This window comes from Deinococcus koreensis (assembly GCF_002901445.1).
Lineage (GTDB): Bacteria > Deinococcota > Deinococci > Deinococcales > Deinococcaceae > Deinococcus > Deinococcus koreensis.
The window spans coordinates 172,495-229,705 of record NZ_PPPD01000002.1 but is presented as its reverse complement, the minus strand read 5'-3'; the positions used below and the strand labels follow the sequence as shown (position 1 = coordinate 229,705).

The window sequence follows — 57,211 nt, the reverse complement described above, 5'->3', positions numbered from 1 at the left end:
CGGGCTTCCTGGACAGCCGCACCGCGAAGGAGGTGCTGCAGGACTGGGCGACCTGGGTGCGCGAGGGTTACCTGGACGTGAACGTGATGATGAACTACAAGCGCGAGCACGTGGCGGATCAGGCGCTGTGGTTCCGGCAGTGGAACGCGTTCGCCCGGCAGATGCTGACCGTGAACCCGGACGTGGCGCAGGTGAGCGGCAGCGCGATCTACCTGAACTTCCAGCCCGGCAGCGTGGCACAGATCGGGGCCACGCGCGAGGCCGGACTGAGCGGCTGGGCCGGCTACTCCTACCGCACCCCCGACGCCGACGTGAACGCCGGGACGCGCACGAAGGAGCAGGTTATCCCTGAACTGACTGCGGGGCTGAGCGGCGCGGGCGGCCCGTTCGAGCGCGCGGCCCGCTGGGAGCGGCCGAATCCGGACAAACTGCGCGCCATCAGCGGCCAGATCACGGTCGCCAGCGGCCCGATCGGCGGGCGCACGGTGGAACTCCTGAACCTCCAGGGCGGGGTGCTGGCCTCCACGACCACCGACGGACAGGGCCGCTACGGCTTCATGCGCTTTCCGGAGGGCAGCGTGCAGGTACGGGCCGGTGGGGTGACCAGCCCTGTCTTCACGCCGACAAGTGGCTCGGTGGTTCAGGCACCGGCGGTGGCGCTGCCCTGAGCCGGGCGGCACAGCGTTAAGACTTCCTTTAGGATAGGGAGGCCAGGCTGCGGACAGCGCGCGGGCGTGGGCACGGGTCGCCGGACTGCCCAGTCCGGAGCAGCCCTGGGGAGATGACATGACGGTCTTTTCATCGGCGCGGGCTTTTCAGACGGTCTTGGAGGAGGTCTTGGACGGTGCGCAGGACACGGCGGCGGCGCGGGCCCTGACCGAGTCGGGCCTGCGGGTGGGCTTCGCCTACCACGATCCCGAGCTCGTGATGCTGCTCTCGGCCGTGCCGGGACAGATCAGCGCGGCCTTCAGCGATCACCCCACCAGCGCGGCCGCCGACGTGACCTTCTCGTCCAGCGCCGACACCGGCCACCGCTTCTGGATGGGGGAACTGAGCGTGCCCACCGCCCTCGCGCTGGGGCAGATCCGGGCGGTCGGCCGGCTGACCCAGGCGCTGGCGCTGCTGCCGCTGATGCCCGAACTGCAGGCCCGTTACCGCGCCGCCTACGAAACCCGCCAGGAGGGGGGAACATGACCACGCCCGCAGTTCACCTGAAAGCGGTGCAGGCGGGGCTGAACCACAGCAGCCTGCCCATGCGGCTGTACCACAAGGCCAAGCGGCTCGGCATCTGGAACCCGGCTGACCTGGACTTTGCCCAGGACGCCCGCGACTGGGCGGGCCTGGACGCCCCCTCGCAGGCGATGCTGGGCGCGTTGACCAGCCTGTTCGTGGGCGGCGAGGAAGCCGTGACGCTGGAACTGCTGCCGCTGATGCTGGCGGTGTCGCGCAGCGGGCAGACCGAGGAAGCGCTGTACCTCACCACCTTCCTGTTCGAGGAAGCCAAGCACACCGAGTTTTTCGAACGCGTGCAGCGCGAGGTCATGACCCTGCAGGGCGACCTGAGCGGCTGGCACGGCCCGGCCTACCGCACGGTCTTCTACGAGGAGCTGCCCGGCGCGCTGGGCGCCCTGCTGAGCGACGATTCCCCACTGGCCCTTGCGCGGGCCAGCACCACCTACAACATGATCGTCGAGGGCGTGCTCGCCGAGACCGGCTATCAGGCGATCCGCACCATGCTGCAGGGGCGGGGCCTGATGCCCGGCGTGTGTCAGGGCATCACGCTGCTGCAGCGCGACGAATCGCGGCACATCGCCTACGGACTGCACCTGCTCTCGCGGCTGATCCGGCAGGACGAGGCCGTCTGGCCGGCCATCCAGGCCCGCATGGACGAGCTGCTGCCGCACGCGCTGGGGGTGATCCCCGAGACGCTGGGGCGCCCCGAGCTGGACGGAGCGGCCCTGAGGCCCGATCTGGACGAGCTGATCGGCTACGCCCTCTCGCAGTTCCAGAAGCGGGTCGCCCTGCTGGAGCGCGCCCACGCCGGCCAGGAACTGGATTCCGACACGGAGATCGCCGAGATTTAGGGGCGTGCAGGGCGGAGAACGGCCCGCGCTCCACCGGCGGAGGGGCCACGGGAACAGCGTCCGGGCAGCGGGAGAGCCTCTCTGACCAGAGGAGCAAGGGGGAGCAGGCACAGCGGAGGCCAGTGACCCCTTCAGGTCTCACAGCGGCCTCCAGCAGCCGGGCGACGATGCCGGCCGGCTCCCCCCAGGGGCCGATGTCGCCCCGGGCATAGGGCAGGCCGGTCGTGCGGATCAGGAAAAAAAGGTGATGGCGTCCAGCGAAATGTCCACCCCAGGGCGGAGCCGTGTTTCCAGTGGCTGGAGAGCCGCCAGGGCCCCGCCGCCGCGCCGCCGGCGACCAGCAGGATGTACAACCAGCCCAGGGAGGCGGTCTCACCGACTGATTCGGGCGTCGGTCTGGAGCGGCCTGCCCGTCGGCCGGCTCGGGTCTTCGGCCCTGGAGGGTGGAACGCCATGGACAGTCGGCAGCCCGGTCAGGCGGTGGTGTCCAGAATCAATCGCAGCGTCTGTGCGGGCATGTCCCAGTGCGGGAAGTGGCCACTGTGGTCGAACCACTGCAGCCGGGCGTCGGGAAACAGCTCCTGAGCCCTCGATGCCTGGACCGGCAGACACACCCGGTCCCAGCGACCCCAGCCGATCACCAGAGGGTGCTCCAACCGGCCCCGGGGGATTCCCCGCTGCTCCTCGCCGAATGCCAGGTTGCGCAGCAGTTCGTCGGTAGACGGCGAGGCGGCGAAGCTCCGCATCTCGGTCAGGGTGAGTTCCGGCGCCAGGGCCCAGGGATGCGAGGAGAACTGGGCGAACAGGGCGCTGCGGCCGACGGGAGAGGCCGTCAGGGCGGGCATGGCCGGCTGAAGCGCCCGGATCAGCCGGATGGACGCCGCCACCGTGCTGTAGAAGAAGCCCCGTTCCCAGCCCTGCCAGAACCCGCCGGGGTCAAGCGACACCACCGCTCCCAGGACGCCCCCGCGCCGCGCGAGTTCCAGCACCAGTCGGGCGCCCATCGAGGTGCCCACGGCGTCGATGCCCAGGAGGTTCTCGCGCCTCAGAAAATCGGTCAGCGCGTCGGCGAGCGTGGCGATGCTCACTTCACCGGGCAGCGGGGGCGTGTGGCCGAAGCCGGGCAGATCGACGGCGATCACCTCACGCTGCGCCTCCAGTCCGGCCAGAACCGGCGCCCAGGTCTGCCAGGAACTGCCCAGCCCATGGATCAACAGCAGCGGCTTGCCCTGGCCGCGCCGGATGTGATGGAACGAAGAACCGGCGCGGCCCTGAGAGGTGGGCAGGGTGGTGGGAGTGGGCGAAGTCATCCCCTGACTGTCGGGGCGTGCCGTGTGGCCAGGCGCCCGATCACGCCAAGACCCCTTGAGCCTTCCCCGGCGGGGCGCCCTGGGCGGCGGGAGGTGGACGGCGCTGCACCGATCTCACCGGGGAGCGTGAAAACGCCGAACCAACCGACAGGTCAGACACCTGTCGCTCACTTCAACTTCAAATGAGTTGCTGGTGCAACGGACTGATCCGTGGCTTGATTTGAAGCGAGAAGGCGTCCAGGGCGAACCTGCGGCAGGCGATCGCTGTTCACCATCCAGGGTCGAGTCTCCAAGCCGGCCGACGGGCAGGCCGCTCCAGACTGACGCCCGGATCAGTGACTTGTCGGGAATGTCGCGGAAAGGCACGAAGCCGATACCGGCGAGCAGCAGCCAGCCGATCCAGTGAAGCCGGGCCCCGGAAGCCGCCGGTGGGCGGGACGCCAGGGGTAAACTGCGGCCACTGGCGAGCAGAGACCACGGCGGCTGGACCTGGGGCAGGCTCGGCCAGAGGAGGGCGGAATGCGGCAGGAGTGGAGGGAGACCGTCCTCCGGGCGCTGCGGGCGGTGGTCTCCAGGCGGGGAGGCGTGGCGCTGGGATTCTGGGGAGCGCCCGGCCTGGGCAAGACCCACGCCGCCGCCGAACTGCTGCGCGCCCTGCCCTGCGCCAGCCTGAGCCTGCCCGCCAGCAGCCCGGTCTCCGCCTTCATCCACGCCCTGCCGTTGCCGCAGAAATGGCCGCTGTGGGCCCAGCGCCACCTGGAACGGCTGGTGGCCGGCCAGCCCACCGACAGCGCCGCGCTGGTCGATACCCTGGTCGCCGCGCTGGTCGGGCTCTCGCCCTTCGTCCTGCATCTGGACGACCTGCACGAGGCCGACCCCCAGCGCACGGCGCTGATCACCTCGCTGGCGCGCGCTGTGGCCGGGACGCGCGGGGTGGGCCTGCTGGTCAGCGGCCGCCACGAGCCGCCGGCCCCCTTCGTGTCGTCCCGCCTGCCGCCGCTGAGCGGGGCCGAGACGGGCGACCTGCTGCTCTCCCGGCTGAACCTGCCGCTGCCGCCCGAGGCCCTGGAGTGGCTGCAGGAGCGCACACGGGGCAATCCGCTGTTTGTGCTGGAGTTCACCCGTTACCTGACCCGCCAGGGCTCGGTGTGGAGTGACGGCACGCGCTGGCACTGGCGCCCCCCGCCGGCCGATTTCATGCCCGTGACGGTGGAGGCGCTGATCGGGCAGCAGCTCGCCGAACTGGGCCGCGACGCGGGGGTGCGCGGCGCCCTGGAGGCCCGCGCCGTGTTGCCGGACGACCTGCCAGGCGAGCAGCTGGACACCGTATGGGCCAGCGTGGCCGCCCTGCCGCCCTCCGAGGTCAGGGCGGCCAGCGGCACGCTGCGGCGCTCGGGCGTCCTAACTGGCCACGACTTCAGCCACCCGCTCTACCGCGAGGTGATCGTGGCCGGGCTGCTCCCGGAGACCCGCCAGCAGCTCGCGCGCCGCGCCCTGGGGGCCCTGGCGGGCGACCGGCGGCGGGCGGCGGCCTTCGTCGAGGCGGCCGGCCTGGAGCCGCAGGTGGCCCTGCAGGTCATCGTGGCGGCGGCGCAGGAGGCCGACGACCTGGGCCGCCCCGCCGAGGCCGCGCGCCTGCGGGCGTCGGGGGTGCGCTACACCTCGGGCGCCGCGCGGCTGGAACTGGCCCTGGCCGCCGCCCAGGGGCTGCAGCACAGCGACCTGCCGGGGGCATTGCGGCTGGCCCGGCTGGCGCTCGACGAGTCGCCGCAGCACGTCGGGGCGCGGGCGCTGGTCGCCGAGCTGCTGGCCCGCCAGGGCGATCTGGCAGGGGCCGAGGAGGTGCACGGCCAGTGGCCGCTGCCCGGGCGCTTTACCCCCGCTTGGTGGCAGCGGCTGCTCAAGCTGCGCGGGCTCGCCGACGACCAGCTGGGCGTCCTGCAGCTCTGGGAAGGCCGCCCGGAGCTGCGGGACAACCCGGCGCCGGAGGTGGTCGCCACCGTCGCCCGCACCCTCGCCCAGCAGGGCCGGATGCCCGAGGCGGCGGCGCTGACGAGCCGGGCCCTGGACTCGTCCACGCTGGGGGCCGAGATCCGTGGGGAGCTGATCGAGGTGCTGGGCAACATCCAGTACGGCCGGGGCGAGATGGAGGCGGCGGCCCAGACCTTCGCTCAGGCGCTGGCGCTGGCGCGGGAACACGGGCTGCGGGCGCTGGAGGCGCGCTGTCTGGTGCACCGGGGCGTGGTGCTGGGGGACATCAACCGCCGCCGCGAGGGGCTGGCCGAGCTGCGGGCTGGGCTGCGCCTGCACGCCGACTTGGGCGACGGGCTGGCGGTGACCCGCGCCCAGGTCGCGGTGGCCGAGGCCCACCTGGATCTGGGCGACTACGAGCGCGCCGAGGAACTGCTGCTGGAATGCCGCGCCACCCTCTCGCGCCACGGGCCGAGCGAGCACCTGATCGAGTGCGAGTACCGCCTGAGCGTGCTGTACCGCGACTGGGCCCCCCCGCACGGCGGCGTGCTGGCGCTGCGCCACGCCCACGCAGCCCTGAGCGGCGCCCGCCAGTTCAGCGGCGAGCGCAAGCTGGCCTGGAGCCTGTGCCACGCCGCGTTCGCCGAGGCCCGCTTCGGCGACGCCGCCCGGGCGCTGGCCCTGGCCACCGAGGCCGGGCAACTCGCGCAGGGCATGGGCAACCCGACCCAGACGGCCTTCGCCCGCTTCGCCCTGGCGCAGGCCCACGAGGCGGCGGGGCAGCCGGAGGTGGCCCTGGAACAGCTGGGTGCCCTGGAGGCCGAACTGATCGCCCAGGGCAACCTCGACGCCGCGCAGGAGGTGGGGCTCTCCGGCGACCGGATCGCGGGGCGCGCCGACCGGGCGGCCGGGCGGCTGGCGTGGTTCGAGGCGCACGACCTCGTCAATTTCGCCACCCTGACGCGCCGGGCCTTTCCCGAGCTGGCCGCCTCATCCGCGCCGGCGCCGGAACCCGCCCCCAGCCCGGCGCCGGCCTGCCTAAAGGTGCTGGGGCCGGTGGTGGTCGAGCGCGGCGGCGAGCGGGTGGGCTACCGGGGGCGGCGGCGCACCGAACTGCTCGCCTACCTGCTCGAGGCCCGCCTGAGCGGCCGCGCCGAGGTGGGCACGCTGGAACTGCTGGACACCTTCTACCCCGGCGAGCCCGAGCCGCAGGCCCGCGCCACCCTGCGCCAGCAGGTCTACCTGATCCGCACGTCCGTGGGGGCCCAGGCGGTGCTGAGCACCCCCACGGGCTACGCGCTGGGCCACGTCGAGTCGGATGCCGAGGCCTTCCTGGGCAGCGGCGACGGGGGCCTGTGGCGCGGGCCGTACCTGCAGGGCCTCGGCGAGGGCTGGCTGCCGCGCGCGCGCGAGGCCCTGACCCTGGGGCTGCGCGCCCAGGCCGAGCGGCTCTCCCAGGGCGACCCGGCGCAGGCGGCCCGCCTGGGCGCCATCCTGCTGGAGATGGAGCCCTACGACGAGGAGGCGCTTCGCCTCACCCTGGCCGCCCTGCACCTCAGCGGCCAGCCCCGCAGCGCGGCCGCGCTCTACCGCCAGCAGCGCGAGCGCCACGCCGAGATCGGCGAGACCCTGCCCGAGTCCCCCGAGCTGTTCCTGACGCCCCGCGCGGTGGGGTGAGAAGGAGTCCGGTTGAGTTGTGAGACGGTCACAGCTCAATACATACGGAGAGAGGGAAAGAAAAGCGTTCCGGACGTGGAGTGGACGAACGGATGCCCTCCCCGTTCGGCAACGGAACAAATGGAACGCTGTTGAGTTCGTCCCTCAGGCCGAGGCGCGGTTGTCGCCCGCCTCGCGCTGGCGCTGTTCCAGATCCCAGTAGTAGCGGACTTTCTCGTCCAGATACGACAGGTGCCGCTGCAGCTCGGCCATGCGCGCCATCAGCTCGGCGCGGTGGCGCTCCAGCAGCGCGTAGCGCGCCCCGAAACTGGCCTGGCCCTGCCGCTCCAGCTCGCTGAAGGCCAGCATCTGGGCGATGGGCATGCCGGTGCGGCGCAGCATGGTCAGGAAGCGCACCCGGCCCAGGTCGCCCCCCGTGTACAGCCGGTACCCGCTGCCGGATCGGCCCACCGGCGCGAGCAGCCCGACCCGCTCGTAGTAGCGCAGCGTATGCACCGTGACGCCGCTCAGGCGCGCGGCCTCCTGAATGGGATAGCTCTCGGTCATGGGTTCAGTATCCACCTGTGAGCGCGCTCGAAGGTTGGGGGTGGGAAGAGGAGGGCTTCTTCGAGATCAGCTCGGAGCCTGTCCGGGCTCACAGACGTGCTGGACGTCGAATTTGAGGGGTATCCAGCACGGGGAACCGGGCCCAGACGAGGGGCTTGACTGCGTGCGCGCTCACGTTTCTAGGCTCGGCACGGGTCGCCCGCCTGTCCGGCGGCACGCACCGGGCACCGTGCCCGGCTCGGCCCCCTTCGCGGCCAGTCCCGGCCGACCCTCCCAGGAGGAGCCCCATGACCATTTCCCTGTTCGCCATCGCGGCCCGCATCGTGGCCGAACGCGCCCAGGACGCCACCCGTGGAGCGCTGCGAGACATTCGGCGCGCCCCGCTGGACGAGTGGGCCGTGTATCAGGCCGATGTGCAGGCCAGCGCCGCCGCGCGGGCCGAGACGGCGGCGGCGCCCAGCCCCGCCGAACCGGGCGGCCCCTGCGCCGGGCCCACGGGCCACGCCGCCTTTTGATCCGTTTTTGACCGGGCCCACCGGAGACTCGCCGCCGGGAGTCGAGGCCGCCCGCTGAGCGGTACTGAGCGGTGCCGGGGGCCCGTTCCCAGAGGGAGGTCTGATATGTTCCAATCGGCCCATTTCACTCTTCAGTCGGTCGGCCGCGCCACGCTGGCCGGTGCCCCGTGATGCCCACGGCCGCGCAGCTCGGCGGGCTGGTGCTGGCGCCGCTGCCGGTGATGGCCGGCGCCGTGGCGTACCTGGCGCACACCCAGGCGAACCGGCTGGTGCGCCCACCGCGCACGCTCTCGACCCATCTGCCCAGCCGCTTCGGCATCGGGCGCTGGGAAGACGTGAAGTTCACGACCGCCGACGGCCTGACGCTGCGGGGCTGGTTCGCGGCGCCCCCCCAGCGCGGCGGTTCCGCGGTGGTGCTCGCCCACGGCACCGGCGGCCACCGCGGCCACCTGCTGCCCCTGGCCGGCGCCCTGCACGCCCGGGGCCACGGGGTGCTGCTGTTCGACCTGCGCCAGCACGGCCGCTCGGACGGCGAGGTCAGCTCCTTTGGCCTGCACGAGGCCGAGGACGTGCTGGCGGCGCTGGCCTACCTGAGAACGCGTCCGGAGGTCGCCGGAGACCGCCTCGCCCTGCTGGGGCACTCGATGGGCGCCGCCGCCTCGCTGCGCGCCGCCGCGCGGGACGGGGGGGTGCGCGCGGTGGTCTCGATCTCCTGCGCCGCCAGCCTCGCGGAAAACGTCGCCGACGGCGTGCGCGCCCTGACCCGGCTGCCCGCGTTTCCGCTGGCCCCGCTGACCCTCTGGCTGGCGCAGCGCCGGGCGCGGGGCCGGGTGGATCAGATGCGGCCCATCGATTCGGTGGCCGAGCTGCGCGGCCGGCCCCTGCTGCTCGTCCACGGCGACGCCGACCGGCTGGTGGCGCCCCACAACGCCCGCCGCCTGCAGGGGGCCGCCGAACCCGGCACCCGCCTGATCGAGGTCGCCGGCGCCGGGCACCGCAGCGTCATCGGCCCCCAGCATCTGCGGGCCTATCAGGACGACGTGCTGGCCTTTCTCGACGCGCACCTGCGCCCGGCGCCTGCCCCCACCCCGCCCTATCCGCACCACCCCACAGGAGAGCGCCATGACGACATCTACGACTGACTTCGTATTCTCGGGGGGCCGCTGATGGGCCTCGTCTCCACGGACACCGGCCACCGCTGGCCCGGCCGCCGCATCCCGTACGTGATCGACGACACCGATTTCCCCGAGGGCAGCGCCGGGCGCCAGGAGATCCAGCGGGGCATCGACCTGTGGAACGCGCAGGCCCCCCTGCCGCTCGTTCCGCGCGCCGGCGAGGGCGACTACGTGCGCCTGCGCGAGGCCGCCGCCAACCTGCACAGCGCCGTGGGTCGCCAGGGCGGCGAGCAGGGCGTCTACTGCGATATCGGCGCCAGCCGCCAGCAGCGCATTCCGGGCCAGCGCTCCCAGGCCTCGCCCGCGCTGGCGGCCACCGGCAACAGCATCCACCTCGTGCACATCGGCAACGGCTCGCACGACCTGTGGCACTCGATGTTCGACGGAACGAAATGGTCGACCAACGTGCGGATTCCCGGCCAGCAGAGCAAGGCCGCGCCCGCCCTGGCGACCTTCACGGGCGGCGTCCACATGGTGCACCTGGGCAACAGCTCCAACGACCTGTGGCACTCGGTGTTCGGGGGCAGCTCGTGGTCGACCAACGTGAAGATTCCCGGCCAGCAGAGCAAGGCCCCGCCGGCCCTGGCGGCCCACGGCGGGCGGCTGCACATGGTGCACCTCGGCGACACGTCCAACGACCTGTGGCACTCGGTCTTCGACGGAACGAAGTGGTCGACCAACGTGAAGATTCCCGGCCAGCAGAGCAAGGGCACGCCCGCCCTCGTCTCGGACGGCACCCGCCTGCACCTCGTCCACCTGGGGAACACGTCCAGTGCCCTGTGGCACTCGACCCTGGGCGGCGCCGCCTGGACGCCGAACGTCAGGATTCCCGGTCAGGCGAGCAAGGCGCCGCCCGCGCTGGCTTTCGACGGGACGGCCGTGCATCTGGTGCACCTGGGCGAGACCTCCAACGACCTGTGGCATTCCACCTTTGACGGCACGGCCTGGACGCCGAACGTGCGGCTGGCCGAGGAGAAGAGCAAGGCGGCGCCATCGCTGGCGACCTTCGGGGGGCGGGTGCATGTCGTGCACCTGGGCGACACTGAAAACGACCTGTGGCACTCCCTCATCGACCAGGGCAGCCGCAACCTGGCCGCCGCGATCGTTCATGAGGTCTGCCACGCGGCCGGGATCATGCACGAGCAGTCCCGTGAAGACCGTGACCTGTTCGTGACCGTCCACGACGACCAGATCCAGGCTGGTCAGGGGCACAACTTCGAGAAGCGCACCGACTCGGCCGACGACAGCGGCCTCTACGACTACGACTCGGTGATGCACTACGGGCCGTTCTTCTTTGCCAAGACCGCGATGACGCCAGTCCTCTCGCCAGGACCAGCGACGGGCGGCTTTCTCGGCGCCTTCGCCAACATCGGTCGGGCACAGAACTTCTCGGCCGGCGACATCGAGACGCTGCATGCCTACTACCCGGCGTGGACACCCAACACGCCCATCGACGGCCAGGAGAGCCGCGGCACCCCCGCCCTGGCCGAGTTCGGTGGACTGCTCCACCGCGTGCACATCGGCCGGTCGTCGAACGACCTGTGGCACTCGGTCTTCGACGGCGCCGCCTGGACGCCAAATGTCCGCATTCCCGGACAGAAGAGCAAGGTGCCCGGCGCGCTGGCGGCCTTCGGGGGCGGGCTGCACCTCGTCCATCTGGGCGACTCCTCCAACGACCTGTGGCACTCGGTCTCGGACGGCGCCAGCTGGTCGGCGAACGTGAAGATCCCCGGTCAGAAGAGCAAGGCGACGCCCGCGCTGGCCGAGTACGGCGGCCTGCTCCACCTCGTCCACCTGGGCGACAGTTCCAACGACCTGTGGCACTCGACCTTCGACGGCGCCGCGTGGACGCCCAACGTCCGCATCGAGGCGCAGCAGAGCCGGGGCACGCCCGCGCTGGCGGTGCACGGCGGCCTGCTGCACATGGTTCACCTAGGGGACTCATCGAACGACCTCTGGCACTCCACCTTCGACGGCGCCGGCTGGACACCGAACGTCCGCATACCGCACCAGCAGAGCCACGGGGTTCCCGCGCTGGCCGCCTTCCAGGGCCGCCTGCACCTGCTGCACCTGGGGAACAGCTCGAACCAGATCTGGCACTCGATCTTCGACGGCACCTGGCGCCCCAACGTGCCGGTCGAGGGGCAGTCCAGCTCGGTGGGCGTGGGCATCGCCCCATTCGGCTCCCAGCTCGTGATGGTGCATGTGGGCGACGGCTCTACGGGGCTGTGGCACAGCAGCTACACGCGCTGACCGGGCGCGGCTGAGGTCCAGGGGGGAGGCTCACCGGAGTCTCCCTCCCTCTCTTTGCCCTCCTCTCTTCTGGGCCCTCCTCTTCCGGGCCCTCCCCTCTTGCGGGCGCCTGAACGGCCCGGCCCGGACTGCCGCTCCGGCCCCGGACTTGCTACCATGAAGGTCACAACACCCCTTCCGATTCTGCCCGCCTCCGTGCCCCACCGGTCTCACGAGTCCAGAAGCGTTTTTATGCACTCTTGTGTATAGAGATTCACCCTCCCGACCACTGCGGGTTCGTGTCCATGCCGCCTCAGGGGGGATTTTCGGCTCCACCAGATCGGCGCAGGATTTGCCATTGACTTTTTCTTTATTCACCCTCTAGCATGCCGGCACCGCGGTTAATCGTCTCCTGTGAGGGTCTGAACCGCTTCCCACCCGCTGCCCAGGCGGTCAGGGAGGCCCCAGCAGCCCGGAGCACCACAGGAGGCTTACCCCATGGACGACGCCCTTTCCCCGCCGCTTCGCCCCCTCTTCGCCGAAACGTTCCCGCCCATGAGCGCCCACGAGGCGACCGTGGAGGCCAACCGCTGCCTGTACTGCTACGACGCGCCGTGCCTGCAGGCCTGCCCCACGCACATCGACATCCCCACCTTCATCCGCAAGATCAGCACGGGCAACCTGCGCGGCTCGGCGCGCACGATCCTGGAGGCCAACTTCCTGGGCGGCACCTGCGGCCGGGTCTGCCCCGTGCAGGAGCTATGCGAGGGCGCCTGCGTGCTGAATTCGGAGGAGAAGCCCATCGCCATCGGGCGGCTGCAGCGCTACGCGGTCGACCACGTGCAGGAGCGCGGCATCCAGGTCTTCCAGCCGGGGGCGCCGACGGGTCGGAAGGTCGCGGTGGTGGGCTCGGGCCCCGCCGGCATCAGCGCCGCCGCCGAACTCGCCAAGCTGGGGCACGCGGTCACGCTGCTGGAGAAGCGCGAGCTGGGCGGGGGCCTGAGCACCTACGGCATCATCGTGCTGCGCGAGCCGGTGGAGGTCTCGCTGCGGGAAGTCGAGGCCGTGAAGGCGCTGGGCGTGGACATCCAGACCGGGCGCGAACTCGTGGGCGCCGCCGATCTCGACATCCTGCTGGCCGAATACGACGCGGTGTTCCTGGCGGTGGGCCTGGGCGCCGTGCCGGCGATGGGCATCCCCGGCGAGGAACACCTGATCGACGGCCTGCAGTTCATCGAGGACAGCAAGGTGAACCCCCAGGTGCTCAGGATCGGCGCGCGGATGGCCGTGATCGGCGCGGGCAACACCGCCATCGACGCCGCGACGGTCGCCCGGCGCCACGGCGCGGAGGTCACGATGGTCTACCGCCGCACCGAGGCCGAGATGACCGCCTACCGCCACGAGTACGAATTCGCGCTGCACGAGGGGATTCAGTACCAGTTCCTGACCCAGCCCGTGCGCGTGGTGACAGACAACTCAGGCCAGGTCACCGGCCTGGAGTGCGTGAAGATGGTGCTGGGCACGCCGGACGCTTCCGGTCGCCCCAGCCCCCGGCCGCTGCCCGGCTCCGAGTTCGTGATCCCCTGCGACGGCGTGGTCAAGGCCATCGGGCAGGAGAAGCCCGCGCTGGCGACGGCGCTGGGCCTGACGGTCGAGAAGGGCTACATCGCCGTGGACGACCAGCTCCAGACCAGCGTGCCGCGCGTGTACGCCGGCGGGGACTGCATCCGCGCCGTCGGCACCGCCAGCACCGTCATGGCCGTGCAGGACGGGAAGTATGCCGCCGCCGCCATCCACCAGCAGCTCACTGCCCCCACCCGGGAGGAGGCCGCCTATGGCTGACCTGAGCATCAACTTCGCCGGTATCCGCGCCCCCAACCCCTTCTGGCTGGCCTCGGCGCCGCCCACCAACTCCGGCCATCAGATCCACCGGGCCTTCGAGCACGGCTGGGGCGGGGCGGTCTGGAAGACCATCGGCGCCCCGGTGCTGAACATCTCCAACCGCTACGGCGGCCTGAGCATCGCCGGACAGCGCCTGCTCGCCATCAACAACGTCGAGCTGATTTCGGATCGCCCGCTGGACGTGAACCTGCGCGAAATCGCGGAAGTGAAGCGGATGTGGCCCGACCGGGCGGTGGTCGTCAGCGCGATGGTGGACGCCGACCCGCAGGCCTGGAAAGACATCGTGATGCAGATCGAGGATACCGGCGCCGACGGCATCGAGCTGAATTACGGCTGCCCCCAGGGCATGAGCGAGCGCGGCATGGGCGCGGCGGTGGGCCAGGTGCCGGAGATGTGCGAGCTGAACACGCACTGGGTCACGTCGGTCACGCGGCTGCCGGTGATCGTGAAGCTTACGCCGAACATCACGCACATCGTCGACCCGGCGCACGCGGCGCTCGCGGGCGGGGCGCACGCGCTCTCGCTCATCAACACCATCAACTCGGTCATGAAGATCGACCTGGACACCCTGCAGATCACGCCCAACATCGGCGGGCGCGGCACCCACGGGGGCTACGCCGGCCCGGCGGTCAAGCCCATCGCGCTCAACATGCTGACCGAACTGATGAGCGACGCGGGGGTGCGCGGGAGCGGCGTGCCCATCAGCGGTATGGGCGGCATCGTCACCTGGCGCGACGCGGCCGAGTTCATCCTGCTGGGCGCGACCTCGGTGCAGGTCTGCACGGCCGCCATGCACTACGGCTACCGCATCGTGGAGGACATGATCGACGGCCTGAGCAACTGGATGGACGAGAAGGGCTTCGCCACCATCTACGACTTCGCGGGCCGCGCCCTGCCGCAGACGAGCACCTTCGGGGAACTCGATCTGGCGTATCAGGCGGTCGCGCGCATCAATCCCGACAAGTGCATCAACTGCAACCTGTGCTACGTGGCCTGCAACGACACGGCGCACCAGTGCATCGACCTTGTGTCGGCAGACGGCGTGCGCGTGAACCCCGGCTTCGATCCGCGCGTGAACGGCCGCCAGGTCGCCGACACCCGCCCACAGCCCGTGGTGCGCGAGCCCGACTGCGTGGGCTGCGCCCTGTGCGCCAACGTCTGTCCGGTGGACGGCTGCATCGAGATGGTCAGCGTGCCCAGCGGCCGCGAGAGCATCACCTGGGATCAGCTCACCGCCCAGCGCCCCGAAATCGCCCAGAGCTGGGACGCCATGATGGCCTACCGCAAGGAACAGGGCATCGAGATCCACTGATTTAGACTGGGTGGACAGACATCGGGAGAGGGGGGAACGTGGCTACGCGAGAACTCGAAGCGCCTGGAGAGCAGACGGTGATCAGGATTGATGGCGAGGGCCGCTTACACGGCGCGCCTGACGTTCTTGCCCTGTTGCTCGGTCAGACCTTCCGAGTCACGATTCAGGGTGATCGCATCACCCTCAGGCTGGTGCCCAGGCGTCTCAGCGAAATCGATGACCCGGAGGAAAGAGCGAAGGCCGTAGACGCTTTCCTGTCGCTGCTGCCAAAGTCAGACGGCCCAGCCTGGCCAGCAGATTACAACGTCCGGGACGACATCTACGACTGATGAGACTGCTCCTGGACACCAACATTCCAGCGCGACTCGTGAACACCGGCTCGCCAGGTCATAACGAGGCGACTGACCTCATTCGCACCCTCAGCCGGTCTGGGCACGAGATGGTCGTGGTGCCCCAATGCGTCTACGAACTGTGGTCAGTCATGACCCGGCCCGTCGGCGCCCCCAACGGTATGGGGTTTTCGCCGGAGCGCGCCAGATCAGCCGTGGATGACTTATCTGGTTGGCTGACGTTTCTGCCAGACACGCCAGCCATTTATGACCGCTGGCTTGAACTTGTCAGTCGGTTCGGCGTATCTGGCAGGCCAAGCCACGACGCCCGCCTGGCCGCTGCCGTCCTCGCCCACGGTCTGGACGGCATCCTGACCCTGAATGCTCCAGATTTCAAACGGTTCAGTGTGAATGTCCTCACCCCAGCCGACTTCGCCCCAGGAGGCCCCCCTTCATGACCCTGCTCATCAAGAACGGCGAGATCATCACGGCAGACCAGCGCTACAAGGCCGACCTTCTGGTCGAGGGCGAGACCATCGCGCAGATCGGGGAGAACCTGAGTGCGCCGGACGGCGCGGAAGTGATCGACGCCAGCGGCAAGTATGTCTTCCCCGGCTTCATCGACCCGCACGTGCATGTGCATCTGCCGTTCATGGGGACGTTCGCCAAGGACACCCACGCCACCGCCAGCCAGGCCGCGCTCATCGGCGGCACCACGACATACATCGAGATGCTCGCGCCCGCCGGGAACGAGGATCTGATGGACGCCTGGCACCTGTGGTCGGGCATGGCCGAGGGGCACAGCGCCTGCGACTACTCCTTCCACCTCGGCGTGACGGCCTGGAACGACGCGACGGAGGGCTACCTGCGCGAACTCGTGGCGGGCGGGATGACCTCCTTCAAGGTGTTCCTGGCCTACAAGGGCGCCTTCGGCATCGAGGACGCCGCGCTGTTCAGGACGCTGACGCTCGCCAAAGAGTTGGGCGTGGTCGTCACCGCGCACTGCGAGAATGCCGAGCTGGTGGCGCAACTGCAGGCCAGGTTGCTGGCCGAGGGCAAGACCGGCCCGGAGTGGCACGAGCCCAGCCGCCCCGAACAGGTCGAGGCCGAGGGCACCGCCCATTTCGCCACCTTCCTGGAGATGACGGGCGCCGAGGGCTACGTGGTGCACCTCTCCAACGCGAAAGCCCTGAAGGCCGCGCTGGACGCCCGGGCGCGCGGCGTGAACATCCACATCGAGTCGGTCATTCCCCACTTCCTGCTGGACAAGACCTTCGCGGAGCGGCCGGGCGTGGAGGGCGCCAAGCACGTCATGAGCCCGCCGCTGCGCGACCGATCGAATCAGGCGGCGCTGTGGGCGGCGCTCGACCGGGGCGAGATCGACACCGTGGCGACCGACCACTGTCCCTTCGACGTGGAACAGAAGCGCATGGGCGACGGCAATTTCACGCGCATCCCCAACGGCATCCCGGCCATTGAGGACCGCGTGAACCTGCTGTACACCTACGGCGTCAGCCGGGGCGGCCTGACCCTGCACCGCTTCGTAGACGCGGCGAGCACGCGCACGGCGAAGATCTTCGGCCTGTATCCGAAGAAGGGCGAGATCGCCGTGGGCTCGGACGCCGATCTGGTGATCTACGATCCGGCGTACCGCGGCAAGATCAGCGCCGCGACCAGCCACGTCAACAACGACTACAGCGGCTTCGAGGGCTTCGACATTGACGGGCGCCCCAGCGTGGTCACGGTGCGCGGGCAGGTCGCGGTGCGGGACGGCGGGTTCGTGGGCGATCCGGCGCGCGGACAGCTGCTGCGCCGCACGCCCCACGGGGGGCACGGTTGACCTCCTTTCCACCCACCACCGAAGCCGCCGCCGTCCACCTGCGGAACCTGAACATGGTCTTCCGGGGCGCGGGCAGCGACACCGTGGCCCTGCAGGACGCCTCGCTCGACATCCGGCCCGGCGAGTTCATCTCGCTGATCGGCCCCAGCGGGTGCGGCAAGACCACGCTGCTGCGGCTGATGGCCGACCTGATCACGCCGACCTCGGGCGAGCTGCTGATCGGCGGCAAAACGCCCGCCCAGGCGCGGCAGGCGCGCGAATACGGCTACGTGTTCCAGGCGCCCGCGCTGATGGAGTGGCGCACCGTACTGAACAACGTGCTGCTGCCGCTGGACGTGATGGACACGCCGAAAGAGACGCGGCGGGCGAGGGCGCAGGCCATGCTGGAACTCGTCGGGCTGGAGGGCTTCGCCGACCGCTACCCCTGGCAGCTCTCGGGCGGGATGCAGCAGCGGGTCTCCATTGCCCGCGCGCTGGCCTTCGACCCGCCGCTGCTGCTGATGGACGAGCCCTTCGGCGCGCTGGACGAGATCACCCGCGAGAAGCTGAACGGCGAGCTGCTGCGGCTGTGGCAGGAGACCCGCAAGACAGTGGTCTTCGTGACCCACGGCATCACCGAGGCGGTCTTCCTGAGCACGCGGGTGGTCGTGATGACCTCGCGGCCCGGCAAGATCGAGGGCGTGGTGGACATCGACCTGCCGCACCCGCGCAGCCAGGAGACCCGCGAGTCGCCGCGTTTCTTCGAGTTGGCGACAAGGGTGCGCGAGCTGCTGCGCAAAGGGCACGGCTTCGATGTCGAGGAGTAAGTCGTGACGGTGCTCAAGCGGGTACCAGCTCGCAGCGCAGGCAACCTGGGCCCGATGCTGATCGTGGCCGTGGTCGTGCTGGCGCTGTACTGGCCGCTGATGCTGTGGGTGAACGCTGCTCAGGCACAGCGCACGCTGGACTCGGGCGCCGAGCTGGACTGTATGACGGCCATCTCGTGCGCCACGCAGCTCCGCAACCCCACCCTGCCCGCCCCGGCACAGCTGGCCGCCAGCTTCCGCACCATGAGCACGCCGCCGATGGCGCCCACGAGTGCTCCGTACAACACGCTGGTCACGGCCGGTGAGACGCTGGTGGGCCTGATCATCGCGTCGGTGCTGGGAGTGATCCTCGCGGTCGCGCTGGTCGCCTCGCGGGCCTTCGAGCGGATCACGCTGCCCTGGCTGATCGCCTCGCAGACGGTGCCGGTGGTGGCGCTGGCGCCCATGCTGGCGGTGGTGCTCGGGCAGTACGGCGTGCAGGGCTGGCTGCCCAAGGCGCTGATCGCCGCCTACATCGCCTTTTTCCCGGTGGCGGTGGGGGTTTCAGCGGGCCTGCGCTCGCCCGACCCCATGCAGGAAGACCTGATGCGGACGTACCGGGCCTCGGGGCCGCAGGTCTTCTGGAAGCTGCGGCTGCCCGCCAGCCTGCCCTTCCTGTTCACCTCGCTGAAAGTGGCGGCCACGGCGGCGCTGATCGGTTCCATCGTGGCGGAGATCAGCACCATCAGTTACTCGGGGCTGGGCAAGATGCTCGCGGAGAACTCGCGGGCGTCGGACACGCTGGCGCTGTGGGTGATCATGCTCTACGGCGCGGCGCTGGGCATCGCGCTGGTGGGCGTGATCGGCCTGGTCGAAAGGTGGGTGACGCCGTGGCGAGCGGGACAGTCCCGATGACGGCGGTGCGGGCACGCAGCCGGGTGGCCCTGGGCGGGGCCCTGCTGGCGCTGGGCTTCGTGCTGCTGCTCCTCGCGGTGTGGACTGTCTGGCCCTACGCTCTGGACGGGGTGCCCCCGGGGCGCAAGGCGCTGAGCCTCGGCCTGACGCTGGTGGGAATCATTGCGGGTGGACTGGGCCTGAGCGCGGTGGCTGCCCGCACGAAGGGGTTGATCCCGGCGCTGATCGCGGCTGGGCTGGCGCTGATCGCCGTCGAAGCGCTGCTGCGGGCCTATGGCGTCCCACCGGGGCTGATCCCGACGCCCACGCGGGTGATGCAGGCGCTCTGGAACGCCCGCTCGGTGCTGCTGCAGGATGCCCGCGTGACCTTCGTGCAGGAGACGCTGGTCGGCTACCTGTGCGGCGCGGTCTTGGGCATCCTCGTCGCGCTGGCGGCGGTGCGTTTCCCCTTTCTCGAACGCGGGGCACTCCCTTACGCGGGCCTGTTCTCCTCCATCCCCATCGTCGCGCTGGCCCCGGTCATCGTGAAGGCCTTCGGGCTGGAGTGGACGAGCAAGGCGATCATCGTGGCCGTGACCGTCTTCTTCCCGGTCGTGGTGAACGTGGTGCGCGGCCTGCAGAGCGCCAACCCGCTGCTGCTCGACCTGATGCGGACGTACGCCGTGACGCCCGCCCAGGCCTTCGCGCTGGTGCGGGTGCCCTCGGCCCTCCCGTTCCTGTTCAACGCGCTCAAGATCGCCTCTACCCTGGCGATGATCGGCGCCATCGTGGGCGAGTTCTTCGGCACCGAGGGGCGGGGGCTGGGCTTCCGCATCCAGATCGAGGCCGGGAGATTTAACCTCGACATCGTCTGGGCCGCCATCGTGGTCGCCTCGGTACTGGGCATCGCGTTTTACGCCATCATTCAGTGGATCGAACATCGCTACACCGGCTGGCATGCCAGCAGAAGGACGTCCAACGGTCGAACGGTCTAACCGTCGAACGACCGCCCCCTGTTAGACCGTTCGACTGTTAGACCTTTAGACCCCTTACTCCCCGGAGGTTCCCATGAAGAAAGCCATCCTGTTCGCCCTCGCCGCCGCCACCTTCGCCAACGCCCGGGCTGCCGACGTGCCGGTCAAGGTGCAGCTCAAGTGGTTCCCGCAGGCGCAGTTCGCCGGCTTCTTCGTGGCGCAGGCCAAGGGCTACTACAAGGCCGAGGGGCTGGACGTCTCGCTGCTGCCCATCGGGGATCAGTCGCCCATCCAGACGGTCGCCACGGGCACCGCCGACTTCGGCACGACCTGGATCACCGATCTGCTGACCGCCCGCCAGCAGGGCCTGCCGGTCGTACACATCGCGCAGCTGTTCCAGAAGAGCGGCTATACGCTGGTCAGCCTCAAGACCAAGAACATCTCCAAGCCGGCCGACCTAATGGGCAAACGGGTGGGCGTGTGGCCCAGCGGCAATGAATACCCGGCCGTGGCGCTGCTCAAGCGGAACAACATGACCAGCAGCCTCGACTCGACCGTCAGCAACCCCAGCGTGCAGGCTGTGACCTACCCCTTCGATCCCAGCCTGGTCTTCCCCGACAAGGTGGACGCCGTGTCGGCCATGACCTACAACGAGGTCAACCAGATCGTGGGCCTGGGCTATCCGCTGGACAAGCTGAACGTCATGAACGCCGCCGACAACGGGGTGAACCTCCTCGAAGACCTGATGTTTACCACCCAGAAGGTGCTGGACACCAAGAACTTCAAGGGCTCGGGCCTCAGCGGCCAGCAGGTCGCCGCCAAGCTGCTGCGCGCCACCATCAAGGGCTGGAACTACGCCGTGGCGAACCAGAAGGAAGCGGTGAACATCGTGCTGGTCAACTGCGGCAACACCTGCAAGGGCTCGGGCACGCGCGCCTCGGCGGCCGGGCACCAGACCTGGCAGATGGCCGAGATCGCCAAGCTGTACAAGGCCGGCCCGACCCTGAAAGGCATGGCCGGCTACCTCGACCCCGCCACCTACCAGGCGAACGTCAGGCTCCTGACCGACCTGGGCATCCTGAAGAGTGCGCCCAGTGCCGGCGCCGTGACGTACTCGGTGTGGGAAGCGGCGACGGGCAAGAAAGCGAAATGAGCTGATGGCAGAAGGTTAAAAGATCTTGAGCCTTCTGCCTCCTACAACGTTCTAACCAGGAGATTCGTGACGATCCATGTCATGAATCTCTTTGGTTTGCCTCCACCTGGGCTCCAGGGGCCTGCCGGGCGCGTCTGGACGAGCGGTGGCGGGCCTGTTTGGTGACGTTGCCGCAGGACTGCATGGCGCACCAGCGCCGCGAGGCGTTGCGGCTCTCGTCGTAGAACAGCAGGTCGCAGTCCGGGTTCTCGCACTCCTTGAGCCGCGCCGGCTGGAGGCGGCCAAGGAGCGCCGCCGCCGCGTGGGCAACCTGAACACTCGGGTCAATTGGCCCCAGCACCTCCAGCCGTGTGCTGCGGGCAAAGCCCTGGGGGGTCAGGCTCACCTCGGTGCGCTCGCGGCCCTGGGCCAGCACGGCGTTGAGGGTGTCGAGGCCAGTCGAGGTGGCCGGGGCATCCCGCCGGCTCAGGGGCCGGTAGAGCTGATCGAGCGCCGTCCGTAGCCGGCGCGCGCCGTACAGGGCGGACTCGGCATCGAGCGCGTCCGCCTCTCGCGCCGACACCACGCCGGCCTCCTGGAACCAGCGGCGCACGTCGTGCCCGGTCTGCAACAGGTCGTCGGCGCCAGCAGGGTGCCCACGGTGCATCAGGGTGTTCACCAGATCAAGGCTGACATCCCCACCGATGAATTCGAATGACGGGGTCATGGGGGCCAGTGTAACTGTGTAACTGTCAATCGGCAAGAATAAGGGTTGCAAACGAGCTTCTATGTTGTCATCGCCTTCGACAATAAGCCGTTTATAAAAGTTGTCTAGACGAGTTTAGTAACCAGTGAACCTCCTACTTGACGGTTGCGTAGCAGTGTCAGGAGGAACACCATGAATGGCATCACCGCCCCCATCCACCTGCTTTCCCACTCCGGGTTCCATCTCCCGTCCCGTCGGGTGGGGGCGGCCCTGGCAGTCGTCAGCCTCGGCGCGGCGCTGGGGCTGAGCGCCTACCTGGGTGCCGGCCCGCAGCCGATCACCGTGACGGATGCCAGCGGCGCCGCCACCTTCAATTTCCGGGTCACCGGCATTCCCGTGCCCGGTCAGCTCGGACAGGTGCAGCCGCGCGTGACCTTCGATCCGCGTGACCTGACGACCGCGCACGGCGTTGTGATCGTGAATCTGGCGAAGCTGAACACCGGCATTGCCCTGCGCGACGAGCACGCCCGTAACTACATCGGGGCGCACGCCCACCCGCAGGCCCGATTTACCTTCGCGTCGCTCAGCGGTGCCACGGCCATTCGCCCCGGCCAGACCGTGTTGGCGACCGTGGAGGGCCAGCTCGACCTCAACGGTGTGTCCGTGCCGCTGCGGGCGCCCGTCACCCTGACCTACCCGCCGGGCGGCTCGGTCATCACCGTCAAGACCGCCTTTGACGTCACCTTCAAAGACCACCACATCTCGATTCCCGGCGCCGATCCCCGCACCGACGTCAATGTCGAATTCCGCCTGCCCGTTCACCGCTGACCCCCGTCCTGCGCCCTCTCGCCGCCGATTCCGGCACCCCAAGGAGCCCCACCATGAAGACCCTGACCCGCACGGCCCTGACCATCCTGTCCGCCCTCACCCTGACCTCGCTGGCCACCGCTGCCATGCCCGCCGTAACGCCCGGCGCCTTCCATGCCCTGGGCGCCCCCACCAGCGGCAGCGCGAGGATCGTCCAGAAGGCCGGCAAGGCCACGCTGGAACTGAAGAACTTCAAGACCGAGGTCGGCCCTGACCTCCAGGTCTGGCTGTACCAGGCCGCCGCGCCCCGGAAGGGCGCCAACGACGTTCAGATCGCCAAAGGCAAATACCTCAAGGTGGGCGAGCTGAAGAAGTTCAAGGGTGAGTTCAGCTTTGCTCTGCCCGCCGGCACCCGGCTGACCGACTACAAAAGCGTCGTGATCTGGTGCCAGCAGGTCATGACCGCCTTCGGCGCCGCCGACCTGAAGTGAGCGGGCGCCGGGGCCGACGAAGTTCCTGTCCCCTCTAAGACCGATGCCGACCGAAGGCCCAGCCCTCACCCCATCCGCCCCTCAGGGCAAGAATGGCGGCAGCGTGACCCTGAAGCTCGCGCCTGGCTTCAGCTTCTCGAAGCCGGTGCTGTACCTCAGCCTGGACGCCCCTCGCGCCTTGCCCGCCGCAATGGAGGGCGTGACCCTGGCCCCGGCCCTCAGAGACGTGCCGGTGGGCGGCGACGACGGCGCTTTCAGCGCGGTGGAACGCCTCTTCGCGGCCGTCAATGGCCCGACCGGGAAGGCCAACCCGCAGCGCCAGGGCTTCAACTCGGCGCTGGGCGGCGCGGGCGTGGCAGGGCCGCTGAATGTGCTGGGCGGTATTCCCACCGTCGCCACCGACTACAGCCCGCTGTGGGATCTGAACGTCTACGAGTGGACGAAGACCGCCATCGCGGCCGGCTACCGCTCGCGCCTGATCGAGGAGTTCCAGATTCTCGGGCTGGCTAAGGGCGGCTTTATCACCGGCCCCGGCGGCGCCGCCTTCGGCTCCACGGGCTTTGTCGTGAACTGCCCCATCGTCTTCCGTTTCCTGTAAAGCTGGGCAGGAACGGTGCCGGCGTTCCTGATCCCGGCACCGCCCTTCTCTGGAGGCCGCATGAGTGATCACGAGAAGCACAGCGAAGGCTACGACGCCATCATCATCGGTTCCGGTCAGGCTGGCACGCCGCTGGCCGCCGAACTGGGGCGGGCGGGCCTGCACACGGCCCTGATCGAGCGCGCCCACTGGGGCGGCACCTGCGTCAATGAGGGCTGCACGCCCACCAAGCTGATGGTCGCCTGCGCGGAGGTGGCCCACCGGGCGCGGCGCGCGGCGCAGTTCGGGGTGTACGCGGGCGAGGTGCGGGTTGAGCTCTCTGAAATCCGCGCCAAGAAGCGCGCCCTGGTCGCTTCCTTCGCTGCCGGCAGCGAGCGTGGCCTGCGGGCGGCTCCGAACGTCACGCTGATCCGGGGCGAGGCCAGCTTCAGCGCCCCGCACGAGGTACAGGTCAGCGGCCAGGGCGGCGAGCAGCGCCTCACCGCGCCCCGCATCTTTCTGAACACCGGGGGCCGTCCGGCGCGGCCCGACATCCCTGGCCTGGCCCTCGTACCCCACCTGCTCGACTCGACCAGCATCATGGAGTTGGACGAGGTGCCGGGGCGGCTGGTGGTGGTCGGCGGCGGGTATATCGGGCTGGAATTCGCGCAGATGTTCGCCCGCTTCGGCAGCCGGGTCACGGTGCTGCACCAGGGTGAACAGCTGATAGACCGGGAGGACGCGGACATCGCCCGCTCGCTGCTGGCGGCCCTCCAGGCCGAGGGACTGGAGATTCACCTGGGGGTGCGCGGCCTGCGGGTGGAGTCAGGCGAGGGCGGCGCTGTGACGGTGCGTTTTGAGACGCCTCGGGGCTCAGGGCAGGCCCAGACCCGGCACCTGCTGGTGGCGACCGGGCGGATACCCAATACGGACGCCCTTAACCTCGGGGTGGCTGGCGTCCACACCGATCCGCGCGGCTTCGTGGTCGTGGATGACCACCTGCGAACCAATGTCGAGGGCATCTGGGCACTGGGAGATGTCAAGGGCGGCGCCGCGTTTACCCACGTCGCCTACGACGATTACCGGCTGGTGCGCGACGATCTGCTGCGCGGCCAGGCGCGGCCAGTTTCCGCGCGAACCACGACCTACACCCTGTTTACCGATCCGCAGCTCGGGCGCATCGGCCTGAGCGAGCGCGAGGCCCGGCACCAGGGGCACGACGTGCTGGTGGCCAGCCTGCCCATGTCCAGCGTGGCCCGCGCCATCGAGACCGGGCGCACCGCCGGGATGATGAAGGCTGTCATTGACCGCGCCAGCGGGCAGATTCTGGGCGCCGCGATCCTCGGGCCGGAGGGGGGCGAGGTGACGGCGGCCCTTCAGATGGCGATGCTGGGCCGTCTGCCCTTCACGGCCCTGCGGGACGCCATGATCTCTCACCCCACGCTGTCCGAATCGCTGAACACCCTTTTCATGACGCTGGGCGAGGTCGCGGGGTCTGTCCAGAAAGCCCCTGTGGAGCCACTGATCAGCTGAGACTGGATTCAACTTCCCCAGAGTATTTGTCCTTGATGACCGAGCGGAGCGAGTGAATTGGGCCGAGTATCTGGGACTTGCAAAGCTGCGGAGCAGAGAATGGATGCGTCAGGTTGCTTTGTCTACGGCTGTAATTCGGACAAATGCTCTCACATAGCTTCACTCCAGCTGGCCCTCGCCCCACGGTTCGGGTAGTTGCCCCTGGGCTTTTATTAGTTGCAGCAGTGGCTCAATCACCGCGTCGAGATGCCGTGGCACCTCGTCCAGCGTGGCCAGGGTAAACGATAGGAGGCGTTCAACGCCCTCTACAAAACCCGCCGGCACCAGCGGCAGCCCGGCGGCCAGGGTCAGCAGGCGCTTGTTGCCGGGGTGGTGAGTCCGATTCAGGGCGTAAAGCACGTCGAAATAGCTGTCCAGCAGCCTGGCCAGAACTCCGTTCACGATCACGATGTCGCGGCGGTGCACCCCGAGGATCACCTGCGAGGAGAAGCTGAAGATGCTGCCCGACAGCAGGGGTATGTTCAGCGCGATGATGGCGCGGGCGAGGTCGTCCGGGTAGTCACGGGCGGCCTGCCCTTGCAAGCGAGCGAACCAGCCCTCGGGGTCGGACAGGATGCGGGACGTCCGAATGTTGCGCCACACAGTGGTCGAGTTGCCCATCCGCGCCTCATGGTGGTCGAACAGGTAGTGAAGGTGGGCCTCGAAGGAGGCGATCGGCCGGAACATGACGTCAATCTCCGTTCCCGTCGTCCGCTCGATCAGCACGTCACCCTCCTCGGTGAAGGTGTTCCCCACTTCCCACCGCCGGGCGTACTGCCGGGCGATTGCCCGCCGGGCTGGGAGAGGGACGGGCTCGCGGCTGTACACGTACAAGTCGATGTCCGACCGCGCGTCCTGCGTGCCTGTAGTGCGCGAACCGCCCTGGACGACCGCAACTACCTGCTCGATGGCGGCGTACTCATGGGCGAGGGCCTGAGGCAGATCGTCGGTAGTCATAACTGCACGGTAGCCGGAACAGGACGATCCGCCTCCGGGGCGACCCTTGAGACACGTTCGTCCGAATTCCAGCACCCGCCGCAGGGCAGAGTAAACCGATGGACTGAACCGATCTGGCACACGTGTTTTCGGTATGTTGGTTCATGGCTCTGAATCCACAGCGCACCATCGACGAACTCAAGGCGCTGCGCGAATTGACCGGCGACGAGAACGGCGCCCAGCGCGTGGCGTTTACCGACACCTGGTTGAAGGCTCGCGCCTTTTTGAAAGAGAAGCTGGACGCCCTGCCCGTCTCGCAGCACATGGACGCCGCTGGGAATCACTGGGCGACCCTGCAGGGTGACTCTGACCGCGTACTGATCATCGGCGGGCACCTCGACTCGGTGCCGAACGGTGGATGGCTGGACGGCTGTCTGAACGTGCTAGCGGGTCTGGAGGTCATGCGTCACCTGAACGAGCAGTACTCGGGACGCCCGCCGGTGACGCTCAAGCTGGTCGACTGGGCCGACGAGGAGGGCGCCCGCTTCGGCCGCTCGCTGTACGGGTCGAGCGCGGCGGGCGGGAACATCGACATCGCCGAGATGCAGAAGCTGAGGGATCGGGACGGGGTGAGCCTGGAAGAGGCGCTGAACCGGGTCGGCGTGACCCTGGCGGACGCGCCCAAGGCCCGCGCGGAGTTGAGAAACGCCGCCGCCTACCTGGAGCTGCACATCGAGCAGGGGCCGGTGCTGGAGGGGCTGGGGCTGCCGCTGGGCGCGGTGCTGGGCACGGTGGGGGTCGAGCGGCACACGGTCACCTTTCACGGGCAGGCCGCGCACTCGGGCAGCACGCCCATGAACGTGCGCAAGGACGCCTTCCGCGCCGCCGGGCAGTTCGCGCAGGAGATCTACACCATCGCCGAGCGGCACGGGGGGGTATGCACCATCGGGAGCTGCAAGACCCTGCCGGGCATCGTGACCAGTGTGGTCGAGACCTGCGAGATTACGCTCGACCAGCGGCATCTGGACGCGGGGAAGCTGGCGGCAATGTGGCAAGGCGCGCAGGAGGCCGCGAAGCGGTTCGCCGACGAGGGCAACTGCACGGTGACCTTCGGCGACCTCTGGCACATCGAGCCCATCCCGTTTCACCCGGAGCTGATCGACGCCTGCGAGGCGAGCATCCGCGAGACGGCCGGCACCGCTTACCGCCTGCCCAGCGGCCCGCTGCACGACGCCGCCGAGGTCGCGCGATCCGGCGTGCCGACGGTCATGCTGTTCGTCCAGAGCCTGCGCGGCATCAGCCACAACAAGATCGAGGACACGCGGGAGGAGCACCTGATCCAGTGCGTGGAGGCGCTCGACCGGCTGGCCGGGAAGACGGTGGCGTGGGTTCAGTCCCGTGCCTGACACATTGCCGGACACCTTGCCCGAGCTGCTGTCGGCCCTGGTCTCCATCGACTCGGTCAATCCATCGCTGGTGCCCGGGGCGGCTGGGGAGGCGGCGCTGGCCCACTGGGTCGCCGGCTGGCTGCGTGAACGCGGTATCGAGGCTGTGCTGGACGAGGCTGCACCGGGCCGTCTGAGCGTGATCGCCACGGTGCGGGGCAGCGGAGGGGGCCGCTCGCTGCTGCTCTGCGCTCACCTGGACACGGTGGGTACCGACCACATGCCTGACGCGCTGGAGCCCCGGATTCAAGATGGGCGCCTGTACGGCCGGGGCGCCTACGACATGAAGGGGGGACTCGCGGCCTGCCTGCTGGCCCTGCAAGGCGCCCAGGGCGCGGGCCTGCGCGGCGACGTGATCCTGGCGGCGGTGGCCGACGAGGAATACGCCAGCCTGGGCGTCCAGTCGGTGCTGGGGCGGATCACGGCCGACGCGGCCATCGTGACCGAGCCGACCAGCCTGGAACTCTGTGTGGCGCACAAGGGCTTCACCTGGCATGAGATCACCACCTTCGGGCGCGCCGCGCACGGCTCGCGCCCGGATCTGGGCACCGACGCCATCGCCCACATGGGCCGCGTGCTGGGGCAGCTCGAGGCGTACGGGCACGACCTCGGGTCGCGGGCGCCCCACCCATTGCTGGGGCACGCGTCGGTGCACGCCTCGCTGATTCAGGGGGGCCAGGAGCTGTCCAGTTACCCGGAGTGCTGCACCCTGCAGGTCGAGCGGCGCACGCTGCCCGGCGAGACGGCCGGGGAGATCGAGCGGGAGTGGACGGCCCTGCTCTCACCCCTGGCCAGCGATCCGGCCTTCCGTGCCGAGCACCGGACGACCCTGGTGCGCGAGCCCTTCGGGGTGCCCGTGGACGCGCCCATCGTCCAGACGCTGCGCGGCCAGGCCACGCTCATCCTGAACCAGACGCCCACCCTCACCGGCATGAGTTTCTGGATGGACTCGGCCTTCCTGGCGGCGGCCGGGATTTCCACCGTGGTCTTCGGGCCGCACGGCGCGGGCGCCCACAGCGCCGAGGAGTGGGTGGATCTGGAGTCGGTCGGGCAGTGCCGGGCCGTGCTGGCGGCCACCCTCCGCGCGTTCTGCGCCTGACCCTCGCGCACCTGAAGGAGCCTGCCCGATGCCCAGTTCCAGACCTCCCGAGCCGGAACAGCCACGCCGCTACTTCAACCCGGCCCCCCAGACCATCGAGACCACGACGGAGCCGGGCCTGCTGGAGTTCCACCGCCGGCTGCCCGGCTACGCCCCGACCCCCCTGGTGCCGGCGCCCGGCCTGGCCGCTGCATTGGGCGTCCGACAGGCCTGGGTAAAGGACGAAGCGCAGCGGCTCGGTCTGCCCGCCTACAAGATCCTGGGCGCGTCCTGGGCGACCTACCGGGAACTCGGCCACCGCTTCGGCCCTTTCCGGCCCTGGAACGCGCTGGATGATCTCGCCCGGCAGCTGAGCGTCCACACATTGGGCGCCCACGCGCCGCTGACCCTGGTGGCCGCCACCGACGGCAACCACGGCCGGGCGGTGGCGCGCATGGCCCGCTGGCTGGGCCTCGGGGCGCACATCGTGGTGCCCCAGGACATGGTGCCCGCCCGCCGAGAGGCCATCGAGGGGGAGGGCGCCCGGGTCGAGGTGCATCCTGGCTCCTACGACGACGCCGTGCTCGCCGCCGCCCGGCTCGCCGATGATACCCACATCGTCATCAGCGACACCGCCTGGGACGGCTACACCCGGGTTCCCGGCTGGGTCATCGCCGGCTATAGCACCATTTTTCAGGAGATGGACGCCCAGCTCGCAGCCCTCCAGGCACCACAACCGGATCTCGTCGCCGTCCAGATGGGCGTGGGCTCACTCGCCGCCGCCGTGATCCAGCACTACCGTGCGCCCGGCCGCCAGACGCACGTGGTGGGAGTCGAACCGACCCGCGCTGACTGCGTCCTGCGCTCGCTGGAGGCCGGCGCGCTGACGGGGGTGCCCGGCCCGCACTCCTCGATCATGGCCGGGCTGAACTGCGGCAACACCTCGCCGCTGGCGTGGCCGCTGCTGCAAGCCGGCCTGAGCGCCTCGGTCGCCATCCCCGACGCCCGCGCCGAGCAGGCTATGAGGCTGCTGTCCGAGGACGGCGTGATCTCCGGGGAAAGCGGGGCCGCCGGTGCCGGGGGACTCCTGGAACTGCTGAGCGGCGCGCAGGCTGGGGCGGCCCGGCAGGCGCTGGGCCTCACGGCGGAGAATTCGGTGCTGGTGATCTCGACCGAGGGCGCGACCGATCCGGTCGCCTACGCACGTGTCGTGCCGGGGAAATGAATGGACGGCCCGCTCCCGAAGACTTAGACAGCTGGCGTCACGGGGGCCAGCCCAGGACAGCCAGCTTCACAGATGCGGAGTCTCAACGGCCATCCATAAGCGCCAGCAGCAGTCTGCCATGGAGTTCTCCGACCTGAGGTTGAACTGTCCACAGATTCGGCGCGGACACTCCTTCTCTCCGCCGACAGGAACAGATCGACGTAAAGGGCGGAATGGAACAGGCCGCCCCGACGGCGAAACCACAGATGAGGTTCCGAGCGCTCTGGCCAGAAGAAGAGCCAGAGTCGCATTCCGGTTGGCCCTCGGCTTGGGAGGTCAGCTCACCCGCCGAGCCCCAGTGCTACTGAGTTCCCACCTCGACTCCGCTGGCCACGGCCTGCTGCTCCCAGTCGGTGATGGCCCTCTTGATCAGTTCCGAGTCGGTGCAGATGAGACAGCTGTCGGAAGGGAGAGCGGAGGAGTTGTCCGTCGCCGTGGCCAGGGGCGTGCCTGACCTGGCGTTGGCGATGGCCAGATCCCGGCGCCTCGCCCGGTCGGCGGCACTCGGCTGCGCGAAGCCGATATTGTTGTACGCCACGATGTTGCTGCCAAAGTTGATGCCGCGCTGGTCGCAGTTCCCGGCCCAGCGCACGTAGATCCCGTTGTCGTCTCCACCTGAAAAACTGTTGTCGGGAAGCAGTCCGGAACCGTACACCCTATTCTTCTGAATGGCCACGTATTCACCGTTGGCGATGGCGATACCGTGATTGCTCGTCTCCAGCACCGTGTTCTCGCTGATGTCGATGTAGCGCGAGAGGCAGCCGTCCGTGATGATCCCGCCCCCGCTGTAACTCTGCAGACTGAGGGGGTATTGATAGGCCCCTCTGATCAGGTTGTGGTGGATCCGGATACGGTGGGCAGGCGTGCCACTGGAGGCATACATATTGATGTTGTCCTCCACCCGGCTGTGACCAGGCTCGTTTTCGACACGGTTCCAGGCGATTTCAGCATCGGAGACACCCACAACTTTGTTGAACTGGACAAACTGGGCCCGAACGAACTTCTCCGGATTGTCGCCGGGCGCCGGGATCAGCCAGCCCCCAGCACCGTCGCTGCGGCGGCCATCGATGTTCAGGGCCCGGTTCCTGAGAATCTTGATGGTGGTCGTCCGGGTCGATCCGCCCAGCAGATAGATTCCGCCCGTGTTTTTCAGATAACTGTTCTCGACCACCAGGCTGGAGCCGTCCTCAATCGCCACGAAGCGACCAGGGTTGACCATCCTGACGTAGGGGTTCAGGCCAAACCCCCGGCAGTTCTGGATCTTCACGTTCGCCCCGGCCCGCGAGTTGCTGATCAGGTGGCCTCGCCCCGCGACCGTACAGTTACGGATCACCACCGGCTGGGTCGTCTCGATCCGGATGGCCGGCACCTTCGGGTCGTCACTGCGGAAATTGCCGGTGATCACGATCGGCGAGGTCGCGCTCGGCCCCACTTCAATCGGGCCGGAGTAGGTCACACATCCCGAGAGTTTCGCCTCTTTCCAGTTGGCCTGAACGCTCTTGGCGCCGGATTTGGATTCCACCACCAGCTTCAGGCGCTCCACTCCCTCGATATCCACATTGACTGTCTGGGGCGCCGCGCCGCTTCTCACTTCAGATGGCCCGAACATGCTCCGGCCATCTGCGAGGACGCTGTAGGTGACCGTGCTGTCGGCCGCCGCGCTGGAAGCCAGGCCGATCTGGGCGCTGAAGGTGCGGCACTGCGCGCCCACGTTGTATTCCAGGGTCGAGCCCGCCTGCACCGCCAGGCCGTTGGGCAGAGCCTTGCCCGCTGCCAGCGGCGCCGTCTTGCCCGTCAGGAGAGGCTGGTCACTCAGATAAGTGGTCGCGGTTCGGATCGTCTGACTGGACGTCGGAGGGAGTTCACCTGATCCCGTGAGTCGGCAGGAGGAGAGGGTGGAAAGACCGAGGAGCAGGGCCGCCAGGGAGACGGACCGGCGACGGTGGGACGGCGAGACCAGGTTGATCGGAGAGGGGCGAGCCATAAAGAACCTCGGAACACGGTGAGATGAGGGGAGGCAACCTTCATTCAAGGCAGACAGCCAGTGGGGATGAAGGCTGAATTTTTCGTCAAGTGCGTAAACAGATGGACAGACACCCGAATACAGAGCACGGTAGCGGGTCAAGCCTGACGCTTCGTGAGTCCGTACGGCGGCGGTGCTGAGACTCAGTTCGGGAAGGCGTGACCTCAGGTGCGTAACGGGCTGGTCGAGACACACCGGATCGAGGGGGTTCCCTGGGGGCAACAGCCCTTAGCATGGCCCCATGCTCCCCACCCTCGCCGAGCTGCTGACGCTGCCCGCCTTCGGCGGGGCGCAGGTGCTCAGCGCGCCGGGGCAACTGGTGCAGGAGGTCACCTGGGTGCATGTTTCGGAGGTGCTGGACGCCGCGCGGTTCCTGAGCGGAGGCGAACTGCTGCTCAGCACCGGACTGGAGGTGGCCCGCGCCGCCCCCGACGCCCGCGTGGCCTACCTGCGCTCGCTGGCCCAGGGCGGCGCGCACGGACTGGCGCTGGAACTGGTGGGGCCGCTGCGCGAGGTGCCGGCCGAACTGCTGCAGACCGCGCGGCTGATCGAATTTCCGCTGATCACGTTCGCCCACGAGGTGCGCTTTGCCGACCTGACCCGCGCCGCCCACGAGCGCATCCTGGGCCGGCGGGGGGCCGACCCCGGCGACGGGCTGGGCGCCGTGGTGCTCGCGCTGCACGAGACGGGGCGGGCCGAGGCGTTCCGCGCGGCGCAGCTGGGGCCGCTGCTCTCCCTCCCGGCCCGGCCGCGCGCGACCCTGCTGGGCACGCTGGACGCATTGATCACCCAGCGCTTCAACGTGGCGGTCGTGGCGCGCGGGCTGGGCGTGCGGCGCCAGACCGTGTACTACCGCCTCGAGCAGCTGCGTGGCATGCTGGGCGATCTGGACAGTCCGCAGCGACAGCTCAGTCTCGGTGTCGCGCTGGCCCTGTCTCACCCCACCCCCGGCTCCGGCGGAGATCAGCCCCGCCCAGAGGAGTGACCATGCAGTACCGAAGGCTCGGCAAGACCGGTTACGACGTCTCGACCATCAGTTTCGGCGCCTGGGCCATCGGCGGCACCTGGGGCGAGGTGAACGATGAGGAGTCGATGGCCGCGCTGCACCGCGCCCTTGACCTGGGCATCACCCTCTTCGACACGGCGGACGTGTACGGCGACGGCCACTCCGAGCGGCTGATCGCCCGGCTGCGGCGGGAGCGACCGGAGCCGTTTTATGTCGCCACGAAGGCGGGCCGGCGTCTGAATCCCCATGAAGCCGCCGGATACAATCGACAGAACCTGCGCAGCTTCATCGAGCGTTCCTTGAAAAATCTGGAGGTGGACGCCCTCGACCTGCTGCAGCTCCACTGCCCGCCCACCGAGCTGTACCGCCAGCCCGAAGTGTTCGGCGTGCTGGACGATTTCGTGCAGGAGGGGCTGCTGCGCTCCTACGGCGTGAGCGTGGAGCTGGTGGACGAGGCGCTGGAGGCGATCCGGCACGAGGGCGTGGCCACCGTGCAGATCATCTTCAACGCCTTTCGCCTCAAACCCGCCGACGCCTTCTTCGCTGCCGCCCGCGCGGCCGACGTGGGCATCCTGGCGCGCGTGCCGCTGGCGAGCGGCCTGCTGACCGGAAAGCTGCGCGCCGATACGCCCTTCGAGCAGGGCGACCACCGGGCCTTCAACCGCCACGGCGAGGCCTTCGACAAGGGTGAGACCTTCTCCGGCGTGGACTACGAGACGGGCTTGGAGGCGGTCGAGCGCCTGCGCCCACTGGTGCCGGCGGGGCAGACCCTGGCGGGGTTCGCCCTGCGCTGGATCCTGATGTTCCCCGAGGTGACCTGCGCGATCCCCGGCGCGCGGAACCCGGCCCAGGTCGAGGCCAACGCGGCGGCGGCCGATCTGCCCGAGCTGACGGCGGAGCAGATGGTTGCGGTTCAGCAGGTCTACGACGAGCTGATCCGCGCGCAGGTGCACGGGCACTGGTAGGAAGCGGCGCTCCAACTGGACACCCTGTCTCTTGAGTCGGGTGGGCCTGGAGGCGGAGAATGGGGCCTCTTCCACCCGCCCCCTCAGGAGGTTTGCCGCATGACCAGCACCCAGGATCGCCCCGGCGTCGCGTCCGCGCACGACATCGCGCAGATGAACCGCGACTACACCATGTTCTCCTGGAGCGTGCAGGGCGCCTCCACGCCGATGGTGATGACCGGCGGGAAGGGCAGCCACTTCTTCGACGGCGAGGGTAAGCCCTGGCTCGACTTCTCCAGCCAGCTCATCAACCTGAACGTGGGGCACCAGCACCCGCGGATGCTGGGCGCCATCAAGAGGCAGGTCGATACGCTGTGCTTCGCGGGCCCCAGTTTCGCCACCGAGCCGCGCGGCCTGCTGGGGCAGAAGCTGGCCGAGGTGACCGGGCTGGCGAAGGCGTTCTTCACCCTGGGCGGCTCGGAGGCCAACGAGAACGCGATCAAGATGGCGCGGCTGGTGACCGGGCGCGACAAGATCATCACGCGCTACCGCTCGTACCACGGGGCCACCATGGGCTCCATGACCGCCTCGGGCGATCCCCGGCGCTGGCCGGTCGAGCCGGGCATTCCCGGCGTGGTGCGCGTGTTCGACCCCTACTGCTACCGCTGCCCGTTTGGCAAAACGCCGGACTCCTGCGGGCGCGAATGCGTGTCGCACATCGAGGAGATCATCCAGATGGAGGGGCCGCACACCATCGCCGCCATTCTGGTCGAGGGGATCACGGGCTCGAACGGCCTGCTCGTGCCGCCGGACGACTACTACCCCAAACTGCGCGCCCTGTGCGACAAATACGACCTCCTGCTGATCACCGACGAGGTCATGAGTGGTTTCGGGCGCACCGGGAAGTGGGTCGCCACGCAGCACTGGAACATCCTGCCCGACATCATCACCTGCGCCAAGGGCCTCACGAGCGGCTACATGCCGCTGGGCGCGGTGATCGTGAACGAGCGCGTGGCGAACTACTTCGAGGATCACATGCTGTGGGGCGGCCTGACGTACTCCGGGCATCCGGTGAGCTGCGCGGCGGGCGTGGAGAACCTCGCCATCTACGAGGAAGAGGGCATCTTCGCGCGGGTGGACGAACTGGGCGCGCACCTCGCGCAGCGCCTGGAGGCCATGAAGGCCAGATACGCCTGCGTGGGCGACGTGCGCTACAAGGGCCTGTTCTCGGTGCTGGAACTCGTGAGGGACAAGGCGACGAAAGAGCCGCTGGCGCCCTTCAACGGCACGAGTCCTGAGATGGGGCTGCTCGCCGGGCACATCAAGAGCCGGCAGGTGTACGCCTACAGCCGCTTCAATTTCCTGTGGGTCTGCCCGCCGCTCATCATCACCAAAGAGGAGCTGGACGCCGGCCTGGACGTGTACGAGGAGGCCCTGGCGCTGGTGGACGAGCGGCTGCGGGTCGGCGTGGCGGCGGACTAAAGTTGATTTATCAGGTGTCGTTCGCCGCTATACGTCTTAGCCTTTCCAATTCCAGAGCTTCTGGAATGGCTCCCAACTGATTTAACGGAACGGCGAGTCTTGTAGGATCACTGATCACCCATGAAAGCGGTGCACGCCCCTGAGCATGCATGTAGGAATAACAGGATGAACACCAAGACCAATAGCTCGACTTACCTGCCCACACGATGTCGTCTATCCATATCCGATCCAGCCGAATAAAGCCGTGATGTTGGTGAAGGGATTTGTTGCTACAGATGGGACAGGGAGCAGGTAAGTCCGCGAAGTGGCGATATTGACTGAACGCGTACCACCAAGCCGCCTCATTCCCCTCAGGCACCCATTTCCAAGGAAACTGCAAGGAAATACGCGTCATAAGGCATTCTACAAAAAGCCCCTGATTCCATGCAGTTGAGAAGAGGAGACCACCATGACTGACACTGCTATCAAGCCCGCCATCATCTCCCACTGGATCAACGGACGCCCGACCCCCGGCACGTCCGGCCGCTCCGCGAAGGTGTACAACCCCGCCACGGGTGAAGTGCAGGGGCTGGTCGATCTCGCCAGCGTGGAGGAGATCGATGCGGCCGTCGCTCAGGCCACCGCTGCGGCGAAGACCTGGCGCCTGGTGCCGCTCAGCAAGCGCGCCGAGATCATGTTCCGCTTCCGCGCGCTGATCGACGCGCGGCGCGACGACCTGGCCCGCATCCTGACCCGCGAACACGGCAAGGTGCACGCCGACGCCCTGGGCGAGATCGCGCGCGGTATCGAGAACGTGGATTTCGCCTGTGGCATCCCCACCCTGCTCCGGGGCGGCTACTCCGAGGGCGCGAGCACCGGCGTGGACGTGTATTCCATCCAGCAGCCGCTGGGGGTGGTGGCGGGCATCACGCCCTTCAACTTCCCGGCCATGGTGCCGCTGTGGATGATCTGCAACGCGCTCGCCTGCGGCAATGCCTTCATCCTCAAGCCTTCCGAGAAGGATCCCAGCGCCAGCCTGTTCATCGCGGAGCTGCTGGGGCAGGCGGGCATTCCGGAGGGCGTGTTCACGGTCATCCATGGCGACAAGGTCGCGGTGGACGCCCTGCTGGAGCACCCGGACATCGCGGCCGTGAGCTTCGTGGGCAGCACGCCGATTGCCCGCTACATCTACCAGAAGGGCACCGAGCACGGCAAGCGCGTGCAGGCCCTGGGCGGCGCGAAAAACCACATGCTCGTGCTGCCCGACGCCGACGTGAACATGGCCGCCGACGCCGCCGTGAGCGCGGCCTACGGCAGTGCCGGCGAGCGCTGCATGGCGATCTCCGTGGTGCTGGCGGTGGGAGACGTGGGCGACGAGCTGGTGAATGCCATCTCCAGCCGCCTGCCGGCCCTGAAGGTCGGCCCCGGCAGCGATCCGCAGAACGAGATGGGCCCGCTGATCTCCCGCGAGCACCGCGACCGGGTGGCCGGCTATATCGCCAGCGCCGAGGCGCAGGGCGCGACGGTCGTGGTGGACGGAAGAACGCAGCAGTTCGACGGAAACGGCTTCTTCCTGGGCGTCTCGCTGCTCGACCACGTGAAGGAGCACATGGACGCCTACCGGGACGAGATCTTCGGGCCGGTGCTGTGCGTGGTGCGCGTGCCCTCCTACGAGGAGGGGCTGCGTCTGATCAACGAGAACGAGTACGGCAACGGCACCGCGATCTTTACCCGCGACGGCGGCGCGGCGCGGCAGTTCCAGTTCGAGTGCCAGGTCGGCATGGTAGGCATCAACGTGCCCATCCCCGTGCCCGTGGCGTACTACTCCTTCGGCGGCTGGAAGGCCAGCCTGTTCGGCGACACCCACATGTACGGCCCCGAAGGCATCAAGTTCTACACCCGCTCCAAGGTGATCACCTCGCGCTGGCCCGATCCGGCGAAGAGCCAGATCGATCTGGGCTTTCCGCAGAACCGCTGAGGCACGGCGAAGGGAAACGGCAGGTCTGCCCTGTTCCCCTTCGTCGATGAACACGGCCTTACGCCGCCTGGGCCGCCCGATCCAGGCGGGCGGTCAGCCGCAGGAACCTCCACAGCAGCAGCACCCCCGCCACGCTCAGGCCGGCGGTGAGGCCGAACCACAGGCCGCGCGGCCCCACGTCCAGGCCGAACGCCAGCAGGCTGCCGGTGCCCAGGCCGACCAGCCAGTAGGCGCTCAGGGACACCAGCATGGGCACCCGGGTGTCCTGCAGCCCGCGCAGGGCGGCGTTGGCCGTGACCTGCAGGCCGTCGAAGAGCTGGAACAGCGTGGCGATCAGGAGGAAGCCCGACGCGGCCGACACCAGCGCCGCGTTGGCGGGGATGTGGACGTCCAGGAAAACGGAGAGCACGCTCCTGGGAATGAGCACGTAGCTCAGGCTGCAGGCCAGCATGATCGCCGCCGCGAGGCCCGCCCCCAGCAGACCCGCCCGGCGGGCCGCCCCCGGTCGGCCGGCGCCGTGGTGATAGCCCACGCGGATGCCGGTGGCAGTCGCCAGGCCCAGCGGCACCATGAATACGGCCGTGATGACCTGCAGGGCCACGTTGTGCGCCGCCAGCACCTCCGGCCCGAAGCGGGCCATCAGGAGGGAGGTCACGGTGAACAGGCCGCCCTCGGCGCCCAGGGTCAGGCCGATGGGCCAGCCCAGCCGCGCCAGGGCCCGCACCTCGGCCCAGAGTTCCCCACGGGAAGACGCCGCGGCCGGCACCCGCCGCCGGGCGAGCCCCAGGGCCGCCAGGGCGCTCCCCCAGGCCGCCAGCGCGCTGGTCAGGGCCGTGCCGACCACGCCCAGGGCGGGCAGCGGGCCCCAGCCGAAGGCCAGCGCCGGACTCAGCCCGGCGGCGAGCAGCACGGTGGCCAGCGCCACCGCCGTGACCGTGCGCGGCTGGCCGGTGCCCTCCAGTGCGCCGCGCAGCGCCGTGAAGGCCAGCGCGCCCGGCATGCCCAGGGCGTACAGCCGTAGGTACTGCGCCGCCTGCGGGCCATCCAGTCCGGGGGGCGGGAACTGGGCGATCAGGTGGGCGGCCACGAAGGCCACCGGCAGGAAGGCGGCCGTGAGCAGGCCGGCGAGCACGAGACCAGCCTGCAGGGTCAGGCCCACCCGCCGGGGCTCCCGCGCACCGTGGGCAGCGGCGACGCGCGGGGCGACCGAGAGCATCACCCCCAGCAGCGCGAGGAAGCCCAGGTAGTACACGGCGTTGCCGTAGGCGGCCGCGGCAAGCGCCCCCGGCCCCAGGCGGCCGTTCACCGCCGTGCTCACCAGCGCCAGGGCATTGACCGAGAACTGCGAGACGATCACCGGCCCCGCCAGCCGGAGCAGCTGGCCGAGTTCGCTCTGGGGCGGCGGTGCGGTGGAGGGGGCCAAACGACTCATGCCCAGCCAGTGTAGGAGGCCCGGGCATGGGAAGGGGGGCGAACCACCGGCCTTACGCCAGCTTCTCCCCCGAGTGGGTCGTCGTGTGGCTGCCCGTGGTCTTCTCGGCGTTCATCTCGCCGTAGGCGCGCAGCCACTCGGCCTCGCTGAGCGAGTCGAGTTCCTGGCCGTCGAAACTGCGCACCAGCACGTCGCGCATGACGCTGGCTTCGTAGTCGGTGGCATTCTGTGGGCCGAGCTTTTCCAGCACGGCGTCCAGGCTCATGGTGGGGCTGATCTTCATGGGAACCTCCGGGAGCCGGCGCGGGAGCGCGGCCAGGGGCAGGTTACGGGGCCGGCGGGAGCCCATGGTGAACTGGGTGAACAGGTGTCCTGGGGCGTTCTTTACCGCCAGATGCGACAATCGGCAGCATGACCCGTTCGTCCCGACCTTCACTGTCTCCCTGCGCTCCTCCGGTGGGGGGATGAGCCGATCCGGCCTGTCCCTGGGCCTGGACGCCGGGGGCAGCGCGACCAAGTGGGCCCTGCTGCGCGGCGGGCAGGTGGTGGCCGACGGCGTGGCCCCGCCGCTGACGGCGGCGCTGCTGGGCACGCCGGCCGGCGAGCACAACCTGGCCGCCCTGGTGGCCGCGCTGCCGGGCCGTCCGGACGCCCTGCACGCCGGAATGCCGGGGCTGAGCGCCGGATCTGGGCGCGCCCTGCAGGTCAGGGCCGTGCTGGCGAGCGCCGTGGGACTGGGCGAACCGGCCGTCGGGGTGGAATCCGACCTCGATCTGGCCTACCGCACCCACCTGGGCGCCGGCGAGGGCATCCTGCTGTACGCCGGCACCGGCTCGGTGGCCTACCACGTCACCCCGGCCGGCGCGGTGGTGCGGGCCGGCGGCTACGGCTTCAAGCTGGGCGACGATGGCGGCGGCTCCGACATCGGGCGCTCGGCGCTGCGGCAGATCACGGCCACGCTGGACCGCGGCGAGACCCCGGTGGGCCTGCTGGCCACCGAGGTGGGAGCGCTGACCGGCGGGCTCGACTGGGACAGCCTGCGCGCCTACACCTACGCCGATGCGGGGGCCGCCGCCCTCGCCCGGCTTGCCCCGGCGGTGGGCCGCGCGGCCGACGCGGGCGACCCGGAAGCCCACGCCCTGCTGCAGGGCGCGGCGCGGTCGCTCGCGGAGCTGGCGCGGCGGGTGCAGGCGCGCACCGGGCCGCTGCCGGTCACGGCCACCGGCGGCGCCTTCCGGATCAGCTCGCAGTTTCCGGCGCTGCTGGGGCGGGAGCTGCCGGGCGCCACCGTGCAGTACCGCGACCACGCCGCCGCCGCCGCCCGCAGCGCCGAGCGGCTGCTCGACCAGGGCTGAGCGGACTGACCTGGACTGGATGATCTGGACTGGATGACCGGGACTGGGCCGGCCGGAATGAGCGTGGCCTAAAGGGTTCCGGCCCCCGGCGCCGCCCGTCCAGGGTGCGCCCTTCAGGGACGGGGAGTAGGCTGCGCTCAGGCAGACCCGCGACCCGCCGCTCTGGGAGGACACGACATGAACGCACTCGAACAGCTCAAAACGCTCTCCGTGGTGGTGGCCGATACCGGCGACCTCGACGCCATCCGCAAGTACCAGCCGCAGGACTGCACCACCAATCCGTCGCTGATCCTGAAGGCCGCCGAACTCCCGGCGTACGCTGAGGCGCTCAGGAAGGCCCAGCAGCTCGGGGACGTGGAGGCGGCTATTGATGGGCTCACCGTGGGGATCGGCACCGAGCTGACCCGCATCGTGCCCGGCTACGTGAGCACCGAGGTCGACGCCCGGCTCTCCTTCGACGCGGACGCCATGATCGCCAAGGCCCGGCACCTGATCGCGCTGTACGGTGAGCAGGGCGTGGGCCGGGAGCGCATCCTGATCAAGCTGGCGACCACCTGGGAGGGCGTGCAGGCGGCCCGCGTGCTGGAAGCCGAGGGCATCCGCTGCAACCTGACGCTGGTGTTCAGCCTGGAGCAGGCCATCGCGGCGGCGCAGGCCGGGGCCTACCTGATCTCGCCGTTCGTCGGGCGGATCACCGACTGGTACAAGAAGAGCACGGGCACGGCCGATTACCCGGTCGAGACCGACCCCGGCGTCCAGAGCGTGCGGACGATCTACTCGCACTTCAAGGCGCACGGCTACCCGACGGTGGTCATGGGCGCCTCGTTCCGCTCGGCGGCGCAGGTGCGCGCGCTGGCCGGCTGCGACCGTCTGACGGTCAGCCCCGCGCTGCTGGGCGAGCTGGCCGCCGACCAGACCCCGCTGGAAGCGGCGCTCACCCCGGTCGCTGCCACCCGGCACGAGGCCACCCTCAGTGAGGCCGACTTCCGCTGGGCGCTGGCGAGCAACCCGATGGCGAACGACAAGCTGGCCGAGGGCATCCGGGGCTTCCACGCCGATACCGAAAAGCTGCGCAAACTCATTGGACAGCTGGAGCCGGCCGCCGCGGGCTGAGCGGTTCACGGGCGCCCATGAGGGCGAGCAGCGGGGAACCGGAGGCCGGAGGAGTCAGACTCTACTGCCCTTGACCCGTCACCATCAGCTGAAAGCTGAAGCTCCTGCGGGTGTCGGGATTGGTCAGGACGAACAGACCGGGCTGACGGACGCGGATGGCTTTGTTGGTTCGGGAAACCTCCAGGCCGATGGTGTTGAGGGGGCCGGACTTCGTCGACAGCTTGATCTTCACGTTTGCCGGAAGATTCTTTACCTCCAGCTGCAGCGTGCGGAGGTTGCCGAGCTGCGAGATGACCTCGCCAGGCAGCTCAATTCTCTGCCAGTTGCTCTCGGTGTACAGCGTGTCGTAGCTCATTGAATTGGCCGCATCTCCGCTGACAATCGGAAGTGTAGGAATGTTCTGGACGGGTTGACCGGAAGCGGTGGTCGAGGAGACGGTAAGGACGGCAGAAAGAATAAGAGCCGGTGTGCTAAGTTTCATATCAGAACTCCTGAAAAGTCTATTGGGACGAAGTGGGTTGTGTCAGGCAACGTCCTGTCGCCGACACTACTGAACGCTTCTGGTCAGCTATCCAGTCGACCTGCTGAACTGAGCTTGTTTCATCTAAACCTCCCAGATCAGGGTAGGTTTTGGCAAGGCAGCTCGCGTCCGTCCTCCAGGTGAGGCCAAATTACCCAGAATAGGGCTTGACAACCGCAGATCGGGGACAGAGAGGTACGGTGCGCTGGGCTGATTCAGCGATAGCTGAACGGTATGCATTGACTACCCGTCAAAACTCCCTCTTCAAGGAAGAGAAGGGAAGTGTTGAATTCCGGCATCATCCACTGCCGGGGAGTCACCAGCGGAGAGGACAGCCGGACGTTCTGGCTGGCGCTCCTCTCGCAGGTGCTCCACCGTGTTCAGTGCCTGGGAAACTCCTGCGCTCTGCCCCCCTGCCTGATCCAAGGGCCCCCAGGCGAAGTGCTGGGACACCGGCTGGAGTCCTGGGATCTGGGGTGTGAGGCGCACGCCGTAGACCGCGCGAAGGAGCAGGGAAGGTCTTTTGGGGGAGGAGAACGACGTCGCCGCGTGGTCATGCCGGCTGGCCGCCGCCAGGGGAGATGACCACGCCTGAACCGTGAACGCCGCGAAGTCGGGCATTGGGGAAGACGCGGCCGAGAGGCAGGCCCTGTGGGCCGACGCGGGGGTCAGCAGAACCAGGATACCGAGGGCGAACAGCTTTGCGGAACTTGTATTTTCTCTTGATGTCTCACCGGACGGTGAGGACGTGACTTCGGCCGATCGACGACGGTGGGTCTGGATGTGGTGACGCCTCCCCGGGCCCGCCGCCTGAAGGGTCGTGGACAGGAGTCGGGCCGGGCCGTTGAAGTACGTGACGTTGTGAAAGGCGTGCGAGATGAGTTCCTGCGCGACGCTCCTGGCCTCATGGATGGTGTCGCCGAAGACGACCATTCGGGTGTTGTGATCCTGCATGGGCAGCCGGCCGTCATTCTTGGCGGCGGTCACGCTGCCTGGAGGGAGGCGCACGGCGCACGGCACATGGGCGGGCAGGCCGCCAGCGCGACTTCTGGCATCCACCCAGCACGCACTTTGATCCTGCTGGAAGATGTAGACCGCCCCTTCTCTCTCGGTGACCATCAGACCCCCCAGCGCCCGCCAGACGGGCGCACCCAGGTGATAGCAGCGGATATCCGTGAAACCTGCGTTCTCAAGCTCGGCGGCGAGGCGGGTGGTTTTGCGGCAGTAGGGGCCGTTGCAGTAGATCAGCAGCGGCACCGACCAGTCTCCATGGGCCAGCCGCGCGATGCCCCGCACATCACCGACGTAGTCGCTCATGGCCACGCCCGGCTTCGGCCCGACGGTTATGGCATCCGGAAGATGGCTGATCGCCCATTCCAGCTGGGGCCGTGCATCGAGCACCAGGGCAGAGCCCTCGGCGAGCAGCGTGTGCACCTGGGCGGTGGACACCTCAGGCCAGGCGCCGCGCGCCCCCCACCAGGTGCTGGCCTCGATGGGATGTCCCCGGGCTCTGCGTGTCGGTTCGGCAGCCTCGCTCATGTCATGCCCCTCCCTCACCCTCGGTTCCTCCCCTTTCAGTGTGCCGGGGGTGGAGCGCGCGGCGCATCGGGTGAATGACCCATGCCATGCGTCCCGCTCAGGCCAGACCTTCGCGGATGGCGATCGCCACGGCGGAGGCCCGGGAGTGGACGTCCAGTTTGCCGAAGACGTTCTCGACGTGCCGTGCCACGGTCTTCTCACTCAGCCCGAGCGTCTGGGCGATCTCCCGGTTGCTGCGCCCCTGGGCGAGAAAGTGCAGCATCTGGAGTTCACGGGGGGAAAGCCTGAACGCGGCGTTGCCCGGAGGCTCTCCAGTGGTGCTGATCGCGCGGAGCGCCTGCGCCTCCTGGACGGCAGCGTCCAGGCCGAGCAGCGTTCCGGCCCGCCGCTCGCGGTCGTAGGCGGCGGCACTGAGGCTCATCCTCGCGTGGCGCAGGGTGGCGTCAACCTGCCGCTCGTCGAGCGGGGCGGCCGGTGCCCCGATCATGCCCCGCAGGTGCTGCGCGGCGGCACACCACCGCACAGCCTGCGCCGCGCTTCCGACCCGCGCGGCGTAGGCGGCATAGTCCTCCAGGCACTCGGCAATGTTGCGGCGGTGGCCGAGCCGCACCGAGCGCGTCAGCGCCTCGGACAGGAGCGGTTGGGCGGCCTCAAATTCGCCGCTCGTGACTGCGTTCAGGCCGAGGGCTGTCTGCGACGCGATGATGCCGCGCTCATCGCCAATGGCACGCCGCAGGTCGAGACTCTCACGGAGCAGCTGCCGCGCCCGCGCCGTGTCCCCGAGTTCCATCAGGGCCCGACCCAGGCTGTACAGGGCGTACGCCACGCCGTGCGTGTTGCCGACCCCACGCCAGAAGTCCAGCGCGCGGCTCAGGGGTTCGACGGCGTCGTGCGCCTCACCCCAGTACAGCGAGAGCCGGCCCAGGTTGAACAGGGGCGACGTCCGGCCCAGATCCCGCCGTCCGGCCTCCCAGAGCGGCAACGCCTCGCTCAGCAGAACCCGCGCCTCATCCGGCCTGGCCGCGTTGTGGGCCAGGACACCCAGCAGGTTGAGCGCGGCGGCCATCCCGCTGGTGTCACCCTGTTCGCGCGCCAGGGTCAGGCTGGCGCTCAGCAGTCGCTCGGCCTGCCCATGGTCACCCTGCATCCGGGCAATCTCGCCCGCCGCGCTCAGGGCACGTACGCGTGATGCCGCGCTTCCCTCGCCTCCCAGGGCGCGCTCCAGCCAGTGGCGGCCTTCGGTGAAGTGCCCATGGACGCTCCAGAAGTTCCCCAGCGCGGCCACGAGGTCGAGTGCCAGGGGAGGGTCGTGCTGAAGTGCCCAGCCCAAGGCCGCGCGCAGGTTGCTGTGCTCGCGCTCCAGCGAGGCGAGGGCTTCACGCTGCCGGGCTCCCCAGAGCTCGGCGTCGGCCCGCAGCGCGACCTCCAGGAAGTGGTGCGCGTGGCGCTGGCGGACACCGTGATCTTTACCCTCCTGCACGAGCCGTTCCAGCGCGAACTCACGGATGAGTGCCAGCAGGTCGAAGCGCTCCTCGCCGTCCGGGGCCGGTTGCATCCGGATCAGGCTGTGCCGCGCCAGCAGGTCGAGCTGATCGAGGGCCAGGGGCTCCGGCAGCCCCGCGACGGCCGAGAAGTCTGCGAGGCTGGCGCCGCCGACGAACACGCCGAGTGTCCACAGCAGCTGTCGCTGCTCGGGGGTCAGGAGCTGCTCACTCCAGGCCAGGGTGGCCCGCAGGGAGCGCTGCCGTTCAGGGCGGTCGCTGGGGCCTCCGGTCAGCAGTTCGAGCGCGGGGTGCAGGTGGCTGAGCAGCGTGACGGGGGGCAACACTCGGATCCGGGCGGCCGCAAGCTCAATCGCCAGCGGCAGGCCGTCCAGCCGGACGCAGATTTCCGCGACCGCCTGGGCGTTGTCCGGGCGAAGCTCAAAGTCTCGCTGAACCGCCCTGGCGCGCTGCTGGAACAGCTGCACGCTGGCCGAGGCCTGCACCTCCCGAAGGGGGCTGTCCCGCCTGGGCACGGGAAGCGCCCCCAGGACGAACTCCCGTTCACGGGACAGCCTCAGGGGAACGCGGCTCGTCACGAGCACCCGGACGCCCTGCGCTCCCTCCAGCAGCGCACAGACGAAGGCCGCCGTCTGGGGAAGATGTTCGGCATTGTCGAGCAGCAGCAGCAGGTGTGCGCCCTCCAGCCGGGTCAGCACCCGGGACAGGACGTCACGGGACGTCGAGTCCCGCAGGCCCAGTTCCCGCGCGACAGCGGACTCGATGAGCATGTCCGGGCGAAGGGCGGCGAGGAATGCCGCGCATACCCCGTCCCTGTATGAAGCGGACAGGATTCGTGTGACGTGTGCGGCGAGGCTGGACTTGCCAACGCCACCGGGCCCCGTGACGGTCACCAGCCGGGCGGCGGGTTCACCCAGGAGGTGCGCGAGGGCCCGGACGTCCGTGTCCCGCCCGATCAGCGGAACAGGCGTGGCCGACAGCCTGCTGCCGTCCACTCGTGACGACGCGACGCGGTTCTCCACGGTGGCCCCCCGCCTTCAGCATACGTCCCCGCCTCGCCTCCTGGGCCGCGTTCTGGAGTAGCGCACTGGGTAATTCACCCGATGCGGTGAATGGCCACACTCCCTACCATCAGGGGGTCGGTGCGGTACCGGTTGACACAGCGAAACCGCTCCGGCCCGCGATCACCTCGCCCACGAGAGGCCGACGGTGGCCAAGCAGCCAGGAGTGAGTTCTGGCTCACCCTTCGGGTCAAAGGAGCAGACCATGCGGACATTGATGACCTTCCTCACCGCCATCCTCTTCTGTGGCGCCTCCGCCTCTGCCCACGCCGTCGTGCGGACAGAACTGGGCATGGCGGAGAGCGCGCTGGACGCCACCGAGATGTACCGCCTGCAGGTGCCCAACGAGACGGCGGCCACGAGCGCGACGACCGAAGTGCGGATGCTGGTTCCCGACGGCTTCACGCTGACCCGAACCGTGCAGGCGCCCGGCTGGCAACGTACCTTTGAAAAAGCCGCCGACGGGAAGATCACGGCGGTCGTCTGGACGGGGCGCATTCAGCTGCAGGAAATCGCGCGGTTCTACTTCCAGGGCATGAACCCCAAAGCGGCGGCCACCCTGACCTGGAAGGTCTACCAGAGGTACGAGGACGGGACGGTGACCGCCTGGGACGACGCCAACAAGGAGTTCCCGGCATCGTCGACCACAGTGAGGTGACGGGTCACGAAACGCCCGAAGGGGACTTTGACACTTAGCTGTACTTCAGGGATATTCAGGGGCCGCTGAATAATGCTGTGCAGGACGACTCAATTCGACTCGGCACGAGAAGCTGCCGGGATCGATCCCCAGCCACCTCCAGGCGAATAGCAGGAACGGTTTCTCCGAAAAAGCCGTCGGGCTGGGCCAATCGCAACCCCTGCAAAAAGAGCAGCGCGACCAGGCACAGCGCCGCATGATGGTGCAGGCCCTGCCACGTCCGACCTTCGAAGTGATGTAGACCCACTTCCTGTTTGAGTTCCCGGTGGCCCAGTTCACAGGCCCAGCGCTGCTTGGTGATCTGAATCAAATGGATCAGAGACATCGTGGGCGGCAAATTGCAAAGGTAGTATTTCTTCTCACCTCTGGAACGCTGTTCACCGATGATCCAGGCACCTTCCCCAGGAAGGTGCTGCCCACGGGCATTTTCGGGGCCATCCGCTACCCGGACATACTTGGCGGCGAAGACGCCTCTCAGCGGGCCCTCTGTCCCCTCCCGCCAGACCAAATGGTGCCACGTTTCGACCTGTAGAACGGCTTCGACCGTCTCAGCGTCTTCAGACGGGGTTGGATGGGTCGGCCGACGTCCGCGAAAGATCTTGGGAATGGGGATCAGGCGAACATCGGCCGGATACACCCGCTGGGTTTTGACCGTGCCGACCGACCAGTGAAAGCCCCGCTCTGTCAGGGCCTGACGAAAGCTGGCATTGACGCCGTATCCGGCGTCAGCCAGCACGGTGCCAAACTCGATGCGTCCGGACAGGTCATCAATTTCGCGCAGGGCGATCTGCGATTTGGTGTGTCTAAGCGGGTGTTCCAGAGGAACACCCACCTGTCGACATCGCTGTGGATTGGTCGACCACTCCGATGGCAAGAAGAGTTTCAACCGAAGGGGATTGGGAAGATCGTCCCGGGCCAGGGTGATCGAGACCAGGCACTGACAGTTGGTGATTTTGCCCTCCTGGCCGGAGTATTGACGACCGACACCGACGGATTTCGAACCGAATTTCGTCAGGCAGGTATCGTCGATGATCAGTACCGCGTCCTTGCCGCCCAACAGCCCATGGGCATGGTCGGCCACGAGCTGTTCCAGACCCTGGATGGCCCAGGGGCTGTCAGTGATGAACTGCTGGAAGTGATCCTGCTTCCCGGGGGCCACCAAGTCGGCCATGGGCGCCATACTTTTGCGGTGGGCCGAACTACAGAGCCCCAAAATGTACTGCGCTGCCCTCGCTCGCTGACTCCGGTGGCGGAAACACGTCAGGAACGGCGAAAACCATGTGTGAAAATGGCGGCTCCAGCGGGATGGTCGAGTCGTGATGGGTCGGTGGGTCAGCATTTGTCATGCTGACCCACACGGTGCTACTGCATATTCCCCGAAGTACAGCTAATCTGGAATGAAGAGGCAGTCCGGATCACACTTACGGGTCACAGACCCCGGCGGCCGAGAAGGGCCGGCCATCGTCTGTCGAGGGGCTGGGCGTGTCGACCCGGAAGACTGCCGATCCGCGCCAGGTGCGGCCCCTGAAGCAGCGGGGCCAGTCGGTGGAGTCTGAACTCCCTTGCTCCGCTTCGCGTCAGCGGCTCACTTTCCGGGGCCGCATCAGGGGCAGGCCGTCAGGAGCCGCGACGCAACAGGCCACGTTTTTGCGCGATCAGCACGGCAGCGGTGCGGCTGTCCACGCCCAGCTTGTCGAAGACGCGCAGCAGATGGGCCTTGACCGTCTGGTCGCTCACGCCCAGTTGCGCCGCCACCCGTTTGTTGCTCAGGCCCTCCCCCACCAGCTCCAGCACCTCCTGCTCGCGGGGGGTCAGTGTCTCCAGGCTGGGCGAGACGCTGCGGTGCATCAGGCGTTCGGCCACGGCGCTCGCGAGGCGACGCTCGCCGCGCGCGACCCCGCGGATGGCCGCGAACAGTTCCTGGTGCGGCACGTCCTTGAGCAGGTAGCCCACCGCGCCCGCCTCGATGGCGCGCAGGATGTCAGCGTCGCTGTCGTAGGTGGTCAGCACCAGCACGCGGATCCCGGGCAGCGTCCGGCGCAGTTCAGCGGTGGCGCTCACGCCGTCCTGCCCGGGCATCCGCAGATCCATGAGCACCACATCCGGATGGCACAGCGCCGCCTGCCGCAGCGCGTCGGCGCCGTTGACGGCAGCCCCGACCACCGTGAAATCGTCCTGGCTGCCGAGCATCGTCGTGAGCCCCTCGCGCACCAGCGGATGGTCGTCCACGATCAGGAGTCGGAGCGTCATGGCCACGCCTGCAGGTGTGGAACGGCCGTGAGAAGGGGCAGGGCGGCCGTCACCGTGGTGCCCTCGCCCGGTGTGCTGTCGAGCAGCAGCCGGCCCCCCAGCGCCGCCAGGCGCTCGTTCAGGCCCAGCAGTCCGAAGCCGAGACGTGGCTGTTCGGGCGAGAAGCCCTGGCCGTCATCGGCCACGTCCAGCATCACGTAACCCTCGTCACGGCCGAGCAGCACCTCCACGTGGCGGGCGCCCGCGTGCCGCTCGATGTTGGCCAGGGCCTCCTGCACGGTGCGCAGCAGCGCCACGTCCGCCTCGGGGCGCAGCGCCACCGTCTCGCCCACGACCGTGAAGGCCGCGACCACGCCGGTGCGCGCCGACCAGTCGGCTACCGCCCGCCGGAGGGCGTGTTCCAGCGGCTGGGTTTCCAGGGCGCTGGGCCGCAGCGCCCACACCAGGCGCCGGATCTCGCCGAGGTGGTCGCGGGCCGTGCGCCGGGCCAGCAACAGCTGCTGGCGGGCCGCAGGTTCGGGGCCGTTGAGGGCAAGTTCAGCGGCGCTGAGCTGCGTGACGATGCTGGTGAAGCCCTGCGCCAGGGTGTCGTGGAGGTCGCGCGACAGGCGCGCGCGCTCCGAGAGGATGCCCGCCTCGCGCTCGCGCTGGGCGAGGTCGCGCTGGGTCGCCTCCAGGCGCTCGATCAGCTCCTGGCGCACCTGAACCTGCCGGTTCACGCTGTGCATGTAGCCGATGATGGCCGTCATCAGTAGCCCGCCGGCCAGCGCACTCACGATCTCCCAGGTCAGCTCGTCCGGTGAAATCCGGATGCCCTGTGGACGCAGGCGCAATGCGGTGTCGGCCACGCTGATTCCCACGATGATCAGCACCGCCAGTACCGCCAACACGAACGGTAGAAAGATGAAGACCTGCAAGACCACCACGAAGCTGAGCAGACCGAAATCGTCGTGCAGTTCTCCCAGCCACAGCATCAGGGCGCAGCCACCCGTCATGAAGGTCAGCAGGAACAGCACGTTGCCAGACCAGCGGCGATGCAGCCTCAGACCCGCCGCGCTCCACACGATCAGGCCGGCGGTGCCCAGCATCAGGGTCGGAAACGCGGGCAGGGAACTGAACGCCTGCCATGACCCCGCGCGGAAGGTGGCCAGGGCCAGGGCCAGCAGCACCCCCACGCCCAGCGCGCAGGCCCACGCGGTCACCCAGGCCCGCTGGTTATGCACGAACAGCGGCTGGGCCGGGAACCAGCGGTGGGAGGTCATGGCCGCGCCCAGGCAGGAGGCCAGCCACCTGGCCCCCTCGTCGCCCCCCAACTCTGCGCGCCGTTCATCTCCCCATGGTGAGGCATGGAAGGTGAGAGGGGCGTGCACCAAAAGTCTAGGCCGCGCCCGCACCCGAAGTCGGATGCGCCCGGCCGGCCGGCCCCCCTAGGCTCGGCCCTGGAGGTGGTTCATGAACTCCGTACCGCGACAGACGCATTCAGGTGGGCCTCGACGGCCAGGCAGGCGGCGGCTCAGGACATCAGACGTGACCCAGGTCGCCGCCGGCAGATCGAGTGAACGGGTATCGGGTGTCCGGCTATCCCTCCTCCATACGTCCGGCGACCCCACTACGCCAGGCCGCGCGCCGTGAGTGGAGCCGGTGCGATGACCCCGGTGCTGCTGCTGGCGCTCACGCTGGGGCTGCCGGGGGCATATGCACAGGATCTGTCGCCCCTGGGCAGCCTGAACGCCCAGCCCTCTGTGCAGGCGGCGCGGGCTCAGGAGGAGGCCGCGCGCCTGGGCGTGCAGGCGGCCCGTGGCCTGTACAGCCTGGGCGGCGGACTGACCTACAGCCGCAGCACCTTTGCCGACGGCACACCGGGCGAGGGTCTGCCGGCGGGCGGGGTGCAGGCGGGAGTCCAGGGCCAGCTCGGACTGACCCTCCGGCCGTTTGTGGTCGGGGACACAGCCACAGCCACGCGCCGCGCCGAACTGACGCTCGACCTCGCGCGGCTGGGGGTTCGCGACGCGCTCAGCGCCGTGCAGGGCGCCGCCCTGAGCGCGGCAGCGGCCGTCGCCGGGGCGCGCGGGGCACAGGCAGCGGCTGAGGCAGGGGCCGTGGAGACTGGGCGCCGGCTGGAGGTGGCCCGGCTGCGCTCTGAACGCGGCGACCTGAGCGCCGCCGAGCTGCGCGGCGCCGAGGCGCTGATGCGCGAGGCCTCCGAGCAGGTGCGCGCCGCCGGCGAAACCCTGGCGCAGGCGCTGGCCCAGGCGCAGGTCTATTTCGGCGCGGCGGTGCCCGACCTGCCCCTGCCCGCCCGACCGCCCGAGGGCGAGGACGCGGCCAGCGTGCGGGCGCGCGTGGAGCTCGACCTGGCCCGGCTCGATCTGGCCCAGGCCGAACGCGCCCTGCTGCCCACGGTGCAGGCCAGCTTTACCCGGACACTGGAGGGCGGCCGCACCTCGCTGGGGGTGTCGCTGGACTCCGCCGCGCTGGCCCCGCGCCTGAGCGTGGGGTTCACCTCGGTGGTCGGCGACCCGCCAGCGCCCCGCTCAACACTGAGCCTGGGCGCCGCCTTCGACCTCTCGGCCGCCGGCGTGGCGGGAGTGGACGCCGCCCGCGCCCGGGTACGCAGCGCCGCGCTGGCGCTGGAGGGGGCGCGGCGCGACGGAGCGCTGCAACGCGGCGCCCTGAACCTCCAGCTGGATCAGGCCGAGCGCCTGCTGGCCCTGCGCCTGGCCGCCGTACAGGACGCCGAGCAGGAGCTGGCCGAGACCCAGGCGCGCGAGGCGCTGGGGGTGGTCGGCCCGCTCGAGACGCTGCGCGCCCTGGGCACGCTGCAGGGCGCCCGCGTGCAGGTGGGCGCGGCCCGCAGCGAACAGCTCGCGCGGCTGATCGCCCTGTACCGTCTCTCCGCCCTTCCCCTGACCGAGGTTCGCCCGTGAACACACTGCCCGTGATCCTGCTGCCCCTGACCCTGCTGATGCTGGCCGCCCCCGCGCTGGCCCAGACCCAGACCACCACCCTGGAGGCCGCCCTGGCCCGGGCCGCGGGCCTGCCCAGCGTCCAGCTCGCCGTGCAGGAGCAGCGCGACGCCCGCACGGATCTGGCGCGCGTGCTGGCCGATCCACTCTCGACTCGGCTCGACCGGCTGCAGGCCCAGCAGCGCGCCGACCTCGCCGACGCCCGCGCCGCCCGCGCCCCCAAGACGGCCCGCGCGCAGATCGCCTCGGCCTACGCCAGCACCCTCAGCGGTGAGGGCAACGTGCCGCTGGCGACGCAGGCGCAGGCGCTGGCCGAGCGCGCCCTGCGGGTGGCGCAGCTGCGGCTGAACAATGGTGGCGGCAACGCCCAGTCGGTGCGCGACGCCGAGGACGCCCTGGAAGATGCCCGCAAGAACCTGACGGTGGCGCGCGCCGGCCTGCTGCTGACGCGGGGCGCCCTGGCCGATCTGGTCGGGCCGCTGGGCCAGCTGCAGGCGCCAACAAGCCTGCCGCCCGCCCCGAGCGCGGAGGTGGTCGCGCAGGTGCTGCGCGAGAGCCCGAACCTGCTGCAGGCGCGGCAGAGCGTGGTGCTCAGCGAGTTCCGACTGGGCCTGACCGATCCCAGCTACACCGCGCGGCGCGACATCGAGGTGGCCCGCAGCGCCGTGGAGACCGCGCGCAAGACCCAGATCCAGGTACAGATCGGCGAGCGGCAGGGCGCGCAGGGGCTGTTCGACGCCCTGACCCGCGCGTCCCGCGAGCAGGCCCAGCTGCGCCAGGCAGCGACCACCGCCAGTGCCAAGGTGCAGAGCGACCGCCGGCGCCTCGCGGGCGGCCTGATCAGCCCCCTCGACCTGCAGCAGAGCGAACTGGGCGCGGGGCGCGCCACCGCCGCCGCCGAGCGGGCGCGCAACGACTACCTGAGCAACTACTACGGCCTGCTGGCCGGGGGCGGGGCGGCCACTATTCCAAGTACAGCCCAAACGGGCGGCGGGTCGTGAGGGCCGGTCACCTGCTCACGCTGATGGTTCTGTCGGTGTCGGCGGTGGGCTGCTCTCCCGAGCGCGCCTCCGGGGTCAGGGTTCAGGCCGGGGCACCGGTTCTCCAGGCGGTCGGGGTGCGTGCGGCCGTGGCAGGTGTGGGCACCCTGCGCGCCACCCGCAGCGCCAGCGGCACCGTGGTGGCCGGGCGCGACGTGCAGGTGGCCGCCGAGACCTCGGGGCGCGTGGTGACGGTGTCGCGGCTGGCGGGCGAGACGGTAAAGGCGGGCGAGGTCGTCGTGAGGCTCGACGACGCGGCCGCCCGAGACGCGCTGCGTGACGCCGAACTGGCCGTGCAGAGCGCGCGGATCACCCTTCAGTCCAGCCGCCGCGCCGCGCCCGGCACGCTGGTGGGCGCGGGCGCGCGGATGGCGGCGGCCGACACCACCCTGGCCAACGCCGAGCGCAGCCTGGCCGCCAACAGCGAACTGTATGCGGCGGGCGGGCTGTCACGGGTGGATCTGGAGGCCAGCCGCGCCGCCGTGTCGAGCGCCCGCGCCGAGCGTCAGGCGACCCTGCGCGAGCTGCAGACCGCCGAACGCGCGCCCAGCGAGGGCATCGCCCTGCAGGAGGTGGGGCTGGCCCAGGCCGAGAACCGCGTGAGCCAGCTGCGGCGCGACCTCGCCCGGACGGCCGTGCGCGCCCCCTTCGCCGGGCGCCTGGCCGAGGTGGGCGCGCGCGTGGGCGCCTACCTGAACGCAGGCTCCCCGGCCTTCCGGCTGCTCGACAGTGCCTCCGTGCGCGTCGACTTCCAGGTCTCGCCCGCCGACGCGGCGCGGCTCGCGTCCGGCACCGCGCTCTCGGTGGTCGTGGGCGGCCAGAGCTTCGCGGGCCGCGTGTCGCGCAACGCCGCCGCGACCGGCCAGAGCCGCCTCGTCGAACTCAGTGCCCGCTTCGTGGGCGCCGCCACCGTGCCGGTGGGCGCGGCGGCCGTCGTTCGCTACCAGACCACCCTGGCACGCGGCACGCTGGTGCCCAGCGGCGCCGTGCAGACCGAGGGCGGCGAGAACTTCGTGTACGTGCTATCGGCCGGGCGCGCGGTGCGCACCGCCGTCACGGTGCTGGGCGAGTCGGGCGGCCAGGTCGCCGCGCGGGGCGTGGCCTCGGGCGCGCGGGTCATCACGCCGGTGCCGGCCGGACTGCAGCCCGGCGCGGCCGTGCGCCTGGTCGGTGGTGGATCGTGAAGGAGAATCCCGCCATCCGCTTCGCGGTCAGCCGCTACGTGTTGACGCTGGGCGTGTTCATCGCCGTGGTGCTGTTCGGGCTGGTGGCCACCTTCCGGCTGGGCGTGAACTTCCTGCCCCGCCTGGACGTGCCGGTGGTGGGGGTCGCGACCGTCTATCCCGGCGGCTCACCTGCAGATATAGATCGTCAGATCTCGCGCCCCATCGAGGACGAACTCTCGACGCTGGCGGGCGTGCGGGAGGTACTGAGCACCTCCAGTGAGGGCAGCAGCCTGGTGACGGTGACCTTCACCAGCAGCACCTCGGTGGACACGGCGGTGGGCGAGGTGGCCCAGCGGGTCGCGGCCATCCGCGACAGCTTTCCGGGCGGCACCCGCGCGCCGGCGGTGCAGAAGTATGACATCAACGCCACCCCCATCCTCACCCTGGCGGTAACACGGCCGGGGGCCGACCTGCGCGACGTGAGCGCCTGGACGCGCGATACCCTCAAGCCCCGGCTCGACCGCGTGCCGGGCGTGGGCGAGGCGCGGCTCTCGGGTGCCCCCGTGCGCGAGATCGCCGTGCAGCTGGGTGAGGCGCAGCTGGCCACGTACGGCCTCACGCCGCAGGGGGTGGCCGGGGCCATCGCCGCCAGCACCCCGGACATCCCCGCCGGTCAGGTGGACGCTGCCGGGCGCAGCACCAGCTACGCCACCCGGGGCGGGCCGACGCGGGTCGGCGAGCTGGCCGACGTGACGGTGGACGCGGCGCGCGGGCTGCGCGTGGCCGACCTGGGCACGGTGCGCGACACCACCGCCCGCCGCACCACGCTGGCGCGGGTCAACGGTGAGAACGCCGTGCTGGTCGAGGTGCGCCGCGCGCCCGGTGCCAACACGGTCGCGGTGGCGGGCGGGGTACGCGCCGCCCTGGCCAGCCTGAGGCCGCCGCCGGGCACCACGGTCACCGTGACCCTCGACGACTCGCGCGCCATCACGGCCAGCGTCCGGGACACGCTCAAGGAGGGCGTGGTCGTGGCGCTGGCGGTGGCGGTGATCTGCCTGCTGGCACTGGGGCGGCTCAACACCGCCTTCGCGGTGGTGCTGGCCATTCCCATCTCGCTGGCGGCGGCCCCCATCGTGTTCAGCCTGCTGGGATTCACCTTCAACATCGTGACCCTGCTGGCGCTGATCGTGGCGATGGGCATCGTGGTGGACGACTCGATCGTGGTCGCCGAGAACATCGTGCGCTGGCGTGAGAAGAGTTCGAGTCTGATCGAGGCGGTCCTGCGCGGCGCCAGCGAGATCTTCAGCGCGGTCACGGCGGCCACCTTCTCGCTGCTGGCCGTGCTGCTGCCCATCAGCTTCCTGCCCGGCCTGGTGGGGCAGTTCTTCCGCGAGTTCGGGCTGGGGCTGGCCGCCGCGATCCTGTTTTCCTGGCTGGAAGCGGTCTTCTTCCTGACCGTCCGCATGGCCTACACCCCGGATCCCGAGCCCGTGACCTGGCCCGTGGCCTGGAGGCGGCTGTGCGACGTACCGGGCAGCCTGGCCTGGACGCGCCGCGCGCTGGGCACGCTGCCGGGCCGGGCGGGGGCGCTGGTCTGGGGCCTGGGCCTGTGGTTCGTCGCGGGGCAGGCGCAGCCGCTGTGGATGCTGGCCCTGCTCGCCTATCCGCTGGTGCTGCTGCTGGGCTACCACACGGCCCTGGGGCTGCTGGCGGTGCTGGGTGCCCTGACGGGCAGCGGCTTTCACCGCACCGAACGCCTGCTGGATCGTCTGAGCGTGGCCTACGCCCGCACGCTGGGGGGCGCCCTGGGGCGCAGCGGCTGGGTGCTGGGCGCGGCAACGGCCTTCCTGCTCAGCCTGGCGCTGGCCCTGCCCGGGCTACGCTTCGAATTCACGCCGTCCACCGACGACGGGCTCGTCTCGGTGCGGCTGGAGGCGCCCGGCGGCACGGCCCTGAACGCCACCGACGCCGTGGCGCAGCGGGCCGAGGCCTACCTGCGATCCCGGCCCGAGGTGAAGCTGGTGCAGGCCCGCGTGGGCGCCCCCGAGGCGACCCTCGACCTCACCCTGCTGGACAAGGCCGAGCGGCCCCCCATCGCTCAGGTGCTGGAGCGGTACCGCGCCGACCTGAAGCTTCAGCTGGCCAACCGACCCGACTTCCGCATCGACGTCACGGCGGTGTCCGGCGCGTCGCAGGGCGGCGGCCTGGTGCTCACGCTGTCGGCTCCGGATCAGGCGGCGCTGGGCCGCGCCCTGCCCGGCGCGCTGGCCGCCGTCCGCGCCCACCCCTGGGTGGCAGGCGCCCGGTCGAGCGTATCGGACGTGGTGACCGAGCGGGTCTTCGTGCCCGACGCCGCCACCTTGATCGGCACAGGACTGACTCCCGAGGGCGTGGGAGAGACCCTGCGTGCGTACACGGAGGGCAGCGACGCGGGCGTCCTGCGCCTGGAGGGCCGAAGCGTGCCCGTGCGCGCCCGCCTGCGCCCCGAGGCGGCCTCGGACGAGTCGGCGCTGCTGACCCTGCCGGTGTACGCGCCCACGCTGGGGGCGGCCCTGCCCCTGTCGTCCCTGGGCCGCTTCGAGTCGCGCCCCGCCCCCGCGACCCTGGCGCGCACGAACCGGGCGTACAGCGCCACCCTGACCGTGACCCTGGTCGCGGAGAACCCCGGCCCGGGCACGGTGCAGGAAGCCCTGGAGCGCGACCTGGCGCAAAAGGGCGTGCTGAGCGGCGGCGTGGCCCTGGGTTCGGGCGGCGCGCTCTCGGACGCCGAGTTGGTGGACGACCTCACGCGCTATGGCCTCATCGCCATCGGGCTCGCGCTGCTGCTCAACTACCTCGTGCTGGGCGCGCAGTTCAACTCGTTCCGCTTCCCGCTGTACCTGATGCTGCCGGTGCCGCTGGCCATCACCGGGGCCGTCTGGGCGCTGCGGCTGTTCGGGGCGGGCCTGGACATCATCAGCGTGCTGGGCATGGTGATCCTGATCGGGCTGGCGACCAAGAACTCGATCCTGCTGCTCGACTTCGTGGTTCAGCGTGCCCACACCCTGCCGCTGCGCGACGCCCTGATCGAGTCCGGCCGGCTGCGGCTGCGGCCCATCGTGATGACCACGCTGACCGTGCTGGTGATCTCGCTGCCCCTGATCTTCGGCGGCGGCGAGGGCGTAGAGCTGCGCCGGGGGCTGGGCATCATCATCCTGGGCGGCATCCTGGTCAGCACGGTGCTGACCCTGTACGTGGTGCCCGCCGCCTTCTACCTCTTCGAGCGCCGGCGTCTGGCACCGGTGCCCGCTCCCCCGACCCTGGCCGGTGCGGCGGACTGAGGATCGTCCGATCCATTGGGAGAGGCGTCTCTCCAGCAGACGTCCCACCGACCATCCTCAGAAATCAACCCGGCAGCATCCTGAACAGGACGGGGAGGGTGGCATGGTCTGGAGACGACCCATTCTGGCCATTCGACCGAGACGGCACCGACCGGATCACTGACCGGATGCACAGGCGCAGGAGCTTCAGCTCACCCCCGGATCACTCAGCTCCAGCACCGCCCGCGCGGTGATCTCGTCGACGATCAGGCGCCGCATCAGCTGTCCCTGGAGGGCCGCATGCA

Annotated in this window: 48 protein-coding genes (2 of these 48 running past the window's edge); 34 read left to right on the top strand and 14 right to left on the bottom strand. The window is 69.6% G+C overall.

Annotated elements, in window-relative coordinates; all coding sequences use genetic code 11:
• From CVO96_RS17540 to CVO96_RS17530, 3 genes are all read left to right on the top strand, one after another.
• Positions 1-668, top strand: the 3' portion of a protein-coding gene (locus tag CVO96_RS17540; RefSeq protein ID WP_103313741.1) for a family 10 glycosylhydrolase. It extends 859 nt beyond the left edge of the window; 668 of the gene's 1,527 nt are visible here — the last part of the coding sequence; its start codon lies off the left edge, out of view; the stop codon is at positions 666-668.
• Positions 669-786: 118 nt separating this feature from the next.
• Positions 787-1,194 carry a hypothetical protein gene (locus CVO96_RS17535; RefSeq protein ID WP_103313740.1) on the top strand — a complete coding sequence of 136 codons (408 nt, stop codon included), beginning with the start codon at positions 787-789 and terminating at the stop codon, positions 1,192-1,194.
• Positions 1,191-2,084, top strand: coding sequence for a R2-like ligand-binding oxidase (locus CVO96_RS17530; RefSeq protein ID WP_103313739.1), 894 nt, complete (start codon positions 1,191-1,193; stop codon positions 2,082-2,084). The genes CVO96_RS17535 and CVO96_RS17530 overlap by 4 nt, the downstream gene beginning before the upstream one ends.
• A gap of 473 nt (positions 2,085-2,557) precedes the next feature.
• On the opposite strand, the gene CVO96_RS17525 is transcribed toward CVO96_RS17530, so the two are convergent.
• Complete coding sequence (locus CVO96_RS17525) at positions 2,558-3,394, bottom strand: alpha/beta fold hydrolase (protein ID WP_103313738.1); 837 nt, start codon at positions 3,392-3,394, stop codon at positions 2,558-2,560.
• Between the two features lie 519 nt (positions 3,395-3,913).
• Between CVO96_RS17525 and CVO96_RS17520 the strand changes: the two genes are divergently transcribed.
• Complete coding sequence (locus tag CVO96_RS17520; protein ID WP_103313737.1) at positions 3,914-7,042, top strand: AAA family ATPase; 3,129 nt, start codon at positions 3,914-3,916, stop codon at positions 7,040-7,042.
• 144 nt (positions 7,043-7,186) lie between these two features.
• Here CVO96_RS17520 and CVO96_RS17515 read toward each other — a convergent pair whose 3' ends face one another.
• Positions 7,187-7,588: a MerR family transcriptional regulator gene (locus CVO96_RS17515; protein ID WP_103313736.1), complete on the bottom strand. Its 402-nt coding sequence runs from the start codon at positions 7,586-7,588 to the stop codon at positions 7,187-7,189.
• A 287-nt stretch (positions 7,589-7,875) separates the two neighbouring features.
• On the opposite strand from CVO96_RS17515, the gene CVO96_RS17510 reads away from it, so the two are divergent.
• The 12 genes from CVO96_RS17510 to CVO96_RS17460 all read left to right on the top strand — a co-directional run bounded on the left by CVO96_RS17510 (position 7,876) and on the right by CVO96_RS17460 (position 20,699).
• Positions 7,876-8,103: a hypothetical protein gene (locus tag CVO96_RS17510; protein WP_103313735.1), complete on the top strand. Its 228-nt coding sequence runs from the start codon at positions 7,876-7,878 to the stop codon at positions 8,101-8,103.
• 170 nt (positions 8,104-8,273) lie between these two features.
• Positions 8,274-9,245 (top strand): alpha/beta hydrolase, encoded by a 972-nt coding sequence (locus CVO96_RS17505; RefSeq protein WP_103313734.1) that lies wholly within the window; start codon positions 8,274-8,276, stop codon positions 9,243-9,245.
• 24 nt (positions 9,246-9,269) lie between these two features.
• Positions 9,270-11,531: a M12 family metallopeptidase gene (locus CVO96_RS17500; RefSeq protein ID WP_103313733.1), complete on the top strand. Its 2,262-nt coding sequence runs from the start codon at positions 9,270-9,272 to the stop codon at positions 11,529-11,531.
• A gap of 477 nt (positions 11,532-12,008) precedes the next feature.
• A complete protein-coding gene (locus tag CVO96_RS17495; protein WP_103313732.1) occupies positions 12,009-13,352 on the top strand; it encodes an NAD(P)-dependent oxidoreductase in 1,344 nt (447 codons plus the stop codon).
• Positions 13,345-14,724, top strand: a complete 1,380-nt coding sequence (gene preA, locus CVO96_RS17490; RefSeq protein WP_103313731.1) for an NAD-dependent dihydropyrimidine dehydrogenase subunit PreA — start codon at positions 13,345-13,347, stop codon at positions 14,722-14,724. Before CVO96_RS17495 ends, preA begins: the two co-directional genes overlap by 8 nt.
• Before the next feature lie 77 nt (positions 14,725-14,801).
• Positions 14,802-15,053 carry a hypothetical protein gene (locus CVO96_RS17485; protein ID WP_103313730.1) on the top strand — a complete coding sequence of 84 codons (252 nt, stop codon included), beginning with the start codon at positions 14,802-14,804 and terminating at the stop codon, positions 15,051-15,053.
• The gene (locus CVO96_RS20810) at positions 15,053-15,511 is read left to right on the top strand and encodes a type II toxin-antitoxin system VapC family toxin (protein ID WP_133161838.1); all 459 of its coding nucleotides are present in this window, start codon (positions 15,053-15,055) and stop codon (positions 15,509-15,511) included. Before CVO96_RS17485 ends, CVO96_RS20810 begins: the two co-directional genes overlap by 1 nt.
• Positions 15,508-16,893, top strand: coding sequence for a dihydropyrimidinase (gene hydA / locus CVO96_RS17480; RefSeq protein WP_103313729.1), 1,386 nt, complete (start codon positions 15,508-15,510; stop codon positions 16,891-16,893). The genes CVO96_RS20810 and hydA overlap by 4 nt, the downstream gene beginning before the upstream one ends.
• On the top strand, positions 16,890-17,699 hold the full coding sequence (locus tag CVO96_RS17475) for an ABC transporter ATP-binding protein (RefSeq protein WP_243398485.1): 810 nt from the start codon (positions 16,890-16,892) through the stop codon (positions 17,697-17,699). The genes hydA and CVO96_RS17475 overlap by 4 nt, the downstream gene beginning before the upstream one ends.
• Before the next feature lie 3 nt (positions 17,700-17,702).
• Complete coding sequence (locus CVO96_RS17470) at positions 17,703-18,593, top strand: ABC transporter permease (RefSeq protein ID WP_243398484.1); 891 nt, start codon at positions 17,703-17,705, stop codon at positions 18,591-18,593.
• Positions 18,590-19,567, top strand: coding sequence for an ABC transporter permease (locus CVO96_RS17465; protein ID WP_103313727.1), 978 nt, complete (start codon positions 18,590-18,592; stop codon positions 19,565-19,567). The genes CVO96_RS17470 and CVO96_RS17465 overlap by 4 nt, the downstream gene beginning before the upstream one ends.
• Positions 19,568-19,640: 73 nt before the next feature.
• Positions 19,641-20,699, top strand: a complete 1,059-nt coding sequence (locus CVO96_RS17460) for an ABC transporter substrate-binding protein (protein ID WP_103313726.1) — start codon at positions 19,641-19,643, stop codon at positions 20,697-20,699.
• 79 nt (positions 20,700-20,778) lie between these two features.
• On the opposite strand, the gene CVO96_RS17455 is transcribed toward CVO96_RS17460, so the two are convergent.
• The gene (locus tag CVO96_RS17455) at positions 20,779-21,405 is read right to left on the bottom strand and encodes a CGNR zinc finger domain-containing protein (protein ID WP_103313725.1); all 627 of its coding nucleotides are present in this window, start codon (positions 21,403-21,405) and stop codon (positions 20,779-20,781) included.
• Between the two features lie 171 nt (positions 21,406-21,576).
• Here CVO96_RS17455 and CVO96_RS17450 point away from each other — a divergent pair, with 171 nt between their 5' ends.
• From CVO96_RS17450 to CVO96_RS17435, 4 genes are all read left to right on the top strand, one after another.
• A complete protein-coding gene (locus CVO96_RS17450; RefSeq protein ID WP_103313724.1) occupies positions 21,577-22,212 on the top strand; it encodes a YceI family protein in 636 nt (211 codons plus the stop codon).
• A 53-nt stretch (positions 22,213-22,265) separates the two neighbouring features.
• Positions 22,266-22,682, top strand: a complete 417-nt coding sequence (locus CVO96_RS17445) for a DM13 domain-containing protein (protein ID WP_103313723.1) — start codon at positions 22,266-22,268, stop codon at positions 22,680-22,682.
• Positions 22,683-22,785: 103 nt separating this feature from the next.
• Positions 22,786-23,280, top strand: a complete 495-nt coding sequence (locus CVO96_RS17440; protein ID WP_207795368.1) for a hypothetical protein — start codon at positions 22,786-22,788, stop codon at positions 23,278-23,280.
• Positions 23,281-23,340: 60 nt separating this feature from the next.
• Positions 23,341-24,792, top strand: a complete 1,452-nt coding sequence (locus tag CVO96_RS17435; protein WP_103313722.1) for a mercuric reductase — start codon at positions 23,341-23,343, stop codon at positions 24,790-24,792.
• A 159-nt stretch (positions 24,793-24,951) separates the two neighbouring features.
• On the opposite strand, the gene CVO96_RS17430 is transcribed toward CVO96_RS17435, so the two are convergent.
• Positions 24,952-25,788 (bottom strand): DUF4037 domain-containing protein, encoded by an 837-nt coding sequence (locus CVO96_RS17430; RefSeq protein WP_103313721.1) that lies wholly within the window; start codon positions 25,786-25,788, stop codon positions 24,952-24,954.
• 143 nt (positions 25,789-25,931) lie between these two features.
• Here CVO96_RS17430 and CVO96_RS17425 point away from each other — a divergent pair, with 143 nt between their 5' ends.
• From CVO96_RS17425 to CVO96_RS17415, 3 genes are read left to right on the top strand one after another with little or no spacing between them, the layout of a single operon-like run.
• Entirely contained in the window at positions 25,932-27,173 is a 1,242-nt protein-coding gene (locus tag CVO96_RS17425; RefSeq protein WP_103313720.1) for a hydantoinase/carbamoylase family amidase, read from the top strand.
• Positions 27,166-28,311 carry a M20/M25/M40 family metallo-hydrolase gene (locus tag CVO96_RS17420; RefSeq protein WP_243398483.1) on the top strand — a complete coding sequence of 382 codons (1,146 nt, stop codon included), beginning with the start codon at positions 27,166-27,168 and terminating at the stop codon, positions 28,309-28,311. Before CVO96_RS17425 ends, CVO96_RS17420 begins: the two co-directional genes overlap by 8 nt.
• A 28-nt stretch (positions 28,312-28,339) precedes the next feature.
• Positions 28,340-29,515, top strand: a complete 1,176-nt coding sequence (locus CVO96_RS17415; RefSeq protein ID WP_103313718.1) for a diaminopropionate ammonia-lyase — start codon at positions 28,340-28,342, stop codon at positions 29,513-29,515.
• 340 nt (positions 29,516-29,855) lie between these two features.
• Here CVO96_RS17415 and CVO96_RS17410 read toward each other — a convergent pair whose 3' ends face one another.
• The gene (locus CVO96_RS17410) at positions 29,856-31,679 is read right to left on the bottom strand and encodes an NPCBM/NEW2 domain-containing protein (RefSeq protein ID WP_133161837.1); all 1,824 of its coding nucleotides are present in this window, start codon (positions 31,677-31,679) and stop codon (positions 29,856-29,858) included.
• A gap of 139 nt (positions 31,680-31,818) precedes the next feature.
• Between CVO96_RS17410 and CVO96_RS17405 the strand changes: the two genes are divergently transcribed.
• The 4 genes from CVO96_RS17405 (at position 31,819) to CVO96_RS17390 (ending at position 36,966) form a co-directional block, all read left to right on the top strand.
• Complete coding sequence (locus tag CVO96_RS17405; protein WP_103313716.1) at positions 31,819-32,562, top strand: PucR family transcriptional regulator; 744 nt, start codon at positions 31,819-31,821, stop codon at positions 32,560-32,562.
• A 2-nt stretch (positions 32,563-32,564) separates the two neighbouring features.
• Positions 32,565-33,548: an aldo/keto reductase gene (locus tag CVO96_RS17400; protein WP_103313715.1), complete on the top strand. Its 984-nt coding sequence runs from the start codon at positions 32,565-32,567 to the stop codon at positions 33,546-33,548.
• A 99-nt stretch (positions 33,549-33,647) separates the two neighbouring features.
• Positions 33,648-35,009 carry an aminotransferase class III-fold pyridoxal phosphate-dependent enzyme gene (locus tag CVO96_RS17395; protein ID WP_103313714.1) on the top strand — a complete coding sequence of 454 codons (1,362 nt, stop codon included), beginning with the start codon at positions 33,648-33,650 and terminating at the stop codon, positions 35,007-35,009.
• 448 nt (positions 35,010-35,457) lie between these two features.
• Entirely contained in the window at positions 35,458-36,966 is a 1,509-nt protein-coding gene (locus CVO96_RS17390) for a CoA-acylating methylmalonate-semialdehyde dehydrogenase (protein ID WP_103313713.1), read from the top strand.
• 58 nt (positions 36,967-37,024) lie between these two features.
• On the opposite strand, the gene CVO96_RS17385 is transcribed toward CVO96_RS17390, so the two are convergent.
• Both CVO96_RS17385 and CVO96_RS17380 read right to left on the bottom strand, forming a co-directional pair.
• The gene (locus CVO96_RS17385; protein WP_103313712.1) at positions 37,025-38,398 is read right to left on the bottom strand and encodes an MATE family efflux transporter; all 1,374 of its coding nucleotides are present in this window, start codon (positions 38,396-38,398) and stop codon (positions 37,025-37,027) included.
• A gap of 52 nt (positions 38,399-38,450) precedes the next feature.
• Positions 38,451-38,681, bottom strand: a complete 231-nt coding sequence (locus CVO96_RS17380; protein WP_133161836.1) for a hypothetical protein — start codon at positions 38,679-38,681, stop codon at positions 38,451-38,453.
• Positions 38,682-38,862: 181 nt separating this feature from the next.
• Between CVO96_RS17380 and CVO96_RS17375 the strand changes: the two genes are divergently transcribed.
• Both CVO96_RS17375 and tal read left to right on the top strand, forming a co-directional pair.
• Complete coding sequence (locus CVO96_RS17375; RefSeq protein WP_103313710.1) at positions 38,863-39,753, top strand: BadF/BadG/BcrA/BcrD ATPase family protein; 891 nt, start codon at positions 38,863-38,865, stop codon at positions 39,751-39,753.
• 177 nt (positions 39,754-39,930) lie between these two features.
• Positions 39,931-40,866 (top strand): transaldolase, encoded by a 936-nt coding sequence (gene tal, locus CVO96_RS17370; RefSeq protein ID WP_103313709.1) that lies wholly within the window; start codon positions 39,931-39,933, stop codon positions 40,864-40,866.
• Positions 40,867-40,927: 61 nt separating this feature from the next.
• Here tal and CVO96_RS17365 read toward each other — a convergent pair whose 3' ends face one another.
• From CVO96_RS17365 to CVO96_RS17355, 3 genes are all read right to left on the bottom strand, one after another.
• The gene (locus CVO96_RS17365; RefSeq protein WP_133161835.1) at positions 40,928-41,347 is read right to left on the bottom strand and encodes a hypothetical protein; all 420 of its coding nucleotides are present in this window, start codon (positions 41,345-41,347) and stop codon (positions 40,928-40,930) included.
• A 303-nt stretch (positions 41,348-41,650) separates the two neighbouring features.
• Complete coding sequence (locus CVO96_RS17360) at positions 41,651-42,820, bottom strand: rhodanese-like domain-containing protein (RefSeq protein ID WP_243398482.1); 1,170 nt, start codon at positions 42,818-42,820, stop codon at positions 41,651-41,653.
• A 202-nt stretch (positions 42,821-43,022) separates the two neighbouring features.
• A complete protein-coding gene (locus tag CVO96_RS17355) occupies positions 43,023-45,422 on the bottom strand; it encodes a tetratricopeptide repeat protein (protein WP_341476190.1) in 2,400 nt (799 codons plus the stop codon).
• A 271-nt stretch (positions 45,423-45,693) separates the two neighbouring features.
• Here CVO96_RS17355 and CVO96_RS17350 point away from each other — a divergent pair, with 271 nt between their 5' ends.
• Positions 45,694-46,146 (top strand): DUF1775 domain-containing protein, encoded by a 453-nt coding sequence (locus CVO96_RS17350; protein ID WP_103313706.1) that lies wholly within the window; start codon positions 45,694-45,696, stop codon positions 46,144-46,146.
• Positions 46,147-46,201: 55 nt separating this feature from the next.
• On the opposite strand, the gene CVO96_RS17345 is transcribed toward CVO96_RS17350, so the two are convergent.
• The 3 genes from CVO96_RS17345 to CVO96_RS17335 all read right to left on the bottom strand — a co-directional run bounded on the left by CVO96_RS17345 (position 46,202) and on the right by CVO96_RS17335 (position 49,697).
• Positions 46,202-47,524: an IS701 family transposase gene (locus tag CVO96_RS17345; protein ID WP_103313705.1), complete on the bottom strand. Its 1,323-nt coding sequence runs from the start codon at positions 47,522-47,524 to the stop codon at positions 46,202-46,204.
• A gap of 278 nt (positions 47,525-47,802) precedes the next feature.
• Positions 47,803-48,435, bottom strand: coding sequence for a response regulator (locus tag CVO96_RS17340; protein ID WP_103313704.1), 633 nt, complete (start codon positions 48,433-48,435; stop codon positions 47,803-47,805).
• Entirely contained in the window at positions 48,432-49,697 is a 1,266-nt protein-coding gene (locus CVO96_RS17335) for a sensor histidine kinase (RefSeq protein ID WP_133161834.1), read from the bottom strand. The genes CVO96_RS17340 and CVO96_RS17335 overlap by 4 nt, the downstream gene beginning before the upstream one ends.
• A 384-nt stretch (positions 49,698-50,081) precedes the next feature.
• Between CVO96_RS17335 and CVO96_RS17330 the strand changes: the two genes are divergently transcribed.
• Genes CVO96_RS17330 through CVO96_RS17315 form a run of 4 tightly spaced genes read left to right on the top strand, consistent with a single transcriptional unit; the run spans position 50,082 to position 56,927 of the window.
• Positions 50,082-51,362 (top strand): TolC family protein, encoded by a 1,281-nt coding sequence (locus CVO96_RS17330; RefSeq protein WP_103313702.1) that lies wholly within the window; start codon positions 50,082-50,084, stop codon positions 51,360-51,362.
• Positions 51,359-52,402, top strand: coding sequence for a TolC family protein (locus CVO96_RS17325; RefSeq protein ID WP_103313701.1), 1,044 nt, complete (start codon positions 51,359-51,361; stop codon positions 52,400-52,402). Before CVO96_RS17330 ends, CVO96_RS17325 begins: the two co-directional genes overlap by 4 nt.
• Positions 52,399-53,625: an efflux RND transporter periplasmic adaptor subunit gene (locus tag CVO96_RS17320; protein WP_103313700.1), complete on the top strand. Its 1,227-nt coding sequence runs from the start codon at positions 52,399-52,401 to the stop codon at positions 53,623-53,625. The genes CVO96_RS17325 and CVO96_RS17320 overlap by 4 nt, the downstream gene beginning before the upstream one ends.
• Complete coding sequence (locus tag CVO96_RS17315) at positions 53,622-56,927, top strand: efflux RND transporter permease subunit (protein WP_243398481.1); 3,306 nt, start codon at positions 53,622-53,624, stop codon at positions 56,925-56,927. Before CVO96_RS17320 ends, CVO96_RS17315 begins: the two co-directional genes overlap by 4 nt.
• Positions 56,928-57,113: 186 nt before the next feature.
• Here CVO96_RS17315 and CVO96_RS17310 read toward each other — a convergent pair whose 3' ends face one another.
• Positions 57,114-57,211, bottom strand: the 3' end of a protein-coding gene (locus tag CVO96_RS17310) for a sugar-binding transcriptional regulator (RefSeq protein WP_341476188.1). Its footprint extends 946 nt past the window's final position; only the last 98 of its 1,044 coding nucleotides appear in the window; its start codon lies beyond the right edge, outside the window — the gene reads right to left on this strand; the stop codon is at positions 57,114-57,116.

Excerpts from the sequence above, each read along its gene's own strand:
- CVO96_RS17425 (WP_103313720.1), top strand. The coding sequence starts at position 25,932 with ATGGCTCTGAATCCACAGCGCACCATCGACGAACTCAAGGCGCTGCGC.
- tal (WP_103313709.1), top strand. The coding sequence starts at position 39,931 with ATGAACGCACTCGAACAGCTCAAAACGCTCTCCGTGGTGGTGGCCGAT.
- CVO96_RS17400 (WP_103313715.1), top strand. The coding sequence starts at position 32,565 with ATGCAGTACCGAAGGCTCGGCAAGACCGGTTACGACGTCTCGACCATC.
- hydA (WP_103313729.1), top strand. The coding sequence starts at position 15,508 with ATGACCCTGCTCATCAAGAACGGCGAGATCATCACGGCAGACCAGCGC.
- CVO96_RS20810 (WP_133161838.1), top strand. The coding sequence starts at position 15,053 with ATGAGACTGCTCCTGGACACCAACATTCCAGCGCGACTCGTGAACACC.
- CVO96_RS17335 (WP_133161834.1), bottom strand. The coding sequence starts at position 49,697 with ATGACCTCCCACCGCTGGTTCCCGGCCCAGCCGCTGTTCGTGCATAAC.
- CVO96_RS17345 (WP_103313705.1), bottom strand. The coding sequence starts at position 47,524 with ATGCTGACCCACCGACCCATCACGACTCGACCATCCCGCTGGAGCCGC.
- CVO96_RS17430 (WP_103313721.1), bottom strand. The coding sequence starts at position 25,788 with ATGACTACCGACGATCTGCCTCAGGCCCTCGCCCATGAGTACGCCGCC.
- CVO96_RS17500 (WP_103313733.1), top strand. The coding sequence starts at position 9,270 with ATGGGCCTCGTCTCCACGGACACCGGCCACCGCTGGCCCGGCCGCCGC.
- CVO96_RS17350 (WP_103313706.1), top strand. The coding sequence starts at position 45,694 with ATGCGGACATTGATGACCTTCCTCACCGCCATCCTCTTCTGTGGCGCC.
- CVO96_RS17395 (WP_103313714.1), top strand. The coding sequence starts at position 33,648 with ATGACCAGCACCCAGGATCGCCCCGGCGTCGCGTCCGCGCACGACATC.
- CVO96_RS17530 (WP_103313739.1), top strand. The coding sequence starts at position 1,191 with ATGACCACGCCCGCAGTTCACCTGAAAGCGGTGCAGGCGGGGCTGAAC.
- CVO96_RS17535 (WP_103313740.1), top strand. The coding sequence starts at position 787 with ATGACGGTCTTTTCATCGGCGCGGGCTTTTCAGACGGTCTTGGAGGAG.
- CVO96_RS17460 (WP_103313726.1), top strand. The coding sequence starts at position 19,641 with ATGAAGAAAGCCATCCTGTTCGCCCTCGCCGCCGCCACCTTCGCCAAC.
- CVO96_RS17365 (WP_133161835.1), bottom strand. The coding sequence starts at position 41,347 with ATGAAACTTAGCACACCGGCTCTTATTCTTTCTGCCGTCCTTACCGTC.
- CVO96_RS17505 (WP_103313734.1), top strand. The coding sequence starts at position 8,274 with ATGCCCACGGCCGCGCAGCTCGGCGGGCTGGTGCTGGCGCCGCTGCCG.
- CVO96_RS17385 (WP_103313712.1), bottom strand. The coding sequence starts at position 38,398 with ATGAGTCGTTTGGCCCCCTCCACCGCACCGCCGCCCCAGAGCGAACTC.
- CVO96_RS17435 (WP_103313722.1), top strand. The coding sequence starts at position 23,341 with ATGAGTGATCACGAGAAGCACAGCGAAGGCTACGACGCCATCATCATC.
- CVO96_RS17375 (WP_103313710.1), top strand. The coding sequence starts at position 38,863 with ATGAGCCGATCCGGCCTGTCCCTGGGCCTGGACGCCGGGGGCAGCGCG.
- CVO96_RS17390 (WP_103313713.1), top strand. The coding sequence starts at position 35,458 with ATGACTGACACTGCTATCAAGCCCGCCATCATCTCCCACTGGATCAAC.
- CVO96_RS17330 (WP_103313702.1), top strand. The coding sequence starts at position 50,082 with ATGACCCCGGTGCTGCTGCTGGCGCTCACGCTGGGGCTGCCGGGGGCA.
- CVO96_RS17445 (WP_103313723.1), top strand. The coding sequence starts at position 22,266 with ATGAAGACCCTGACCCGCACGGCCCTGACCATCCTGTCCGCCCTCACC.
- CVO96_RS17405 (WP_103313716.1), top strand. The coding sequence starts at position 31,819 with ATGCTCCCCACCCTCGCCGAGCTGCTGACGCTGCCCGCCTTCGGCGGG.
- CVO96_RS17465 (WP_103313727.1), top strand. The coding sequence starts at position 18,590 with ATGACGGCGGTGCGGGCACGCAGCCGGGTGGCCCTGGGCGGGGCCCTG.
- CVO96_RS17515 (WP_103313736.1), bottom strand. The coding sequence starts at position 7,588 with ATGACCGAGAGCTATCCCATTCAGGAGGCCGCGCGCCTGAGCGGCGTC.
- CVO96_RS17455 (WP_103313725.1), bottom strand. The coding sequence starts at position 21,405 with ATGACCCCGTCATTCGAATTCATCGGTGGGGATGTCAGCCTTGATCTG.
- preA (WP_103313731.1), top strand. The coding sequence starts at position 13,345 with ATGGCTGACCTGAGCATCAACTTCGCCGGTATCCGCGCCCCCAACCCC.
- CVO96_RS17450 (WP_103313724.1), top strand. The coding sequence starts at position 21,577 with ATGAATGGCATCACCGCCCCCATCCACCTGCTTTCCCACTCCGGGTTC.
- CVO96_RS17340 (WP_103313704.1), bottom strand. The coding sequence starts at position 48,435 with ATGACGCTCCGACTCCTGATCGTGGACGACCATCCGCTGGTGCGCGAG.
- CVO96_RS17495 (WP_103313732.1), top strand. The coding sequence starts at position 12,009 with ATGGACGACGCCCTTTCCCCGCCGCTTCGCCCCCTCTTCGCCGAAACG.
- CVO96_RS17380 (WP_133161836.1), bottom strand. The coding sequence starts at position 38,681 with ATGAAGATCAGCCCCACCATGAGCCTGGACGCCGTGCTGGAAAAGCTC.
- CVO96_RS17415 (WP_103313718.1), top strand. The coding sequence starts at position 28,340 with ATGCCCAGTTCCAGACCTCCCGAGCCGGAACAGCCACGCCGCTACTTC.
- CVO96_RS17525 (WP_103313738.1), bottom strand. The coding sequence starts at position 3,394 with ATGACTTCGCCCACTCCCACCACCCTGCCCACCTCTCAGGGCCGCGCC.
- CVO96_RS17520 (WP_103313737.1), top strand. The coding sequence starts at position 3,914 with ATGCGGCAGGAGTGGAGGGAGACCGTCCTCCGGGCGCTGCGGGCGGTG.
- CVO96_RS17510 (WP_103313735.1), top strand. The coding sequence starts at position 7,876 with ATGACCATTTCCCTGTTCGCCATCGCGGCCCGCATCGTGGCCGAACGC.